This window comes from Ruegeria sp. CDSA141 (assembly GCF_059612005.1).
The window spans coordinates 113,479-170,203 of record NZ_JBXWPT010000006.1 but is presented as its reverse complement, the minus strand read 5'-3'; the positions used below and the strand labels follow the sequence as shown (position 1 = coordinate 170,203).

Genomic DNA, 56,725 nt, shown 5'->3' with positions numbered 1-56,725 from the left:
GACCCGAGAAAAACAACGCTCCCATTTCAAGTTTCGAGTGTTCCTACTCACGACCCGGCGTGACGCCAAGGCCATCCTTCGCGGCAAAAACCAGACCAAATGGCACAAAGTCATTGCGGGCATTGAGTGTTTTACTTCACATGGCACCATGACGCAGCCAACGATAACATCAGAGCGCGACGCCAGCGGCAATCAAGTGCGCATTTCTGGTGAGTTGGTCACCCAATCCCTGCAAACTGTGGAGCGTGATTTTGCTGCAGTCCAACCTTTCGGGGGCAAGGTCGTTTTTGATCTGTCCGGCGTCGAAGCACTGGATACGGGCGGAGCCTGGCTGGTTGCAGACCTTGGCCGGAGGTTCACGTCAAACGGTGCCACACTGGAGTTTCACGGTGTGAAACCCGCACATGCGGCGCTGATAGACACTGTAACCCGCAGTATCCCGGACAAACCCGGAAAGCTCGAGGAACCTCGTGGATTTCTGGACTGGGTCGCTCATGTGGGTCAGGGCACATTCGGAGCCTGGAAGGATACTCTATCGATCCTCGAATTTCTGGGCCTTACCTTGCACCGCTTGTTTCGGTCCCTGGTCATGCCGTGGCGCCTACGAAAAGCGGCATTGGTGACGCATATGCAGGAAACTGGGGTCAAAGCCCTTCCCATCGTGGCCCTGATGGGTTTTCTGATCGGTGTCGTGCTGGCCTTTCAGGGTGCGACACAGCTGAAACAGTTCGGGGCAGAAATCTTTGTGGTCGAATTGATTTCGATCTCTATTCTGCGAGAGCTGGGAATTTTGCTGACCGCCATTATCGTTGCCGGCCGCTCGGGTTCCGCATTTACGGCCTCGATTGGTTCGATGAAAGTACAGGAAGAGATTGACGCCATGCGGACGCTGGGTCTTGACCCGATCGAGGTTCTGGTCGTTCCACGTGTTTTGGCGTTGTTGATAATGCTGCCCATTCTTGGCTTTGTCGCAGATGTTGCCGGCCTGTTCGGCGGGGCCCTTATGAGCTGGATCGATCTGGGCGTAAGCCCGGGCATGTTTGTCACTCGTTTGAAAGAAAACACCGATGTCTGGCAACTTGCAGTTGGTTTAATCAAGGCACCGTTCTTTGCATTGGTCATCGGGGTTATAGCCTGCTGGCAGGCCATGCAGGTAAAAGGGTCTGCCCAGAGTGTCGGGCAGCGTACGACAGCTTCGGTCGTGCAATCCATTTTCATGGTGATTGCAATCGACGCATTGTTTTCGATTTTCTTTTCAGAAATCGGAATCTGACATGAAAGATGGCATCCAACACAAGGCCGCACACACCACAGCGCAGCGTGACGCCGTGATCCGTGTTCGCGGTCTCAGGAACCAATTCGGAACACAGGTGGTTCATGACGACCTGAACCTTGATGTCTGGCGTGGCGAGGTTCTTGGTATTGTTGGCGGGTCCGGAACCGGAAAATCCGTTTTACTTCGTACAATTGTGGGTCTGAACAAACCTGCGGCGGGCAGTATAGAAGTGCTGGGCGTCGATGTCCTGAACGGCCCCGAAGAAGATCGCCGCAGGATAGAACGGCACTGGGGCGTAGCCTTTCAGGATGGTGCGCTGTTTTCATCGCTGACCGTATTGCAAAACGTGATGGCCCCACTGCGAGAACACACGGGCATTAGTGAAAAGCTGATGGAATCGCTGGGCGCGTTGAAGATCAGCCTCGTGGGTCTACCCCAGCTGAGTTGCGGCAAGTTTCCATCGGAACTGTCGGGCGGAATGCGAAAGCGCGCCGCGCTGGCACGGGCACTGGCGCTCGATCCCGAGATCGTTTTTCTGGATGAACCGACTGCCGGGTTGGACCCGATTGGCGCGGCTGCATATGATGAACTGATCGGCGAATTGCAGCAGGCACTTGGGTTGACGGTTTTCATGGTCACTCACGATCTGGACAGCCTTTACGCCATCTGCGACCGCATTGCAGTGCTTGCAGAAAAACGCGTGCTGGTTGAAGGTCCGATTGAGGACATGACCAAAGTGGACCATCCTTGGGTGCAGGAATATTTCACAGGCCCCCGAGCCCGCGCGGCGCAACAGAAGGGTCAGGACAGGTAAAGGCGATGGAAACCAAAGCAAATTACATCCTGATCGGCGCGTTCACCCTTGTGGGGCTGTTGGGCGTTTTCGGCTTTTTCCTGTGGTTGGCGAAATTCGAAGTGACCCGGCAATACGCTTATTACGACGTATTATTCGATAACGTCTCGGGGCTTTCGGCGGCGGGTGGGGTAAATTTCAACGGCCTTCCTGTTGGGCAGGTGCTCTCTTTGAACCTGGACAAGGACGATCCGTCCAAGGTCCGGGTGCGTATAGAAGTGGATGCAGATATTCCGATCACCGAAGAAACGATCGCCCAGCTTCAATCGTTGGGCGTAACCGGCGTAGGTTACATCGAACTTACCGGCGGGTCACCGACCGCCAAAAGATTGCCGCAGGACGGCGTGATCAAAAGCAAGCGCAGCACCATCCAGTCTTTGTTTGAAGGCGCACCGAAGGTGCTGGACGAGGCCGTTACACTTCTGGAAAACCTGAACAAGGTCGTTGACGACAAGAACCGGCAAGCCGTGAGCGGCATTCTGGATAACCTTGCCTCTGCAACCAGCCGGCTGGACAAAACTTTGACAAGCTTTGACTCCGTGGCCAGCGACATAGGCAGCGCAGCCCGAGATATTGGAGAGTTTTCAAAACGTCTGGACCCTCTGATCGAAACGGCCGAGACGACCCTCAAGACCGGCACGGAGACGCTCAATTCAGTTAAGTCCGCGTCCGAGTCAGCCAAGACCGCGCTGGACGAAGCCAAAACGACGATCGAGACAGCAGACCGCATCCTGCAGCAAGACATTCAACCTTTCATCGAGCGCGGATCGCAACTGGCCGACCGGTTGACCGTCTTGTCGGATGAGGGCAGCGTCACACTTGGAATCGTGAATGAAACCGTGTTGAACGCCAACACGACACTTGGTTCGATAACAACTGCAATGGACACAGCCAAAGGCGCGCTGTCTTCGGCAGAAACAGCCTTTGAATCAGCCAATCGCGTCATGGAAGAAGATGTGGCACCCGTTGCGGAAGATATCCGAAAGGCAGCCAACCAGGTAACCGAAACAGTCTCGAACATCACAAATAAGATCGATCAAATTTCGGACGATGTCCTGAGCGCTTCGAATTCTGCGTCAGAGCTGCTGGGAACAATTGACGGCATCGTTCAGACCAACCGCCGCCAGGTTTCGGATTTCCTGCGGGTTGGTCTGCCGCAATTTATCCGCTTCGTCGAAGAATCCCAACGTCTTGTGATCAGCCTCGACCGTCTGGTGGACAAGGTCGAACGTGATCCTGCGCGGTTTCTGCTGGGCACCCAAGCATCGGAGTTCCGTCAATGATCAAGCCTGCAATTGCAATACTGACGTTTGCATTGGTCGGTGGATGTGCCGGATTGGGCACTTTGAAACAAGCCGCGAAACCTAACGATCTGTATCTGTTGACACCCAAAAGCACGTTTTCGTCGGCGCTGCCGCGAATACAGAAACAGATCGTTGTTGAAGAACCAACAGCAACCGCCGCTGTGAACACGGATCAGATCGCCATTCAGCCCACCCCGTTTCAGGTTCAGTATTTGCCACGGGCGCGTTGGGTGGATCGCGCACCTCTGATCGTTCAGACGCTGTTGATCGAGAGCTTTGAGAACTCTGGCAAAGTCGCTGCCGTTGGCCGGTCAACGGTTGGATTGCGCGCTGATTATGTGATCGCACCGGACCTGCGCGAGTTTCAGGGCATTGTTGTCGCGGACCCCGAGAACGGAGACAAAATCCGTATCGAAGTACGCATGAACATAAAGGTCATTGATGAATACGACGACAAGATCATCGCTTCGAATTCGTTTCAGGAAAATGTCGTTGCCGCAAGCGACCAGACATCAGATCTGATCAAGGCGTTTGATTTAGCTTTGGGGCGCGCGATGCGGGATGCCGTTGAATGGAGCATTCGCAGGATCAACACGCATGTGACCAACAATCCCAGATCGAACCCCAGTTAAGCTAAGCCACATGTCAAAACGGTGCGCGCGGGCGCAGTTCGCCCACACGTGTTCTGGGTAAACGGTTTTTTGTTCCGGATCCCGCCTCAGAAACGAGATGCCGAAGCGCGTTTCCAATCCGCCGCGAATTCCTCGGGAACAACATCCGCCAGCAACGCACCATCCTCCAAATAGGTGTAAAGTTCGCCATAGGTGCGCTCTTGCTCGTCCGCCGTACGACGTAGAATGTCGCGTGGATGCAGTTCGGACACTTTTTCCTTCCCCATCGCACCCAAGAGTTCACGGAAGCTTTCCAGTGTAGCGTCGTGATACCGGTGAACGCGCTGCCGCTTTTGCGGGATGTTCACCGCGCGCCCCCGAACTGGGTCCTGGGTGGCGACCCCTGACGGGCAACGGTTCGTGTTGCAATGCAAGGCCTGAATGCAGCCAACCGCAAACATCATCGCCCGCGCGGCGTTGCACATATCCGCACCAAGCGCGAATTTCTCGACCATGTCGTATCCGGTCGCCACTTTGCCCGCACAAATGATCCGGATCTTGTCACGCAGCCCAACGCCACGCAGGCAATTGTTTGCGAAAATCAGCGCCTCGTTCAGGGGCATGCCCAGACGGTTGGTGAACTCGACTGGGGCCGCGCCCGTACCCCCTTCTGATCCATCAATGGTGATGAAGTCCGGCAGTATACCTGTCTCGAGCATGGCCTTGCAGATCGACATGAACTCGGACGGGTTGCCAATACACAATTTGAAGCCGACTGGTTTGCCACCAGACATTTCGCGCAGATGTTGAACAAAGTGCATCAACCCCGAGGGCCCTTCAAATGCACTGTGTGTTGGAGGGGAAATCACATCCTGATGCTCGGGCACCCCACGGATTTCGGCAATCTCAGCATCGACCTTGGCAGCCGGCAGAACTCCACCATGCGCTGGCTTGGCACCTTGGGACAATTTGATCTCAATCGCCTTGACCACATCCTTTGTGGCCTTGTCGGCGAACTTGTCTTTGTCAAATCCGCCTTCAGGCGTACGGCATCCAAAATAGCCCGTCCCAATCTGCCAGATGATGTCGCCGCCTTCGGCCAGATGGTGAGGAGACAATCCGCCTTCACCGGTGTTGTGGACGAACCCTCCGTCCTTTGCCCCGCCATTCAGCGCGCGGATGGCGTTGGCGCTCAGCGCACCGAAACTCATGGCCGAAACATTGAGGCGCGAGGCACTGTAAGGTTGTGTGCATTGCGGTCCCCCCAGCATCACACGGAGTTCACTTTCGTCTACGTGTTTGGGCGCAAGTGAATGATTTGCGCGGTGATAACCAACCTCGTTAATGTCGTACTGGGTCCCGAAGGCCTGCGTGTCCATCTGGCCCTTTGCGCGGGAATAAACTAGCCCCCGAACGATCCGGTTGTAAGGTCGACCGCTTTCATTGGTTTCAACGAAATACTGTCGAATTTCCGGACTGACAAATTCCAGCATATAACGGAAATGCCCCAGAACCGGGTAGTTGTTCAGCACATTGTGTTTGGTTGTCAAAATGTCATAAAGACCAATGACCGCGTAGGGCACCAAAAGGACCAAAAGCCAGTGAGCAGGGGGCCAGAAAAAACCCAAAAGCAACACAAGTGGCAGGCAGACATAGCTCAGAAAATAGTAGATCCTGCGTACAATCATGTTCCTGGCTCCTCGTATTTCCGACCGGCCGTTGCGCGTTCCAACAGCACTCAACGTGAAACAGATTGATTTTTAATTGCAAGCTTTTGAGAGAATTTATCCGCTCAAAGACGAAAACGTGAAAACGCGTTACGGCCGCTCAACAGTTGAACAGGGTGTCGCCAGTGGATATGCCACACATACCAGAAGACGACAGGCACACACTTGACAAAAACGCATTCCCAACTCCGGCGCGACCGAAAGAGTCTTATGTTTCTCGCTGTCTTTGCCGGAGGGGCGCTGGGATCGTTGTTGCGCGAAGTATTCGCACTGGAAATCCCCGGCCTCAGTTTCCTCACGTCGACTTTCGGCATCAACGTGACGGCCTGTTTTGTCTTAGGATGGCTGTATTCAATACGTCACAAGGTGCACGCTCATGTGCTGCATTTGGGCGCAGTCGGGTTTTGTGGTGGGTTATCCACCTTTTCATCTTTTGTAGCTGATCTGGAACGTATTGCCGAAGGTGATCTGTGGGCCGTCCCTGTTGCCGTCGGGTTGGAAATCGCTTTCGGCATTGGCGCTGCGCTGATCGGAGAAAAGCTGGGCAACCATTTTCATTCCGAAAGGTCACCGTCATGAATGATCTCTATCTTCATGCGATGTTCGCACTGGGAGGAGGCCTGGGGGCGGTCCTACGTCATTGGCTGGCTTTGAAAGTGCGGCACGATTTGCCCTTTTCAACGCTGATTGTGAATGTAGTAGGCAGCCTGCTGCTTGGGCTCTGGATCGGCTATCTGGGCGGCCCTGTCGACATCCCCGAAGACCAAAGACGGCTGGTATTTGGTTTTTGCGGTGGGTTTACCACGTTCTCCAGCTTTGCCTACCAATCTCTTGAACTTCGGCGCGAGCGCACTCTGGTTCTGGCAGCTGGCAATATCCTGATCAGCCTGGCGCTGTGCTGGTTCGCCCTGTGGCTTGGGCTGACCTTGACGCGCTAATGCACATGAGCGGCAACATGTGACCCGGGCTTCGGAGCGCGACAAAAGAAAAGCAATGGAATTGTCGCCAAGGCAAGCAGACCCAGATTGTTGAATACGGTCAAATAGGAAATCATCTCGGCCTGCTTCATGATTTCCTGGCCCAGAATGGCAGCACCTTCAGCGCTGTCTGGCGCAAGGCCAAGCGGGCTCAGATACGCCTGGGCCGCGGGGTTATAAGGCGTCACATTCTGGCTGAGCACCGCCGTATTGGTCTGCAACCCGCGTACAACCCAGGTGCCGACCAGCGAGATGCCAACCGACGATCCCAATTGCCTTGTCACGTTGAACAGACCAGAGGCTTCGTCCTGCCGGCCTTTACTGATGCTCTCGAAAGCCAGTATCGACATGGGCACGAACACAAGGCCCATACCGAGGCCGCTGATGGCCCCCGGCCACGCGAGCTCCCAAAAACCGGCATTGAGGTTGATGGCCCCCATCATGAAATTCCCGACCGCCGTCAGCAACAGACCGATGCCCGCCAGCAGGCGCGGATCAAAGCGGTTTACCAGCACTGCGCCGGTCAGAACCATGGACAGCCCTGCGGTCAGGCCACGCGGAATGAACAGATGGCCCGACGCGATGACAGGGAAATCCAGCAGGCTTTGAACAAGCGTCGGCAAAATCGCGATGCCCCCGAACAGAGACACGGCAAAACCCGCGATGATCAGATTGCACAAGGCAAAGTTTCGATCTGCGAACAGACGCAGGTCCACAACCGAATTGCGAGAGGCCAACGCGTGAAAAATGAATCCAAACGCCCCGAGAATTGCTGCGATCACGGCCACTTGGATGACGCGGGACGACATCCAGTCCAGTGTCTCGCCTTGATCCAGAACGAATTGAAGGCACCCGATTCCAACAGCCAGCAGAGCAAGGCCTTTCCAATCGATCTGGACCTCCTCGGTTTTGTCTTCCGGCAATTCTCCGGCCAGCAGAAGCAGTGCAAGGGCCGCCACGGGAAGATTGACGAAGAAGACCATCCGCCAGGAAAAATATTCGGTCAGGATTGCACCGACCGTTGGCCCCAGAACCGGCGCCACCACGACGCCCAGACCGAAGATGGCCATTGCCTGTCCGCGCTTTTCCCGCGGGAAGGCATCAAACAGAATGGACTGTGACAAAGGGATCAGGAAAGCGCCGAACATGCCCTGAGCCAGCCGAAAGGCAACAATGACCTCAAGGCTCCACGACATGCCGCACATCATCGACATGACGGCAAAACCAGTCACCGCCGTCAGGATCAACCGTCGTCGGCCCACGCGTCGGGCGACGAACCCTGTCAACGGCATGATGACCACCGCGGAAACGATATAGCTGGTCAGAATCCATGTCGCCTGATCGGTCGTCGCCCCAAATGCGGCCTGGATATGCGGCAACGCCACATTGACAATCGTACTGTCTAGGACTTCCAGAATGGCGCTGAGAACAACGGCGATCACGATCACCATGTTCACATGGCCGGACGCCGCAGAGGTCATTTGCCGTCCACCGGACCTGTTGTATCTACGACAACTTTGCTGCTGCCTCCGACACGCAAGGGCGCATCGGACGGGTCAAGCTCGATCCGAACCGGAAATCGCCGGGTGACCTTGACCCAATTCCCACTCGCGTTTTCCGAGGGCAACAAGGAAAACGTGTCCCCGGACCCTCGCCCGATTGACGCCACCTTACCTGTAAGCGTCGTCCCCGGGAGCATATCGACACGTATCGTGACCGGCTGCCCCGGACGAATGCGCGCCAATGCGGTTTCTTTGAAGTTCGCGTCCACCCACCAATCGGACGATTCGACAATCGAAAATTGCGGAGCGTTGGCGGACACCGAGGATCCGGGGCGAAGGGTCAGATTGGCGATCCATCCGTCGGCCGCGGCATGGATCTTGGTCCAGGCAAGGTTAGTTTCCGCGATTTCAAGCTGTGCCCGCGCAGACAGAATATCATCCTGTTTCGCCTGCAACCCGCTTTTCAGTGCCAACAGGCTGGACTGGCTGGTCGTCAACCTTGCAGAGGCTTGCGCGAATTCCGATGCCGTCTGATCAAGCGATGCCTGTGCGACATCGCCTGATGCAAACAATGCTTTCGCACGTTCAAAACTCTTCAATGCAGTATCGTAGGCCGATTGGGCGCTGTCCACCGAAGCCTCAGCCGCAGCAATCTGTGTGGAATAGGATTTGGCCTGTTGTATCGCACTATCCAGATTGGCTTTGGCTACATCCACCGAAGCCTTGAATTGAGTGTCGTCGATCGTGAAAAGCAGATCGCCGTTTTTCACGGGCTGGTTTTCGATCACATGTACATCTGCCACCTGCCCTGTCACCTGCGCAGCGACATAGATGATGTTCGCGCCCAGATATGCATCCTTAGTGGACGGGTACCGCTCTTCGTGCCTCCAGAACAGAACAAGACCGACTGCAATTGCTGCAAGTATCAAAGCCACGGCTGCGATTTTGAGTGGCTTCATTTTCGTATCCCTCTCTGCACACGACCCATGAGCATCACATCACATGCATGTGCATTCTTATTGCCAGATTTCCCAACACCCAGACCGTTCCAAGGATCATGATCAACAAAACCATGGTTGAAAACAGGACCAGGTGCAGGTCTTCCCGGCTGCTGCGCCGACGATCGATGTGCAGGAAATAAACAAGCTGCAGAACAAGTTGGGCCAGACCTAGCAATCCAATGGTCAGGTAAACACCGGTTGTTTCGATCCCAAACAGGTAGGCTGCGCCAAACATTGCCACCGTCAGCAAAAGCGAACCACCGTATCCGATCACATAGCGCCGACGCTCGCGACGGTGCATTTCAGAGCGCTTATCCATAGGTCAGACCTCCGAAATAAACGATGGTGATGATCCCGATCCAGATCAGGTCGAGAAAATGCCAGAACAGTGCCAACCGCACCACGCGGGAGATAACAACATCCGTCATCCCTTTCACGCGAAGTTGGATACCCAGAACGATCAGCCACAAGCATCCTGCGGCGACGTGCACACCATGCAGAGGAACGAGCCCAAAGAAGGCCGACAAGAAACCGCTGCGCTGCGGAATGCCTCCTTTTTCCGCCATGGCCATGAAATCACGCACCTCAAGCACCAGGAAACTGATCCCCAGTAAAAGCGTGACGCCAAACCACAAAACAATGCGACCGCGCGGCAGATTGTATTTCAGCGCCAGCATGGCAAGGCCAACCGTCAGGCTGCTCGTCAACAGGATAAGCGTCTGCGCAAAGACGCTTTTGAGATCAAACAGCTCGTGCGGGCCGGGACCACCGGCCTGCGCATCGATCATCGTGATGTAAGTCGCAAACATCAGGCCGAAATAGACCAGGTCACTCATCAAAAAGACCCAGAACCCGAAGGTGACAACCTCGGTCGCCTTATGAGCACTCGCGTGGCGTTCCCCCAGATTGATCCCTGGGTAGCTGTGGGTGGGCGCACGCTTCATGTGATCACCTCCAGATCGGGGCGGGCGAGGCCGCGATTCTCCGGAGACGTCTCGAAATCGCGATCCACCGCTTTTTCGCCGTGAACCCGTGCAAGCCAGGCTTCGTGATCCCTGCGCACTTCTTCCGCTGGTATGGTCAGCTCGGTGCTGTCATCGAACGTCCAGACGATCACCACCAAGATCATCAGAACCGTCATCAATGCTGCCAACCACCAGATCCACCAGACCAGCGCGAACATCCAGACGCCGCTCAGAACACACAGGACAAAGCCAATGCCTGTATTGCGCGGCAATTCGATATCTTCATAAGCGTCAGGCGTTGGGTAGGCTGCACCCTTGTCCTTTGCTGCCGCAAAATCATCCCGATCCGTAACGGTTGGAATGATCGCAAAGTTGTACGGAGGCGGCGGCGACGGGATTGACCATTCCAACGTGCGCCCATCCCATGGATCCCCAACTGGAACGCGGGTCTTTTCGCGGTCGCGGATGCTGACCCAAAGTTGGATCAGAACCGAGAACAACGCGCAGGTAATCACCAGCGCCCCAACGATCGCCACTATCATGAAAGGATGGAAGGATGGGTCATCGTAACTGAAAGAACGGCGCGGCATCCCCATGAGTCCGACGAAATAGAGCGGCATGAAGGTCAGCAAAAACCCTACGGTCCAGAGGGCAACCGTGACGCGGCCCCAGAACTCGTTTAGACGAAAGCCAAACGCCTTGGGGAACCAGTAGTTATAGGCTGCCAAAAGACCAAACAGCACCCCCGGCAACAGTACGTTGTGGAAGTGGGCCACCAGAAACAGCGTATTGTGCACCTGATAATCCACGGTCGGATTGGCCAGGATCACCCCGCTCAGGCCTCCGATCACGAACAACATCAAAAACGCCAAGCCATACAACATCGGCACCGAGAACCGGATGCGCCCCCGCCATAGAGTCGCCATCCAGTCATAGACTTTTACACCGGTCGGAATGGCGATCAGCATCGTTGCAATACCAAATACAGCGTTGATCAGGGCGCTCTGCCCCATGGTGAAAAAGTGGTGCAGCCAGACCGTAAACGACAGAACCGCTATCGACATCGTAGCGATGACAAGCGAATTGTAGCCGTAGAGCCGCTTGGCCGAAAAGGTCGCAAAAACCTCGGAGTAGATACCGTAAGCAGGCAGAACCAGCAGGTAGACTTCGGGGTGTCCGAACAGCCAGAACAGATTGGCATAATTCATCATGTTGCCGCCGAGGTCGTTGGTGAAAAAGTGGAAATCCAGATAGCGATCAGCGGCCAACAACAGCGCCGCAACGCCCAAGGGCGGCATGGCAAAGACGATCAGGATCGAACTGCATATGATGGTCCAGCAATACATCGGCAGCCGCATGAAAGTCATTCCCGGCGCGCGCATCTTGTAGATCGTAACAGCGAAATTGATCCCGGTGAGCGTTGTGCCAACACCCGAAACAACGATCGCCCAAATCCAGTAGTCCGGCCCAACGCCCGGATTGAAGGCTGCGCCGGTATACGGCGGGTAGGCCGTCCAACCACCGGTCGAGAACCGACCCACCACCAGCGAAACCATAAGCATCATGCCAGAGGACACTGTCAGGCCCAGGCTGATCTGGTTCAACCGAGGAAACGCCACGTCCCTCGCGCCGATCATCAGCGGAACTACGTAGTTCGCGATGCCAAAGACAAAGGGCACCGCGACAAAGAAAATCATGATCGTGCCATGGGTACTGAACAACTCGGCGAAGTGTTCAGCCTCCAGGAAGCCATCGCCTGGTCCGGCGGCTTGCTGCGCGCGCATGACGACGCCCTCCAACACGCCACGCGCCAACATCACGATGGCGAAAACGACATACATGATCCCAATCTTCTTGTGATCGACACTGGTCAGCCAATCGCGCCAAAGGGGCGTCCACAACCGAAACCAGCTGAGCAGGCCGACCACGACGACAACACCAACCAAGACGATTGCGGCAGCGGCGTTGGCAACGATCTCATTTGCGTTCGGGTTCTGGATCAACCCTGTGACCGGAAGCGCATCCCAGTTGAGGCGGCCAAAGAACCCTGTACCCGGTGAAGTCATTTCTGCGCCTCCAGCCCGAATGACGCCGTTCCCGGCTGTTGATCCACCAGAACTGCTTCGCCCCCGTGATAACGGTGCAGAATGCTGTGAAACAAATCCTCTTCCATTGTGAAGTACAACGCATCCTTCGGCATCTTTGCAGTGCCTAGCACAGCCTGAACCTCATCCCTGTCTGTCCGCATCGCAAGCGTCTGATAAGTTGCAGGGTTTAGTTGGATACCATTGTCACGAACTTTTTGGACCCATACTTCGAACTCATCATTGTGCATCGCTACGGTGCGAAATTTCTGTTTGGTAAAGCCCCGCCCGTTGTACTGCGTGTTCTCGCCCTGCATGACTTCGGGCGCGTCTGCGACCAGATGCAGTTGGGTGGTCATGCCCGGCATCGCGTAAATCTGGCCGGCCAGTGCCGGGATCATGAAAGACTGCATCACGGTATCGGTGGTCAGTGTCATCGCCACCTGTCGTTTGGTGGGAATCCCAAATTCGCCCACACTGGCGATGCCAAGATCGGGGTAGATGAACAGCCACTTCCAATCCAGTCCGACAACCTGCACACGCAAGGCCGGATCTTCACCAAAAGCCGTCGAGTACGGATCAAGCCGATGGGTGGCCTTCCAAAGGTAGAACGAAAGCAGTGCCACAATCAAAACAGGAACGCCCCACATGAGGAATTCCAACTTTGCCGAAAAATCCCATTCCGGACGATAAGCTGCACTGCTGTTTTTTCGCCGGCGATATCGGAGTGCGATCAGCGGCACCAATACCAGAACAGGGACAACGGCCACCATGATCAATGCGGTCGCCCGCAGCAGATGCGTTTTCTGGATGGCGGCAATGGGCCCTTGCGGATCCATGAAACTGTCGCTGGCCGCCACCGTTTGCGACATCGACACCAACAGGATCACGGCCACCATGAGCAGAGGGATTGGGTTGGGCATATTGACTTGTGCCATAACAGACTGCCCTTTCCTCAAACAATTTCCATTCGACTATCGGCAAGTGTGTGAATTTTCTCAAGAGTTTTTCCAAACCACAAATTGTCCGGGTCAGTCCCCAATTCAATTTCGGGTGTAACGGGTCCAGGGATGCGCGGTATGTTCCCGTTGACTTGCAATCCCAGCCGGGACAGACAAAACAATGATGCGTATTCTGTTTTTCTCTTTGGGAATAATCCTCCTTTGTCAGCCCACGCTGGCACAGGATCGTGCGGCGATCGAACGTCAGTTTCAGTTGTGGTTGCAGGAAATCATTTGGCCCCAGGCAGAGGCCAAGGGTGTGACACGCGAGACAATGCAAGCAGCCCTCTCTGGCGTGACCCTTGAGTGGAACTTGCCGAATCTGGTGCCGCCGGGTAGCGCACGCAAAACTCCCAAGGTCCAGAAACAGGCCGAGTTTGGCTCACCCGGTCGCTATTTCAATCCGGGGTCGGTAAAAGGCGCAACATCGGCAGGACGGAAAATGGCACAGCGCCATGCCGCAACTCTGGCGGCGGTCGAAGCCGAAACCGGCGTTCCTGCCCGCATTGTTCTGGCGATCTGGGGAAGAGAGAGCGGATACGGACAGGTTCCGATCCGGCATGGTGCTTTCAGGGTACTGTCGACCAAGGCTTTCATGAGTACCCGTGCAGACTATTTCACCGCTGAGCTTGTTGCTGCCCTGCAAATCGCGGAAGCAGGTCACCAGCCCGCGCGGCAAATGAAAAGCAGTTGGGCTGGCGCTTTGGGCCAGCCTCAATTCATGCCGTCCAACTACTTGTCGTATGCTGTTGACGGCAACGGCGATGGTGCGGCTGATATTTGGGGGTCACCCGAAGATACGATAGCTTCAATCGGAAACTACCTCATGAAACACGGCTGGGTTTCTGTACGGGACTGGGGATTCGAGGTTTTCGTGCCCAATAATGTCTCATGCGCTTTAGAAGGCCCCGATCAAGGGCGACCTATTCAGGAATGGGCTGAGATGGGGATACGTCGCGTCTCGGGCAAACCCTTTCCAGCCCATGAGCTACGTGGTGACGGGTATTTGATGATGCCCGCAGGACGACATGGTCCGGCTTTTCTTGTTACGCCAAACTTCTACGTTCTCAAGGAATACAACAAAAGCGACCTGTATGCCTTGTTTGTCGGCCACATTGGCGACCGTATTCAGTACGGTATGGGCGATTTCAGTGACTCCTGGGGGAAGGTCGGCGGGCTGTACAGATCCGATATCGCCAAAATGCAGGAGGCGCTGGAAAAACAAGGGCATGATGTCGGAGGGGTTGATGGGCTACCGGGTTACAAAACACGTCGTTCGATAGGTCGATGGCAAGAGACCCTGGGGGCCGCACCGACCTGTTTTCCGGACGCGCCGATGAAAACAAGCTTGGCCCCGTGAGGCAAACCAGAGTGATCAGTAGGCTCTGCCACCCTGCCCGTTCATTGATCCTTTGCGCCTAGAACAGGCGCTTTCAGAACCTATCGTCGAAACCAGGCGCCAATTGTTGCCCATTCGAAAACAGCGCGTGAGGGGCAAGTTAAAAACTTAGGTGAGTTGCGAAGGGCAGCTAGCAGCCCTTTCGCAAAGGAAAACCCTCGGTCCGTAAAAAACCATTGGCACGGTTTGTCCTTCAGACCATTGATACCCGAATGCGGACAGTATGCGCGGCTTTAAGAGAACTGCGTCTTCCAAGTGGGAAAACCGCATAAAAAATAGCATGATACGTGGAACCGCAACACAGTCGGATCGTTCCTAAGAAAGTGATACTCTGAAGGATACTGCAATCAGATCAATGCAATTGAGTTTTCGTGATGGACTGACCATGATTTGCCTCCCTCTACAGGAGGTAAACAGCCAACTATCCAAGCACATGATGCGCAAGTATTGTATGCATATCGCATCCGACCAGGCTTTTGACTCCTCCTTGGCAAGGTGGCACGATTTGACTGATTACATGCCTGATCCATCAGGCATCATTGATTGACAGGGTATTGCAGCCTATGAGGACACTCCGGACATTTCCTGCTCTTCTGGCAAAACTAATATATTGAGAGGCACCATGACACGCAAAGTCACCAAAGCGGTTTTTCCAGTAGCGGGCATGGGGACGCGTTTTTTGCCAGCGACCAAATCCGTACCGAAAGAGATTATGACACTGGTGGATCGTCCGCTGGTGCAGTACGCAATTGACGAAGCCCGCGCCGCCGGGATCAAGGAATTCATTTTTGTGACATCACGCGGAAAATCCGCGCTTGAAGACTACTTCGACCACAACCTGGTTCTGGAGCAAGAGCTGAAAGCCAAAGGCAAGAACAAGCTTCTGGAAATCCTGAACAAGACAAATATGGAAAGCGGGGCGATCGCTTATATCCGCCAGCACAAAGCACTGGGACTGGGACACGCCGTCTGGTGTGCCCGACGGCTGATCGGCGATGAACCTTTTGCCGTGATGCTGCCTGACGATGTCATCGCCGCCGACAAGCCTTGTTTGCAACAAATGATCGAGGCATACGAAGACACTGGTGGCAACATGGTCGCGGCGATGGAAGTTCCGAAGGAAAAGACTAGTTCCTATGGCGTACTCGATGTTGGCGACAATATCGGATCCGTCGTCCCCACCAGAGGCATGATTGAAAAGCCCGAACCATCGGAAGCACCTTCCAATCTGGCGGTCATCGGCCGTTACGTGCTTCGGCCTTCCGTTTTGAACAACCTCAACGCAAAAAAAACGGGAAGTGGCGGTGAAATCCAGCTGACCGATGCCATCGCCCAGGACATTGCCGCCGGCGTTCCTGCCTTCGGTTACAAATTCGACGGTCAGCGTTTTGATTGCGGTTCAAAATCAGGCTTTCTGCAAGCCACCGTTGCCTTTGCTCTTGCCCGCGAAGACCTGCGTGATGATCTGAGCCAATATCTTAACGACATTGTCGCCACTGGGAAAGCTGCTCAGTAGCCATGGGTGGTTTTACTTGACTAAAAACATGGCAATACCGTCAGTCACCCGAAGCTCGAAGGCACTTGCATGACCAATACAGTCTACCCCGTCATTCTTTGCGGTGGATCGGGAACACGTTTGTGGCCCCTGTCACGCAAAAGCTATCCCAAGCAATTCGTTCAGCTGGTCGGCGAAACAAGCCTGCTGCAAAATTGCGCGGAACGGATGCTCGGACCATCTCAAGCGCCATATGCAAAGCCCCTGATTCTGACCAACGAGGCATTTCGCTTTGTTGTCCCGGAACAATTGACGGCCGTCGGAATTGACCCTGGCCCTATTCTGATCGAACCCGAAGGGCGCAACACGGCCCCCGCCGTTCTTTCCGCGGCCTTGTTTCTGGCAGCGCGTGATCCGGAGGGCATCATGCTTGTAGCGCCGTCAGATCATGTGGTTCCGGACATGGAAGCCTTTCATCAAGCCGTTGCTGAAGGCGTACGGACAATAAGTGAACGACGCGATCTGGTTACCTTTGGCATCACTCCGACACACGCGGAAACCGGTTACGGCTATCTCAAACTTCGCCATCCTCCGGAATCGACCCATGAAGTTGTCCCATTGGATCGTTTTGTAGAAAAACCTGATCTAAAAACGGCCGAGGCGATGCTGTCGGATGGAAGTTATCTTTGGAACTCAGGCATCTTCCTGTTTGCAGTTCGCGATATCATAGCAGCTTTTGAACAGCACGCGAGCGAACTGATCCCACCAGTTCAAAAGGCCGTTGCAGAGGCAAAAACAGATTTGGGCTTTCTCCGACTGGACCCAGCAGCCTGGGCGGGTGTCGGCGACATTTCAATAGACTACGCAGTGATGGAAAAAGCCTCGAACCTAAGCGTGGTGCCGTATTCTGCCGGCTGGTCTGATGTCGGAAGCTGGACCGCGGTTCAAGAGCTATCGAACCCCGATGAAGACGGAGTAGCAACCAATGGAGAAGTAACCGCAATCGACTGCCGCAACGTGTTGATACGATCCGAGTCGCCCGCGCTGGAAGTCGTGGCAATGGGTCTTGAAAACGTAATCACCATTGCGATGCCCGATGCGGTTCTGGTCGCGAGCATGGACAAGGCTCAGGACGTGAAACAGGCCGTTACGGCACTAAAGGCCAAAGGGGTGAAACAGGCTGAATCATTGCCTGTGGATCATCGACCATGGGGCTGGTTCGAAAGCCTAGTGATCGGCGACAGGTTTCAGGTCAAGCGCATCCATGTTCATCCAGGCGCGTCGCTCAGCCTGCAGTCTCACCATCATCGTTCCGAGCATTGGATCGTGGTCGAAGGCACAGCCAAGGTCACTATCGATGATCAGGAGCGTTTGGTAACCGAAAACCAGTCAGTCTATATTCCACTGGGAGCCACGCACCGAATGGAAAACCCTGGGAAAGTTCCTATGGTCTTGATCGAGGTTCAGACCGGCACCTACCTGGGTGAAGACGATATCATCCGATACGAGGACATTTACGCCCGGGATTAATTCCGGGCGATCCTAACGCGCGCCTATTCAGTAGCGGTTTCCAAGCTGAGGACCAAAACTTAGCAAAACATTTCCTGGGCGGTCGGCCCGGTCAGACAGGATTGACGCTATTCACGGCAGGGTAGCGCGCAACCGAAGTTTCGGACCGACGCCACAGGAGGACCCCCGTGTCACAAACATCCCCCCGATTGAACCTGCCTTTGCTGCAACCGGCACAAGCGCAAAAACATGTTACCCACAACGAAGCCCTGAGACAGCTCGATCTGGTCGTGCAACTCTCGGTACAGTCAACGGATTCCGGAACCCCACCTGTTGTCCCCGCGCAAGGCGAAGTTCATGCTCTTGGAGCCAACCCGACCGGCGACTGGGCAGGGCATGCCGGCGAGCTTGCCGCCTGGTTGGACAACGCCTGGCATTTCGTGACCCCCGGCATCGGCTGGCGCGCCTGGGATGAAGCGACCGGAGTTCTGAAATACTGGACAGGAACAACTTGGGCCCCCCTGCCAGTCAGCACTCAGAACCTTGACGGAGTCGGGGTGGCTACAAATTCTGACAGTACGAACCGCCTGTCCGTTCGCAGCCCTGCGACCTTGCTGAGCCACGAAGGTGGCGGACATCAGTTAAAGATCAACAAAGCCAGCGCAGGTGATACAGCATCGCTGTTGTTTCAATCGAACTGGACCAGTCACGCTGAAATGGGACTGTCTGGCGGCACCGGATTTTCCATCAAAGTGTCTCCCGATGGCAGTAACTGGACGGAAGTGATGACCTTTGATCCTGTTGCCGGAACCGTGTCAGGGACAACTGTTCAGGCAGTTGCCAGTGATACAACCACAGGCCGCCTGATGCGCGCCGATTACGGATACGGACCCGGCAACCTTCTTGGAACAGTGACGGAAAACGCTGGTGTTCCGACCGGAGCGGCCATTGAGCGCGGCAGCAACGCCAACGGAGATTACGTACGGTTTGCCGACGGTACTCAGATCTGTACGGCCACGCCTGCACCCGTGGCCTGCACGACTGCTGAGGGCGCTCTTTTCAAAAGCGGCCCAATAACCTGGGATTTTCCGGCTGACTTTTCGACGCCCCCGAACCTGAACGGCTCTGGAGGCGTTGCTACCCGGTTTACCGGGTTTGATACGCCTTCGTCGTCCCAATCGACATTCATTGTCTTCTCGGCGATCTCGGATTCGGCAGCCCTGGCGCCGGCCGTCACAGCCATTGGTCGCTGGTTCTGACAGGCAGGGCCGCCTGGATACCGGATCAGGCGGCTATTCCGACCGAAGATCGGTTGCGACCCGTTCCGCGCCATCCCCGCATCACCGGGTTTGCAGCCTTTCACCACTCCGGAAAAAGCTAGATGGTTGCTGGAACTCCCGCTTAAGGAATGCAGCAAACAACGCATAGAGGGAGGTTGCACCCAGCATACTTGCGCGATCTGCCCGTCTGACGTCTCGTGCCAGGTCGAAACCGCAAACAATATTCGTTTACAATCAATCAGAATCGGTAGGTCGCCCCGATCACCGGCCCGGACTGACTGAACTCGAAATCGTTGCCGCCGATCTCATGGTCGAAGGCGATATAGCGATATCCGCCACGGATCACCCATCTATCATTGATGGCATAATCTGCCGTCAACAGAACCTGCCAAGTTTCGCTGCCGTTGCGGAAGCCGCCATAGTCAACGAACCCGGTTCCCGTCCATTTTTCAGAGAAGACGAAACGTGCCCTTGCGCCAATGACCGGATCGACCCAATCGCCGTCAACTGTAGTCGTACGCCCCGGTGCCGAGCTGGGCGTCAGCGTGAAATTTGTTTCGGTGCTGAACCATCTGAAACCACCAGCAATGTCCAGTTTAACAGTAGGATCTTCATAGACCCGATAAGCCACGTATCCACTGAGGAATTGGGTGGTAAATGATGTGTCGAGACTGGATCCAGCCGGACCGGATCCGGTGTTGCTAAAAGATAAATTTGTATAGTTGTAGTCTGCCAGCAGGCTCCAACGCCCATTGGATGCCGCAAACGCGCCCATGAAGGCGAAATCCAGGTTGCTCAAAGCGTCAGAAAAACTCAACGTTCCGTCCAATGTCCCCGACGGCGTTTCGATAGACGTTTCTGTTTCAGGCATGAAAAGATAAACCGTAGCTTCATAGGACCAATCGCTTTGCTGCGCGGAAGCGGTTGTTCCAGTCGCCATAACCAAGGCTAAACCGATCCCTTTAATCCCATATTCTATATTCATTTCGTCCCTCCAGTATTTCAGATGTAATTCAACTTCTTAGTGATCCAGAACAGGTTTTCCGCCAACACACCAATTGCGCCGGCCTTGTCCGTTACCACAAGCGTGGTGCCAGAGGTTCCTAACGGGAGCTCATCGATATTCAACTGGTCCGGAATTTCGATCAACACCGGATAACTGGACACACCGGCCAGATCACGCAGTGATGGGAGGCCCGTACGCAAGTCGACAGCTCTCTCTGCCGCTCCCACGGGCAGCGATACGACTGTCCCAGAAATCTCGCTGCCCGGCAAGGTTCGCAGAGCAAGGCGTATCTTGCTGCCGACGGCAACATTCATACGGCTTGATTGCGGTAGACTTGCGATCAGATAGCGGTCATCGGGGACAATAAAAGAAGTAGCCCTCTGTGCAACGGACACACGATTTCCGGGACGTAGAGAAACGGCTGTGACAAAGCCGCCCTCGGGCGCGCGCAGATTTGCGGACTGTTGATCGATGGCAGACATGGATTCCTGCAACTGGAAGGTTGTCGTTGCCCCTCGCTTTTCGAGATCGACAAAGTCGTCACGGCGCTGGACGCCAAAGGTCAATTGCGCGGTGAGGGATTCAATGTCGGCTTCCGCCGCTGCCAGGTCGGACTGTAACTGATCTGCCGCAGAACGAGCAGATTCAAGACTGGCCGTCCGGCGGGCGACCTCAATCCGAAAAGGCGTATCGTCGATCCGGAACAGCGGATCCCCTTTCGCGACCCGCTCATTGGGGCGAACTGAAACGTCAATGACGGTACCTGACACATTAGGGGCAATGTTGGTAGCAACACCCTGCGCTGAAAAAGGACCAGTCGGCGTGGTGTGGTTGAGGGCCCCGATTACAACCAGAGCAATGATTGCGGCGCCCCCGTAGACTACAGATTTCCAGAACCGGTTCCATGGAAGCAGCCCGAGCTTGGAAAACACCACCCAGATCACTCCGAAATAGAGCCCTAAAACAATAAGCATACGCTTACTCCGGTGCGCAGAGCTGCTGATACCAGTGAGTTGCAGTTTTGGTTATGGATGCAGCGGGAATAGTACGCCAATGTTGCCCCCTAACTTGTCACTCGCATGACCGCGCATTTCTGTTGATACGCGCGGCCCTGTTTCATTGTTGCACCGAAGATCGTTTGACCATGAAAGCCTCGACTGCCTGTTGAGTTTCCGGTCGCAGGTTTCCAATTCCTTCATACGGCATACCTGTGGCAGGGCCAGTATCTGGATACAGCTCTTTTCTCGCCATGTGGCGTCCCAGTATACGGATGAACTCCTGCCCGCCCCACGCACCAACTTCGGTTGAAACCGGGTACTTTTCGTGCGTGTCGCGCATCACATCAAAGAAATCTGCAATGATCGCATTTTGACCCGGCCCGGGCAGGTTGAGCTTCAGCTTGTCCTTGACGATCGCCTTCGGAGTACTCACCGAATAGATAATCACATGATCACGCCGACCTTTGCTTTCATCTTGAAACAGGATCGAGGCAGATTGATCCACGCCGTCAATCAACCGGTCTCGGGGAATATGCTGAACCGCGCCGCCGAACCGAGCCAGTGTCGTATAAAGATCAGACACATGAATAATGTTGTTGATCATGCTGTCTGGTTCAATCAGAGCCGGCCACCTTATGAAAGCGTCCACGCGAACCCCGCCCTCGGTCGTATCGCCTTTGCCTCCGCGATAGACCATTGGCGTAAAGCCGGATTCCGGTGAATACTTGGTGAAATGGCCGTTGTCGCCCATCAACACGACAATCGTGTTTTCCGCCACACCAAGCTTGTCCATGCGCGTGAAGATTTCACCCAAATACGTATCCAGCTCTTGCAGTTTGTCGGCGTACAGACCGCCATTCACGCTTTCCGGTCCGTCCCGTCCAGCCCGCGTGTTGTCCAGTGGGATCATCGGCCAGTACTGCAGGAAGAATGGCTCAGTGCCGCCAGCCAAGCGTTCCAGTTCAGCAAGGGTTTTGTCCTGAAAAGCTTGGTTCATCTCGTCATATTTGGCTGCGTTCCAACGTTCACCCGGTTCCATTCGGATTTCACGAACAGGTCCGCCGGCATTTCCTTCGATCACCGTGGCCATGGCCGATGCGTCGGGACGGAACCAGTCGTCGATCGTGTAATCGTCGTCGAAATCTGCAATTCCAACCGAAACCTGTTCGCGGATTGCATCGTCATTGAAAATCGTCAATTGACCCTGCTGATGAACGGCGTGCTGCGCATAGTCGAACCCCTGGTTCATTGCCCAGCTCTCGGCAATGTCACCCATGTGCCACTTGCCGACATGCGAGGTGGCATATCCTTCGGCCTTCAGAACCTCGGCAAGCGTCACTTCCTCTCCGGGCAAACCGAAACCGGCGATGTCGACGGTCGTATCACCCATTCCGATCCGAACCGGTAGACGACCGGTCGTCTGGGCCACACGGGTCGGGGTGCAGGATGGCTCTGTATACATGCGCACCATGCGCATCGCTTCGTCAGAGAAATCGTTGATGTTCGGCGTACTGATACCGCGTACCGCGTTCAATTCTGGGATACCCATATCCCCGAAACCGATGTCATCGACCAGAATACTTATGATGTTCGGAGGATTGCCGCCGTTCTCTTCACGAAACGCCGCGAGAGCCTGATCAACGGCGGTATCATCCTGCTCCCAGGCATCCTTGTTCTGGGCCTGAAGGATATAGAATTCGGAATCATGCGCAATGGGTGCATTCTGCGCGTAGGCTGGTGCGCTGATCGCCAGAGAGCCGAGCAAAAAAAACTTTAGATCCATTTCTTTAGATATCCTTTTTTATTGGGTTTTCTTCTCGCTCCAGACCCTGTGCGATAAGATCGTGGGCGACACTGGACAGTGTCTGACCAGTTGACTCCGCAAGACGTGTGAGCCTGTGACGCTGTGAGGGTGTAAGAAGGGTCACGATCCGTTCGGACCGCACTTCCGCTTTCGGAAGCTGAGGGCGACCACGTTTGGGCGAGGCAAGCGGATCGGGCAATTTCATTTGAACATATTCCTATGTTTCGACTAAGCTTTTCATGCAAACTACAGGGGAGAAATATTGGACCGCATCAAAAAATCGACAAAACAAGACTTGGCGCTGCCAGAAGCACCCCGGTTTTTTGAAGCCACTTTTCGGGATCCGAACCAGATCGCCGCAATATCCAAATGGGATATGGACTTCCGTCAAATCGAAGACGGCGAAATGCAGGCGGATTTCAAAGTTAGGTCCGGCCCACTTGTTTCCGTTGTAAAGTTTGGTTTCTCTCGACGTGTGCACCAGATCGGCGCGTCTCCGAAAGGCCATCTCACGTTTGGCATCCCTACCCATTCAAAACTAACGGACTGGAACGGTATCTGCATTGAAACACCACCGTTTCTGTCCTTCGGCAGCGGCGATGAGTTCGACTGTATCAGCGACAGCGGGTTCGGCGGATATACGATGACAGTTGAAACTGAGTATGCGATGAAAATCGTTGAAAAGTTGGGGATCACAGCCTCTGATACAGAATTTGGGGCATTTTTGTTACCTGCAACGCCACCTGATCGCTCAGCTACGCTTCTGAACGACATTCAGGCTTTGTTGGCGAACCCAATTTCGTCGGAACAGGGCGAAACCCATTTGATCGAGGAGTTGCTCCGGATCGCTTCGGGGGGCGGGGCGGATCGCAGAGAACCGCGGATTAACCGAAAAGCTCTGGCACTCTCTGCGGCAGTCGATCGGATGACGGCGAACCCAGACGAAAACGTCCCCATCAGCGAGATCTGCGGGGATATCAGTGTATCTTTGCGAACATTGGAACGCGCGTTCAACGAAAAATTCGGAATCGGCCCAAAGGCATATTACACGAGACTCCGCCTCAACTGGGTTCGTAGGTTGCTTGTGGAGCAGGGCAGCGAAATATCAATCTCCGACGCTGCAAACAGATATGGCTTTTGGCATATCGGACAGTTCTCACAGGATTACCGAAAATGTTTCGGCGAATTACCATCGGCTACTGTCGATTGAGCACCATTGTCTTTGTGTTGTCTGTGACCATGACTTTTCATGACATCAAACCCAAAACGGCGTAAAAGTTCTGCAAGCCAGGCTCTGGCCGTATTCCTCTTCAGGCACGTGCGCCGTCATGATCTACAATGTCTTGCTCAACTCTCGCGACTTCGCCGCGGTTCAAAACCCGCTTACGCGTTCTATCAGCCAGTACATTGACACTGACCCGATCCCATACGCGGTCAAAACCGTGGCATTTCTTCCTACTGGAAGTGCTACCAGCCGCCAGGCCGCCAAAAGCAAAGTCAAAGCAGCAATAAAACTCAGCTGCCCAGCTTCGACACCGAGGTTAAAGGCCAGCAATGCCGCGGGAATATCGTTGGAGGGCAGTCCGATGTCAGCCAAAGCCCCTGCAAAACCAAGGCCATGCAAAAGACCGAACCCGAAACAGACGATCCAGGGTTTCTGCTTTGACAGCCGAAACCGTCCTTCACCGCCTTTGACAATCTCCATCGCCAGAAACACGATGGACAGTGCGATAACGGCCTCGACCGGTGGTCCGGGAACATTCAAAACGCCAATCGTTGCCAACGCCAATGTTATTGAATGCGCAAGTGTGAACGCTGTTACTGCCCCCACAAGTTTCCACGGATCACGGACCAGAACAAACAGCGCGAAGACAAACAGAAGGTGATCCCAGCCTTCCAGTATATGCTCGAAACCCAACTGAGAATATGCTGCAAACACTGACCATGTCGACTGTTCAGAAGGTATGATTTGAACACTGACATCCGGGGTAAAACGAAGCGTCGCAGGTTCAGCATCCAGAGGGTGTAAACGCACCAACACATCGTTTCTCTGGGTCTCAAGGCCTTCAATGGCAATGGGTTGACCCGCGATATCCGCGTGGCACTCGACGATCCAGGATGAAATCCACGCTCGGCTGTCGGAAACAGGATCAGGACCACGCGCCGGAGTGCAGCCATCTGGCAATATGGCGTCAATCGCCATCGGTTGACCATTCACATCAGGCTTTCGCCAATGAACGCTCCAGGTATTGGAGGCGATTTGACGAATTTCCAGATATCCCGGATCAAGCGCATGCGCAGTGGCGAAATTTGCAGACCACACGAACAGCAGCGCAAACAGCAAGCAAATCGCGGCTCTCATTTGGCAGGGCCTGAAAGATCGGGCGCCACAATCTCGTAGTTTTCGGTAAGAGAGTCGTATTGCGCTTGCGCCAGAGCTTCACTCATTTCCCGACGCCAATCCCGCAGCACCGCGTCGTGGATTTCAGCCAAAGGAGGTGTTTGACTGGGCTCGATAGCAACGACCTCAACAAGGTGAATTCCGTAACCTGACTGGATCGGCCCCGTCCACTGACCTGTTTCGACCTCTGTGATGCCTTTCGAAAAACCTCCTCCAAAGACCGACTCGATGACCCGCGTCGCGGACAAGGGCATTGACGCCGGCAGCAATGTCGGACCGCCCAAATCGGAAAAGTCGTGCTGCGCGCGCAGGGTGGCCAGTGCTTTCTCGATTTCGGCCTCTCCGGGATTCTCTCCAAGAAAGACCTGATTAAAGGCAACCATGACAGGCGTTGCATAGCGTTCCGCGTTTTCCTGAAGAAATGCCTCCAGATCTTCGTCCTCCGGAACTACCGACGTTGCAATGGCTTCGGTCAGAAAGTCCATTTTTTGACTTAACCGGGTTCTTATCAAGGTATCTCCGCGATCCAGACCAAGCTTTCTTGCTTCCCTGACCAGAACCTCTTCCCGAATTGATGCACCGACCAAAGCTTCTAACTCCGCTTTACTTGGCGGGCGTTTCCACTGCGCTTCGAACCGAGCAGACAATAATGCGACGTCATTTTCGTCGATTGTTATCACCTCAAGATCTTCGACGGTCTCGTTGTCCGGTGCAACAATATCGAACCAAATAAAAATAGCCGCTCCAATCAAGAAAAAATGGAACAGAGGTTCTTTCAGTATTCGCATGGAGTCTCCTGCGTAAAACGTGCTCAGGTTCTACGTACAGATGCTGTCATCAACCGGTTGGGTTTTGCAAGAAAATGAGCAGTCCAGGTGTTCCGGAAACGTTGTGAATTCGCCGAGGTGGCGATCACCGCCTCGGCTTTCAATTCGTTTGTTGAGCGGGTCACTCTGCCGGTGTGTACCAGATCGGGGACGAATATGCGCGCTCCTGATGGGTAAGCACTGCATCCTCGGGCAATTCGATACCATACTTCAGCTTGTCGTACAGAATCCAACGCGGGGTCGGAATTTCGATGGCGCGGACATAATAAAATGCGCGCGCGTTCGGATCGAAGTCCGGGTCTGACCATACGGTGACAAGTTCGGCCGTTCCGATTGTGTTGGTCCAGCTGGCGGTGTCCACGTCCACAGTGTTCCCGACCGCAGGGACCTTGCCGTTTTGATCAACTTCACGGTTATCCGACCACGCGACGTCATAGACCTTCTCCTGCATGACACCTTCGGAATCGAGCCATCCTTTTATCACTTGAACACGATCCAGATTGGCACCAACCGGGTCGCGCAGGGCGGCGATCAGGAAGCTTGGCGCACCCTCACCCTCGCGCGGGCGCAGATCCGAGCCCATAGGCACCCCTTTGGTATAGCCAACATTGGCAAGGAAACGGGTTTCAACATCAGCGTCACTGAAATCCCATCCGCCAAAGAACCGCAGACCGATCCGGGGGCCGGTCGTTGCGTAGGTTTCGCGGCGCTTGAACGCATCAAAGATCGCCGCGCGCGTATTCTCGGTAGCCCAGACAGCCGTGTATCCGGAGGCGACGAGCAGGTCACCGGGAATTTCACCAAGGTCATTGGCTATGAACGGATGCTTGATACGCGAGGCTGAGGGCTCGACGCTGACGGATTTTCCAAAGAAATTGTCTTCTTCGGCGGTGGCCAAAGAGGTATGGCTGTCCGTCGCGCCGCCCATACCGAACTTGTATGGGTTCACGCCAAACTTTTCTTCCAGCATCAAACCGCGCTTCAGCGCCTCGCGAGCGTATTCACCAGCCAGCATGTCATCGGTCTTCAACTCGGTAATATCCAGATTGCCGACGTCCCAGTTCTCATAGTCCGCAAATTCGTCATCCGGGCTCAGGAAAGGGTGCGCTTCGCCGTCACCCTTGATCTGCGTGACCTCGTAATGGGGCTCCCATTTCGCGCGGGCCGCGACATATTCCTCGTCAACCTTGCCGCCGTGATACGTGTCTTCGGTTGGGAACATCCATCCGTTCGACAGGTTTCCGTTATGGGCAAAGGCCACTGCACGCCCCCCCGTTCTTTCCTGATACTCTTCAAGCCAAGCGTATAGCGCCTTTGGATCCGTATCACCGTAGGGAGGCTGGGTGACCGGTGGCACCATTTGAAGCGCCCTGATTGGCCCATCGCGCAGCATGACATTCCGGTGCAAGTTGAACCCTTTCGGCACCGAGGTCCATTCAAAGCCGATGAAAGCAGTAAAGCTGCCGGGATCATTGTGCCGCTCGGCCGCCAGGACAATGCTTTCCCAGGTAAACGCAAAAGCATCGGCACCTGGGCTGTACGCCTCCAACAGGACTTCTGGCAGTGTCATTTGCGAAAAATTGGTAATGATGTCGAAAGCTGCTTTACCGGCTTCTTCCCCGCCGGCTTTGTACCCCTCGTACCACTCCAGTCCTTTCGGATCAGAAAGAACGCCCGGCTTACCGGCCTGCAAATCTGGCGCAAACCCCATCAGATCTGTGTGATCCGTGAGAACCATCCAATCCAACGGTCGTGACAGTCTTACAGGTTGACCCGTTGAAGAAATGACCTGCTCACCCTTGGCGAAACGCCATGCCTCATCCGGTAATAAGGTGTTCCCGAAAGCACCCGCATCCAGCGAAAGCCCGGTGTGAAGGTGAGTGTCCCCCCATAATGGGCGTTCAGGAAATGTGCGTTGGGCGTAAGGGGAATAGGGCTGATCAGAAAACAATCCCTCAGCAGCATCTTCGCTGGGTACGGCGTCAGCGACAGCAGCAGCAGGGACCAATACGAGTGAGATTATGCAAGCAGATTTCCGAAACAAAGTGACCTCCCAGTTCAGGAATACTTAGCGGTGTGGGCGAATTTCATCGCGCCATTGTTATATTCCCATTTTCTTATATCACATTCTATCGAACAACAGGTTTTTTTAATCTGAGAGCTGCAAACCCGCGCAATCAGGAAATTTGGCGCAAGCCGCTAAGGTGATCGCGAGTCGTGTTCACCTGACAAGACCCGTCGGATCACCTTATCTGATAGTAAAATGAAAGCTTCCGGCTGACGCCCCCAGGCGGGCGCGGGAAAGGTGCGGCAGTTCGAACCTGTTCTTTGGCTGCGCGCTCTATTTCCGGCGAGCCAGAGCTTTCAACGACATCAACCCAAGCCAACGAACCATCCGGGTCAATCTGGAAAAACACACGCGCATAGCCGCGACCGGCAACGTAAACGATTGGCGCTCGATTCAGATGAACAAGAACCTGACCTGCATAGTTCGTGCTGTCCGAGTTTCCCGGCCCCCGCCCGCCTGAACGGGTGCCGCCGCGGTTTTGTCGGAAGGCGTCGATACCCTCTCTTTGATACGTCGCCAGGGGTGATTCAATCGTTTGTTCCGGAAAGCGAAGAGCTTCAAAGTTGTTCGACGGATTCAATGCCCCGCGCAATGCTGGTTGCGGACGGCGGTCTGGAAGACGTGGCCGGAGTGACGAAACCACGGCCTGTTTGGATTCATTCGCTTCCGTATCGGGTATGGGCAGTTCGGCGTCTTCGTCTAAGGGTTCCGATGCTTCATCCGGTATCACAGGTTCAAGTGGTGGCGTGTTTTCCGGAGCAACCGGAACCACTTCAACCGGTAACGCGGCAATCTGTTGCTGTTCCTCGGTCACCGGTTCTTCAGCAGAAGTCGGCTCAACTGGAGCAACCGTCTCGCCAGCCGGCACCTCAGGTGTTTCGGCCACTGTTTCAGGCTCTGCGGAGGTGGCTCCGCCAGCCTCATCGGGTTCGCCCTTCTCCTCTTGGTTCTGTTCTACAGGTTCTACGATGACTTCATCCGGTGCCCTCGGCTGAATGATCATTGAATCGCCGGTGTCCGGTGCGTAAGTCTCCTGCGGGTTCGGCGATGCAACGCGGGCATCGCTTGTCGGAATCTCCGCCTCTTGCGGCTGGGTTGGCGGCTCGACCGGGGGTGTCGGCGGCTCATTCGGCTCGGGCCGAACGGGTTCAATCCTGGTATCGGCAAACTCTTCGAACGCGTTGCTGAGTTCGATTGTGTCTGTACTGTTTTCGCCCGAAGCCTGATTTGACAACTCTGGCACTGTAAAGATCAGGCCCATGAGATGCACCAGCACGGAAATCGAAATCGCAAAGATTGCGACGAAAACCGACCGCCTGATCATTCGAGAGCCTGTTCGGTCACCAGGAATACGGATGGCGCACCCAACCGGCGCAGACTGCTGGTGACCTCCATCAATCGAGGGGCCGACGCATCCCTGTCAGGAACGATCCGCACGGGTCCCGATTCATGCGCAGCCATGAAAGCTTCTGCCTCGATCGGATTGCCGCGAAAACTCAGCGTTCCGTCCCGATGAAGAACAAGCGCATCTGGCGGCTCACGGCCTTCAAGATCCGCAGTGTTCACCAAATTCAGATCAGGATCCAACGGCGGTGCGATCGTACCTGTAATAAGAAAAAAGATCAGGATCAGAAAGACGACGTTAATCAGCGGAATGGTGGAATCTCGATTTCGACCGGGTCGGATGTAGCGGATCATTGCCTCACTCCAACACTCTGACCGTCAAACCTTCGCGCCCACGCAATGGAGCAAGCAGGTCCACAAGACGTTGCGCGGTTGTCTCAGGATCAAGGCTTACCAGAACCTGACCGGCTTGGACCTGATCCACCAATTCCTCAAGCGACAAGGGTTGACCGTTCAGGACCACACGCGCCGGACCAAATTGCACGAAAAGGCGCTCGGGCGGCTCAACGTCGGCTTTCCTGCCTGTGGCTGCGCTGCTCAACTCGATCTCGCTGAATCGCGAAAACGTTGAGGACAGCATGAAAAACAGCAAAAGCAGAAAGATCACGTCGATAAGAGGCGTCATCGACATGCGTCGCCGCACAAAAGGCGCAGTGTTACGCATGTTCTGGGGCGACCGGGACTTGTGCGACCGCCTCTGTGCTTTGAATGGAATGACCCGGGACCAGAACCGTACGCAAAGCCTTGTCCGCAAAAACACGCTCGCGTGCGGTTCGACTTTCAAGCCAGGACAAAACCATCGATGTCGGCATCGCAACAGCCAGACCTACAGCGGTGGTTATCAGGGCCACCCAGATCCCCCCGGCCAAAAGCGATGGATCAACCGATGACCCAGCGGTTTGCAAGCTTTGGAAGGCACTGATCATACCCAGCACCGTACCAAAAAGACCCAGCAAAGGCGCCAGCTGCGCCACGGTGTCCAATAATCGAAAACCGCGTTCCAACCCGGCAAGCGCCAGACCCGCTTCGGCATCCAGCCGGTCATCGGCCCCGGGAACCCCCGTTGCGTTCATCGCCGCGCCTACAATGGGGGCAAGATAACTGCTGCTGTCCGCCAGTCTTGCACGTGCAGCACCTTGATCTCCTGCATCCCAGGCAGCCAGAGCTTCAGACAGCACCTTGTGTCGCCCGACACCGCAGGCTGCAAATTGCCAGAGCTTGTAGAGAGTGACCGCCAGCGTCAAAACCGACATTGCGATCAATATCGCCACAACTGGCCCGCCCAGTTCAAAAATCTCGCGAAGTGCGGCTAGAGGGCTCATCCCAACAACTCCATTTCCACCCTGCTGCTCAGCGTCAGTGTGCTGTCGCATATGTCGCTTTCGGAACCATCCACAACGCAGGAGCTTGCGCCGTTGATCAAGGCTTGCCCAACTGCGTCACATGTTCTGTTGGGAAGGTCGAACTGGCGCACCCTGGGTCGGCTGGCCGGCAAGTCGCGAAAATCGAACAGCGAGAGGTTCAAGACACCACCTTCGGTGTCGAAAATTACGGTTTTAAACACAGCGCCATCAATCTGCTGCCCGGTCTCATTCTTGACCAGAAACGTCAATCTGCACGCGCCGGCGACATCCTCAGCCGAGTTCAGTTCCACAAATAGTCGGGCAGAGGATTCGGCGCCAGATTGCGCAGATGCTGTGGACAGCAAACAGCCAGAAAACATGGCCGCGACAATAAGGCGAAGAAACAGCATGAACAGACTCCGTGTTGCAGCGCTGGAACAATAAGGCAGCGACCGTCAGCTTGCCCATCTGCGTTTCTACCTGAGGGGCATGTCACATTAAAGAGCCGCGAATGGTGGCATAGAAAAAGGATCGTAGCGTGTGTTGATGTACATACACACACGGTAAGACATACGTTGCTCGATAAGAATTTCAACTCCGTCCAAGACTGCCCCGCGCATCAGCACAAGCAGGAAGATATTGTCGGGTCAAATCTGAAAAGCCAGCAACTCTCGCACTTTTTTGATACGGGTGCTTAACACGCAAAAAAGAAGCGAAACTGCGCCAAATCGGGTCTTCAGGGAAGTGTGCCTAAAGCGCTGTTTGAAGGCCGTTTTCACATAAAACTTGCTTAGAACGCGAAAAGTCATGCATATTTGCCTAAATTCCTGATGCTTATGAATAATAAAACTATGCTTTTTGAGGGGCAAATTTCGGGCACAGTGCAATTTGCACGTATCAAGACCCATTGGGGGAAGGGGCGCGAGTTTGTCGTTGTTAAAGATTTTCCTAGTTCTATGCGTTGTCGTAATCATACCGTCGCAGACCATCGCCAACATTGGAAAAGTAATAAGCGTCAAACAAGGCGCTCACATCACGCGAGCGGGAAAAGTACAACCTGTGTATTCGGGAATGGAGGTTGTGTCGGGCGACGCACTCACCACTGATCGGACAGGCCTAATTCAAATCGTTTTTGTGGATGACACCAAGATTGCCATTGGCCCCAACGCGCGCATGGTGCTGGATGTGACCATGTTGCGAAGTAACCGCAAGGCCAAGAGCTTTGCTGTTCAGGCCTTGGGTGGCAGTTTTCGGTTTATTTCCGGAAAAAGCCGAAAGAGAGCCTACTCGATCAGGACTCCGTCGGCGACAATGGCCGTGCGCGGCACGACCTTCGACATGTGGGTCGTGTCGGAAAAACAAAGCGCGATGCTTGTCCTGCAGGGCACGGTCCGCATGTGCGGCAGCCAGGGCTCGTGCAGATCTTCGGGACGTCAATGCAGCATGTACGCAACAAGCGGAAACGGAGGTGTCGGTCAGCCTGCCGATCAGGCCCAATACGAACAAGCACTGAAAAGCGGATTTCCCTTCATTGAGTCCCAGGAAGGACTGCTGCCCCCTTTGCAGGTGCGAGTCGAAGGGTGTTCAGGTGATGGAGCCCCCATACGGCGTGTCGAGCCTGACCGGTCGGAAGCCCGTAGAGACCCTCCTCAGCAGCGAGAAGCCCAGAATACGGGCGCCGGACCTTCGCCTTCCGCAAACAATGAACCGGAAAGAGAAGAGCCGGATCGCGAGGAGCCCGAACAGGAAGAACCTGAGCAGGAAGAGCCCGATAGAGAAGAACCGGAACCTGACGAGCCAGAGCGGGAAGAACCTGAGCAGGAAGAACCTGAGCAGGAAGAACCTGAGCAGGAAGAACCTGAGCAGGAAGAACCCGAACAGAAAGAGCCCGAGCGGGAAGAGACTGACCTCTAATTGCTCAAGAACTGCTGTTGCGTACGCAGGCCCGGTTCCATTTATCTGGAGGATGGTGTGAGCGACAAGGTGCGGAAATCCAAGAATGGCCGATGGGCCTTCCGCCTCGTGGGGCTGTGCCTGATCCTATTGGGTTGCATCATCCGAGCGTGGGACCCGTACCCCGTTCGAATGACGCGTCTGATCTATTTCGACGTTTTGCAACGACTGTCTCCGCGGGAGTTCAATCCCGAACTCCCCGTGCGCGTTGTGGATATCGATGAGGCCTCGCTTGCCAGCTGGGGGCAATGGCCCTGGCCCCGAACATTGGTTGCGCAGATGGTTCAAAATTTGGGTGACTATGGCGCCGCTACGATTGCTTTCGACATGCTGTTTGCTGAACCTGACCGGTATTCGCCATCTCACCTTCTGAACGACCCATCGCTGGCGGGTATATTGACAGTGGAACGCCATGCCGAAAAGCTGGACAATGACGTCGTGCTGGGGATGGAAATGGCCTACTGGCCCGTGGTTTTGGGCGTGGCCGCGCGATTGTCAGCTGAAGGGGAACCCATTGCGGCCAAGGCCGGAATCATTGAATTCGGGGAAAACCCTACCGAGGGGCTGATCTCGGTCCCTCATTGGACGCCAATCGCGCCACCGTTGGGTCGGGCAGCTGCGGGTGTTGGTGGGGTCAATGTCTCACCCATCGGTGGAACCGGCATCGTGAGACGTGCACCGGTTCTTTGGAACGGTCCGGAAGGTCCGCTGCCAAGCCTTGGAATCGAAGCCCTCAGGGTTGCCTTGGGTGAGACCAGTATTTTCGTGGAAGGCGCGCCTGACGAAGCAGGCATCATGCTGGCCGCCGAAATCGCCGGATATCGATTGCCTACAACCGAGAATGGCGAGCTTTGGCTGAAATACCGGCGGGACACCCCCGACCTCTACATTTCAGCCAAGGATGTTCTGGAAGGCTCGGAAAACCCCGAGCTGCGATCTGAAATCGAAGGCAGAATAATCCTGATCGGAACGTCCGCTGCCGGATTATTCGATATTCATCAGACGGCACTTGGCGAAAGCGTCCCAGGTGTTTCAATTCATGCTCAGATGATCGAACAAATCCTGACCGATGAAATGCTCAGCCGGTCCGACGTGACCGCAGCGCAGGAATTGCTGGCCTTTGCGTTTCTCGGGCTTGTCGTGATTGCCGTCATGTCCAGCTTTGGCGCCATTGCATCCTTTATCGCCGGTGGCATAGCAGCCGCCGCTGTTCTTACCATCAGCTGGCTGGTTTTTCAAAACCAGTCGGTCCTTTTCGATGCCACCTTTCCCCTGATTGGAGGAATCGCAAATTTTGGTCTGCTGGCGGGGTATCTTTTCGTATCGACCGAGCGCGAAAAGCGCGAAATTCGAAAAGTCTTTTCGCATTACGTGGCCCCGGAAATCCTTGATGAAATGGAGAATACGGGTCACCAGCTGCAATTGGGCGGTGAAAGTCAGGAAATCACCGTATTGTTTTCGGATATCCGCGGTTTCACGGCTCTGTCCGAATCCGCAACGGCCACAGAACTTGTTTCGTTGTTGAATGCGCTGTTTTCCAAGCTTGGGGATCAGATCCTGCATGAGCGTGGTACGATCGACAAGTTCATCGGTGACGCCATCATGGCCTTCTGGAACGCACCTTTGCCCGTTGCCGACCATCCATGCCGCGCAGCGCTTGCCGCGCTCAGGATGCGGGGTGCTTTGGCACAATTCAATGCATCCGACATCATGCGGAACCGAAAGCCGATAGCGCTGGCAACAGGAATTGCCACAGGGCAGGCCTGCGTCGGCAACATAGGATCGCAGAAACGGTTCAACTATACAGTTATCGGAGATGTCGTGAATGTTTCGGCACGTATCGAACAATCCTGTCGAACAGTTGATTATGACATCGTCGTCTCAAACGGGGTTTTTCAAGCTGGACAAGATGACCTGGCATTTCTGGAGGCAGGCCACGTTGATCTTAAAGGAAAAGCCAACCCTGAACCTGTTTTTGTTCTTGTAGGTGATTCCGCTTTGCGGAAGACCACTGCATTCCAAAATCTCCTTGCTCAGCACAGTGATTTGATCTCAGCGCTTAGAACCCGAAAGCCTCAGGGTGACATCGCGCGTTTGTTTCCGCGCTGCGAAAAACTCGCAGAAGATATCGAACCCGGATTACGCCAGTTCTATCGCGCCCTGCCCGGTCGTGCAGCTGATTTCAGAACAGATTCACCATCAGGGCAAGCCATGTTCACCCGATACAATCGAATGAAGGGATCTGGATAGGCGGCGTTCCGCCCCTGTTTAATCCGAAGCTTTGCGTTCCGTCCCATGCAAACAAACACATTCGTTCCGGGCGCGGTATGCATGGGGCCTTGCTGGCCAGATAGCAATTCTGGTCATAAGCCGGAGCCGCAGTCTCGCGATACTCGCGTTCAACTTAGTTGCCCACCTCGTGACAGGTCACGATGAGCAACAAACCCACTCATGGAAGATCGCCATATTCGGACCCAAAAACGCCGACATTGTGCAATGCTCAACTTGAACAAGGTGGCGTGGCAGGAAAAAGACCGCTGATTGAACTTTCAGATCTCACCACAAGGCCCGTGCGATGAATACCGCCTGACTTCGGCAACTCATAAAAAACCCAACACACAAACCCTTCATCATCGGTTGTTATTCGAGACGGGAACCCTGAGGGTCGAAGCGGTAGACCCTGCTCGGTGAATACCCAAACCGGATGCTCTGACCGGCCTCAACCTGATGCTGCCCGAACAGGCGTGCGGTGATCTGGTGATCCTGCATCATGGCAATCACGTTGGTGTCACCGCCCAAATGCTCGACATGGGTGACGTTTGCGACAACCGGGCCATCATCAGACAAAAACAGGTCTTCCGGGCGGATTCCCGTTGTAATGCTTGCGCTTTCGCCAATCATGCTGGCGGGAAAGAAATTCATCGACGGCGCCCCAAGGAAACCGGCCACGAACTGGTTGGCGGGGTTGTTGTAAAGCTCCATCGGGCTGCCGACCTGTTCCACACGCCCGTCGCGCAGAACGACGATCTTGTCGGCAAGAGTCATTGCCTCGGTCTGGTCATGGGTCACGTAGATCATCGAAGCGTCAAGCTGCCGGTGCAGGTTCGCAATTTCCAACCGTGTATTCATACGCAGAGCCGCGTCGAGATTGGACAGAGGCTCGTCGAACAGGAACAGCTTCGGTTCCCGCACGATGGCGCGACCGATGGCGACGCGCTGGCGCTGACCACCGGACAGTTCGGAAGGATATCTGTCGAGGTAAGGTTCGAGGTTCAGCATCTTGCTTGCCCTGGCAACACGCTCTTCGATGACCTGCCTGCTCTGGCCCTCCTGTTTCAGCGCCAATGACATGTTCTTGCGCACGTTCAGGTGGGGGTAGAGAGCATAGCTCTGGAACACCATTGCGATACCGCGCTTTGAGGGCGGGGTGAGGTTCATGACCTCACCGCCGATGCACACGTCGCCCGACGTCACATCCTCCAACCCCGCGATGACACGCAGAAGGGTGGATTTACCGCAACCCGAAGGGCCGACAAAGACGACAAATTCGCCCTCGTCAACTTCGATATTGATATCCCTGAGGACCTCGACGGTGCCGAAGGACTTGTTCACGTTTTGCAGCGTCAGGGCGGTCATATGCGTGCCTCTTTCAGCGAAATGGGTTGGCCTGTACGGATGCTTTCATCAGCGGCCAGGCAGATGGCCAGCGATTGCACCGCGTCGTTCATGTGGCGGGTCAGATCGATATCTTCGGCGATGGCGCGCAGCATATAGGCTTGCTCGGCGTCGCAGAGGTCCTGATGGCCGGGTTCATCGGGCAGGTCGATCGTCTGGTCACCTTCGGGGCGGTGAACCAGAAGACTGCCGACCTTAGTGTGACCGTCGATATCGGCCGATGCGCCCTTGTTGCCATCAGTGATCGAGACCGAGCCGTTGGGTGAGATGATATCTTTCACGAAGAACGCGGTTTCGGACATCATCGGGCCCCAGCCGGCTTCGTACCAGCCGAGCGAGCCGTCTTCGAAGATCACCTGGAACTGGCCGTAGTTATACATATCTTCGGAAATCTCGTCACTAAGACGCAGACCCATGCCATGCACGCGGACGGGATCGGAGTCGGTGATCTGGCACATCACATCGACGTAATGCACACCGCAATCGACGATAGGGGACGTCGTCTGCATCAAGGCCTTGTGCGTTTCCCATTCCGCCCCGCTGCTTTGCTGGTTAAGGTTCAGACGGAAGACATATGGTCCCCCGAGTTCGCGCGCCTCCGCGATCAGGCGCATCCAAGAGGGGTGGTGCCGCAGAATGTATCCGATCACCAGTTTCCGGTCAGTTTCCACTGCTTTTGCGACCACGCGTCTGGCGTCCGCAACCGTCGTGGCCAGTGGTTTTTCAACAAAGACATGCGCGCCTGTTTTCATTGCGGCGCAGGCGAAGTCTGCGTGGCTGTCGGAATAGGTTGCGACGACGACCAGATCGGGGTTTGTCTCGGCCAGTGCCGCCTGAAAATCCGTATAGGCCGGATAGCCTGACAGATCGGTATGATCCACTCGACCTGAGCGGTTGACCAGTCCCACGAGCTGCGCGTCGGGGTGACGATGATGGGCCAAGGCATGGCTCAGGCCCATGTTGCCAAGACCAGCGATCAGAACCCGGGTCATTTGACAGCTCCTGAAGTGATGCCACGGATCAGCTGGCGCGAGAAGATAACGTAGAGCACCAAAACTGGCAGGATCGCCATGCTGAGTGCGGAAAGAACTGCGTTCCAGTCGGTGACAAACTGGCCGATGAAGACTTGACTGCCCAGCGTCAGGGTTTTGGTCTCTTCAGCGGGTGCCAGAATCAGCGGGAACCAGAGATCGTTCCAGATAGGGATCATGTTGAAAACAGCGACGGTTGCCATGGCAGGCCGAACCAGAGGCAGCACCAACCGAAAAAAGATCGTGTATTCCGAAAGCCCATCGATGCGCCCTGCGTTCTTCAGGTCATCACTGACCTGGCGCATGAACTCGGACAGGATGAACACGGCCAACGGCAAGCCCTGTGCCGTGTAGACGAAGATCAGGGCCCAGAGCGTGTTCACAAGCCCCGTTGCGACCATCATCTCCAGAATCGCCACTGTGCCGATGCGGATTGGGATCATGATCCCAAGTGCCAGATAGAGTCCCATCAACATGTTGCCCTTGAACCGGTATTCGCTGAGGGCAAAGGCCGCCATGGCACCGAACAGCAGGATAAAGGTCAGTGAAGCCACGGTGACGATCAGCGAGTTCTGAAAGTAGAGGAAGAAATCCCCCTGTTTCATCACCGTCTGGTAGCCGATCAGGGAAAAGCTTTCGGCATCAGGCAATGCGAGCGGTTCGCGAAAGATGGCACGGCGCGTTTTGAAGCTGTTGATGATGATCACGAAAACCGGGAACAGGGCGATCAGAGTGTAAAGGATCAACGCTCCATGCATTGCGGCGGTATTCAGCGGATTCGAGCGTGCTTTGTTCATTGCAGAGCCCTCACAACTGATACCGGCGCATCCGGGTCTGGATGCCGAAAAGGTAAATGCAAACACCGACAAGGATGATGGCGAACATGGCACCGGCAATGGCGGACCCCATATACGGATCACCCAATTGCAGCTGGAAGCCAAAGAACGTGCGGTACATGAAAGTGCCCAGGATGTCGGTCGAAAAATCTGGCCCCGCCAGCGCGCCCTGAGAGACATAGATCAGATCGAATGCGTTGAAATTGCCCACGAATGTGAGGATCGAGATGATCCCGATCGAGGGCAGGATCAGCGGCAGTTTTATTTTCCAGAAAGCCGAAGCTCCGGTGATCCCGTCAATCTCGCCGGCTTCAAGAATTTCTTCAGGGATCGACAACAGGGCCGCATATATCAGCATCATCGGGATGCCGACAAATTGCCAGACCGAGACGAGCGCCAGAGTTGTCAGCGCGTATTCTTCCTTGCCTAACCACGGAGCAAACAGGGATTTCAGGCCAACAGCGTCCAGCATCGAGGGCGCAATCCCCCAAAGCGGAGACAGGATCAGTTTCCAGGCAAAACCCACGATCACGAAGCTCAGGATCGTCGGAATGAAAATGGCCGACCGGTACAGTGCGGCAAAGCGCAGCCTCGGGTGTGACAGGATCGCGGCCAGAGCGATTCCGATGGGGTTCTGCACCAGCATGTGGATCAGGAAGAACCAGAAGTTGTTGCCCAACGCATTCCAGAATTGCTCGGACCACAGCGGATCAAAGAACAAGGTTCGGAAATTCTCCAACCCCACATACACACGTGCCTGATCGACTTCGGTGAACAGCGCGAAGCGCAGTGTATTGAACAAGGGCAGGATCATCACCGCCGTGTAGACCAGCACCGCAGGTGCAAGGAAAACGACGATGTGCCAGCGTATGCGGCGCGTCTGCATGGGATTCTCCGGGGAAAAGTGTCGGGCGCGGCGCGATGGGCCGCACCCGGAGAGAGTGGTTCAGATGTTACTGATGCGGTGCGTACCAGCTGGCCAAACCATCTTGCAGTTTTTTGCCCAAAGCCTCAGAGCTTTCGGTGCCCTTGATGGCTGCAACGGATGCACCCCAGGTCTCGTTTTCAAGGTTGGGTGTGCCGCGTGACAGGATCTGATAAGTCGAACGGATGGTGCTCTCGCACTCATCCCGCCACCCGACGATTTCCTTGGCAAGAGGATCTTCCAATTCAACCGGGGTGTTGGAAAGAGGGAAGAAACCGGGAACCGCATTGCCGAAGATGCTGGCGAATTCTGGGCTTGCGACCCAGGCCAGGAACGTACGGGCAGCCTCCTGGTTTTCGCTGGCAGCATTCAGGCCGATGCCAATATCGGTATGGTCCGAGATATAGCAGGTGTCACCGGCATTTTGGACCGGCGGCTTGAAAGCGCCCATCTCAAAATCAGCCTGTGTGTTGAAACCTGCAATCTCCCAGCTGCCTGTCGGGTAAATTGCGGCGCGGCCCAATGTGAACAGGTTCTGGCTGTCGGGATAGGTCTGCGCCTCATATCCGTCACCCAGATAATCGGCCCATTTCGCCAAAGTGGCAAAGGGCGCGACCCACTGAGGGTCGGTCAGTTTCTGCTCGCCCCTGATCAATGCCAGTCGGCCTTCTTCACCTTTCCAGTAGTTCGGGCCGATATTGTTATAGCCCATCGTTGCGGCTTCCCACTGGTCATTCGTGCCCATTGCCATCGGTATATAGGTGCCGTCTTCCTTGATCTTGTCCAACACTTCAAAGAATTCTGCCTCGGTGGTCGGAACGTCCAGACCCAATTCGTTGAACGCGTCCTTGTTGTAAATGAAACCGTGGATCACCGATGCCATCGGAACACAAAAGCTGGCCGACGCATCGTCTGTCTGCCACGCGGATTTGGCAACGTCCGAGAAGTTGTTCATCGCATCCAGATCGGACAGGTCGGTCAGATGGCCTGCTTCGTAAAGCGCCAGAGAAGCATCGAACGGGCGGCAGGTGATCAGATCACCGGCGGATCCGGCTTCCAGCTTGGAGTTCAGAACGGCGTTGTACTCTGCCGGGGCTGAAGGCGAAAAAACAACTTTGATATCTGGATTGGCCGCCTCGAATGCGGGGATGATCTTTTCCTGCCAGAGAGCGAGGTCATCGTTGCGCCAGCTTTCGATTGTCAGCGTAGCGTCTTGCGCATAGGCGCTTGTGACCAGCGCCGTGCTCATCAGAGCCAGGCTCAGAACTTTGCGTTTCATTTGGTTTCTCCCAGGTTGCTATGTTCGTTATTTTCATTCAGCCGGTTCATCGCATGACGCAAACGGCCATTCGTTTCAGCCAGTCGCTTTTGAGCATCCTCGGCCGATACGGCACCCGCGGCGACAAGTGCCGCGCATTTCAGGTTCCCATCCGCGGCCCTCAGGGCATCATCAGCACGTTCAGGTGATACGCCGGTCAGTTGGCACACGATTCCGTTGGCGCGTGCGCGCAATTTGTCATTGTCCGCCCGCAGATTGATCATCATGCCGTCCTGAATATGCCCAAGCTCGACGGCCATCAGCGTCGACAACGTATTGAGGGCTATTTTCTGCGCAGTGCCGGCCCCCATCCGGGTTGAGCCTGAGATCAATTCCGGAGGGGTCGCAAGCAGAACGGCATGGTCCGCCAGTTGCAACAATTGCGAACCCGCATTGTTTGCAATCCCGATCACGGGCGTCCCCCTGTCGCGCGCCAGTTTCGCGGCTGCAACAGTGTAGGGTGTGGTGCCGCTGGCCGAGACCGCGATGAGCGTATCATTGGCATGCATATCCGACATTTCACGTGCAAGCCCATCAACAGCGTCCTCTACATCCCCCGGCATGTCTGCTTTGGTCGGCATTCCACCGGCCATATATATACGGATCTGTTCCGAGGGAATTGAGAACGTTCCGCCAAGCTCCAGCGCGTCCGAGGCCGCCATAAGGCCGGAAGACCCCGCCGCAAGATATCGAAGCTTGCCGCCCGACCGGATCGTCTGGGCCATGGCCGTCGCCCCGTTGCAAATCGGACCAAGTGCATCAAGCACTGCCGTCGCCGCTGACACCTGCGACCGCGCCAGCAGGCTGGCCACTTCTGCCAGCGGACGGGTATCAAGCCCATGCGCATCCTGATGCAATTGTTCTGTCGCCGGCGTAATCAAGTGATTCTCCCCCAAGAACTCTCGATATCATACCTTTTAAATACCATTAGTCTACGATTAATTTTTTTTCCTATTTTTGGGCATTTTAGCGCGATAATCGCCGCTTTGGTCGCAATTAGGACTTCAAAATACACAAAAGGTATTATAAAGGTCCTTATATGGTAAAGTCATCAAAACCCATGTTCCTGGCCGCCGACGGGGGTGGAACGCGCTGCCGCGTCGCCGCTTTTGTTGATGGCAAAACACACAGGGTCGAAGTTGGCGCGGCAAACGTGTCTACTGATTTCGACGCTGCTTGCATCGAGTTGCGGCGTGGCCTGGAAGCTCTGGCAGTTCAGACGGGCCGTTCGCCGGAGGAGCTTGCACGAGTGCCCACCTATCTGGGCTTGGCCGGGATAACAGGTGATGCGATCGCCAGAAAACTCGCAGCGGCATTGCCAATTCAGCACGTTCGGATCGAAGACGATCGTGCTGCAGCTTTGCGCGGAGCATTGGGCGCCAGAGACGGGTTTGTCGCACATTGCGGCACCGGTTCTTTTGTCGCAATGCAAAGGGGTGGCGCGATGAAGCTTGCCGGCGGATGGGGTCCTGTTCTGGGCGATCAGGCTTCCGCGCAATGGGTTGGCAAACGGGCGCTGGCCAAGACGCTGGAGCACACGGACGGTATGACCGGCCCTTCAGAATTGGCGCAGGATCTGCTGTCTCGATTCGGCGATGCCGCGGGAATTGTACGGGCCGCCGCTGACATGACGCCATCTGACTTTGGCGCCCTCGCCCCGCTTGTGACCGAGCTTTCCAATCGCGGGGACGATTTGGCCAGATCAATCCTGCGGGACGGTGCGGACTATCTGATCGAGGTGATGAAGAAAATGGGCTGGAACGTTGGCCAGCCAATTTGTCTGACCGGGGGCATCGGCCCCCTTTACGCGCCGCACCTGCCTTCAGACATGCAATCTGTTCTGGTCCAGCCTGCGGGCGATCCACTGTCCGGCGCACTTGCATTGGCACAGGCGTATCTGGAGAAAATCGAACATGAGCATAGCTGATTTCCTGCGGCCCGAAGGATGGTTGGGGCAAAGCTCGGGCCCGCGCTATGTACAGCTCCGTCAGCGCCTCGAACAAGGGATTAAGGACGGTATCCTGCCTCCCAACAGTTCGCTGCCCCCCGAAAGAGAAATCGCCGAGATCACCGACCTGTCGCGTGTGACTGTGCGCAAGGCCATTCATGAATTGGTGCGCAAGGGTGCAATCGAACAACGGCAGGGGTCTGGTTCTTTTGTTCGGGAACCCGTGGCGAAAGTTGAACAGTCGCTGTCCCATCTGACATCTTTCACCGAAGACATGGAGCGGCGCGGGCTCAAGACGACCTCGACATGGCTGGAGCGTGGGATTTTCCTGCCATCCCCGGAAGAAATGATGGCATTGGGCTTGTCGGCAAACGAACAGGTTGCACGTGTCTACCGCCTGCGAGAGGCAGGAGGACGCCCGATGGCGTTGGAAAAAGCGGCCCTTCCGCTGGATATCCTGCCAAACCCCACTGAAGTGACGGGGTCGCTTTACTCTGTTCTTGAACAATCTGGTCTGCGACCGGTGCGCGCTATCCAGAAAATCTCGGCCATCAACCTTGAAGCGCCCGAGGCAGAGCTTCTGGACGTTGCGGAAGGTACGGCCGGGCTTCGGATTCAACGCACCTCATATCTGCAAAGCGGGCGGGTCGCTGAATTGACCCGCTCGATCTACCGCGGTGATGCCTATGACTTCGTGGCTGAGCTGCGCCTGTCAAATTGAAAGCCTGGGAAAATGTCTGACACAACCACTCAAATGCGGCAGGAGATCAATGAGATTCCCGACGCCGTAGACCGCCTTCTGACCGAGGGCGCAGATTTGATCGCGCAAACCGCCAACGAGATCCAGACCCGCAACCCGCGGTTTCTGATCTCGGTGGCGCGCGGATCCTCGGATCATGCCTGCAGCTTTCTGAAATACGCGTCGGAACTGCTACTTGGCTTGCCGATGGCTTCGGTCGGACCGTCGGTCAAGTCTATCTACGGTGTCGACATGCACTGCGAGGATGCGATCTGCATATCTGTTTCACAATCCGGCCAGAGCCCGGATATCGTGCAACTCACGCAGTCGCTCACATCCGGCGGAGCTTACTCGGTCGCGATCACGAACAACACTGCCTCTGCACTGGCCGACGCAGCCACGGCAACGCTGCCAATTCACGCGGGCCCCGAACTGAGCGTGGCGGCGACGAAGACATTCGTGACGTCTCTGGTCGCCGGGTTGTGGTTGATTGCGCAGGTGAAGCGCGATGATCATTTGTTACGCGCCATCCATGGGCTGCCGGACAGTTTGTCGACTGCAATTGCCTGCGACTGGAGCGCCGTGGCGGACGCGGTGGATGGTCGCTCTTTGTTTACACTGGGGCGCGGCATGTCTTTGGCAATTTCCAACGAAGCCGCGTTGAAATTCAAGGAAACCTGCCAGATTCACGCGGAAAGCTATTCGGCAGCCGAGGTTCTGCACGGCCCTGTTTCCATCGTGGATCAGGGCTTTCCTGTGCTTGCCTTGTCGTCCGGGGATGCAGCAGAGGACAATCTGGCTGAAGTTGCAGACGCACTGGCGTCCAAAGGCGCTGTGGTTTTCGCCACAACCGGCCGCGTGAAACACGCAACAGAACTGCCGCATGTCCGAACGTCCCATTGGATGACGGACCCCATACCAACAATTGCGTCGTTTTATGGAATGGTGGAGAAGGTTGCCACACAACGAGGGATTGACCCGGACACACCACGCCATCTGAAAAAAGTAACGGAAACGGTATGACCAGTTCTACCATCATCTTTGCGGGCGGCCCGATCTTCGATGGCACTGAATTGCGTGAAGGATACGCCGCACGGTTCAGAAACGGGCTGTTGGATGCGTTGGTCCCCTTGGATCAGATAGCGCATGACGACCAGATCGAGGATCTGCATGGCGACATCCTCAGCCCTGGCTATGCTGATCTGCAGGTGAACGGCGGCGGTGGCGTGATGTTCAACGACGATCCATCGGTTCAGTCACTGACCCAAATCGCCCGTGCTCATCGCGCGCTGGGTGCGATGAGCATCCTGCCAACCCTGATCACTGACACGGCCGAGAAAACCCGAGCCGCTATTGATGCCGCCATCAAGGCCGTTCAGACAGGTGTTTCCGGTATTGCGGGCCTGCATCTGGAAGGTCCTCACCTGTCTGAGCGGCGCAAGGGCGCACATGATGCTGCGATGATCCGCCCGATGCGGCAAACCGACCTGGAAACTTTGATCGATGCTGCAAAACACCTGCCTGCGTTGATGGTGACGCTGGCGCCCGAAAGTACAACACTGCAGCAAGTTGAAGCATTGAAGCGCGCGGGGGTGATCGTCTCTTTGGGCCACACGGACGCGCCTTTTGAGACCTGCCTGGCGTTCTCAAGGGCCGGGGCACAGTGCGCAACGCATCTGTTCAATGCGATGAGCCAGCTTGGCAGCCGAGAACCCGGACTGGTTGGCGCGGCGTTATCCTGCGGATCGCTATCGGCGGGCTTGATCGCGGATGGTATCCACGTTCATCCCGACACAATGCGGATTGCCTGGGCCGCCAAGCGCGGACCTGGGCGGATTTTTCTTGTCAGCGATGCGATGGCGGTCGCTGGCACGTCACTGGCGGAGTTTCAGTTGGAAGGACGCCCCATCCGGCGGGAAAACGGCAGGCTGACGTTAGAGGATGGCACTCTGGCCGGGGCCGATTTGTGCCTGACAACAGCGGTACAGGTTCTGACGGGCCAAGCGGAGATCCCGTTTCAAGAAGCACTCGCAGCAGCAACAAGCGTTCCGTTAGCGATGATTTCCGGCAAGAGTACAGGACTAAAGCCAGCGCTTTCGCAGATGATACTGATTTCCCCGGATTTGTCCCGGGCCAGACCTGTGCAACCCTGATCACTTCCGGAGCCAACTAAACCGCATGTTCCAAGAATGAAACGGATGAACCGAACGCCCTGCCCGCGCAACATTCAGCCGATTTCCGACTGGACCAAACTGACGTGAGACGGGTTGATAACAAGATCGGCGTCAACCGGCCCAAATCATCGTTGATCCGACCGGTCGTGCAGCGCGTGCGCGATGTCAGCGCTGCGTGCGTTTACTGGCGGCCAAATTTTGATTTTTCAAAACTTCGCGAATAGAGCTGTCACCTTTTTGCGGGTGGTCCGCACCGTTCTCTCAGCGCATATTTCAGACATAGGACATTTTTCAGGAGCATGCATGACCGCCAAGTATTTTTCGCCACACGGTGGGCATCCTGGTCAGGAGCAATTGCTGACTGACCGCGCCGTATTTACTGACGCTTATGCAGTGATCCCAAAGGGAACGATGCGGGATATCGTGACCAGTTTTCTGCCGTTTTGGGAAGACACCCGCTTGTGGGTGATATCACGCCCGCTAAGCGGCTTTGCAGAAACCTTTTCGCAATACATCATGGAAGTTCAGCCCGGCGGTGGCTCTGACCGGCCCGAGACCGATCCCGAAGCCGAAGGCGTTTTGTTCGTGGTCGAAGGCACAGCGACCTTGACTGCCGACGGCACAACCTATGAGCTGACGCCCGGCGGCTATGCCTACCTGCCCGCTGAATGCAATTGGACCTTACGAAACCGAGGCGGCGAAATCCTGCGGTTCCATTGGATTCGAAAGGCTTATGAAGCGGTAGAAGGGCTTGACCGCCCAGACGTTCTGGTTCTCAACGAAAACGAGATCACGCCGACGCCGATGCCCGGAACGGACGGCAAATGGGCCACGACTCGCTTTGCCGACCCAAGTGACTTGCGGCACGATATGCACGTGACCGTGGTGACTTTCGAGCCCGGCGCCGTCATTCCTTTCCTTGAAACACATGTGATGGAACATGGTCTGTATGTTCTTGAGGGAAAGGCCGTTTACAGGCTGAACAATGACTGGGTAGAGGTCGAGGCCGGCGATTACATGTGGTTGCGCGCGTTCTGCCCACAGGCCTGTTATGCAGGTGGCCCGGGTAAGTTCCGTTACTTGCTATACAAAGACGTGAACCGCCATATGGCACTGCGGCCAGGTCCAGCCGCTTACCCGCAGCACCGGCGTCTCAGGACAGCGGCGGAGTAATAGTCCCGCCGATGGCCAGAGTTAACTGATGCGCCGCCTCGATGACGGGGCGGCTTAGTCGCTGAATCTCGACTTCGCTGACGCGACTTGTCGGTCCGGACACTGAAATCCCGGCAACCGCCTCTCGGTTGGTATCGAAGACCGGCGCAGCAATGCACCGCATTCCCGCGTTCTTTTCTTCGTTGTCTATCGAGAAGCCTTGTACCCGAACCATGGCAAGATCTTCTTTCAGCGCGGTCGGGCTGGTAATCGACCTGTCCGTGAAGGCCTGTAGTTCTGTCTTGGCCAACAGCCGGTCCAACCGATCTTCTTCCATATATGCCAACAAAGCTTTCCCGATGCCCGACGCGTGCATCGGAGAAAGCGTGCCCGGAGGGAAAAACGCACGAATACTGGCATGGGTTTCCACCTGGCTCAGGAATAATACCATTCCTTCTTTCTCGACCCCCAGGTTTGCGGTCTCGCCGGTGGCCTCCATCAGCTTTCGCATCACGGGTCGGGCCCGGTCCACAAGGCTGGTGCGACGCAGGAAGCGCGAGCCGATTACGAACGCACGAGGACCGATGTGCCAGACCTGCTCGTCGTGATCGAACTCGACAAGGCCCCTGCCCTCAAGTGTAACGAGTATTCGGTAAACTGTGGCGGGCGACTGGCCCATTTCGTCGGATAGCGCGGTTAACGCCTTGCCCTGCGCTTCACTCAAATACTCAAAAACTTCCATCGCACGGTCGAGAGACTTGATCGTGTTTTGCGCTGTCTTGTCGTCCCATCCCCTTGGTCTTCCACGGGCTTTTCTGCGGACTTCGCGAGTATTGTCTTGAGAATCCATAAAAACCCTTTGATTATTCGTGAAAAACTAATTCATCATATGAAAAATATAAGGCACTGACAATTATAAATTATATTCGAAGCGTGGCGTTTTGAAAGTCTTTTTCAAAAATATATCAGGCTGAGTGACGGGTGTTTATCGTGTGGTCAACAACGGAAGGAGACCATCCATGAGCTTTCAAAACCCCGTTTTCATCCCGGGTCCGACCAACATCCCGGAAAGCCTGCGCAAGGCCTGTGATATGCCCACGATCGACCATCGCTCGCCGCTGTTCGGGCAAATCCTGCACCCCGCACGTGCTGGCGTTCAGAAAGTCCTGAAAAGCAACAGCGCCCAAATCTTCATCTTCCCGTCGACCGGAACCGGAGGCTGGGAGACCGCACTGACCAATACCCTGTCGGCCGGTGACAAGGTTCTGGCGGCGCGCAACGGCATGTTCAGCCATCGCTGGATCGATATGTGCCAGCGTCACGGTCTGAATGTCGAGATCGTCGAAACCCCTTGGGGCGACGGGCTGCCAGCCGATCGTTACGAAGAGATTTTGACCGCCGACACAAGCCACGAAATCAAGGCTGTTCTTGCCACGCACAACGAAACGGCAACCGGTGTGAAATCGGATATTGCGGCAGTACGCAAGGCGCTGAATGCCGCCCGACACCCTGCCATGCTGTTCGTCGATGGTGTTTCATCGATCGGGTCCATGGATTTCCGTTTTGACGAGTGGGGCGTCGACGTGGCCGTCACGGGTTCACAGAAAGGGTTCATGCTGCCTGCGGGTCTTGCAATCGTCGGATTTAGCCAGAGAGCGATGGACGCGACCAAGACGGACACCCTGCCCCGCACCTTCTTTGATGTTCATGACATGGCCCAGGGGTACGCCAACAACGCCTATCCCTATACGCCTGCCGTTGGTTTGATGAATGGCCTCAACCAGGCCTGCGATATGTTGCTGAGTGAAGGTTTGGAAAACGTCTTTGCCCGGCATCACCGTATTGCCGAAGGAGTACGTGCCGCCGTGGGTGCGTGGGGGCTGGACCTTTGTGCGGCGAACCCGTCGGTGTATTCTGACACCGTCAGCGCGATCCGAACGCCAAACGGCTTCAATGCGACGGGTATAGTCACCCATGCCGCTGAAAAATACGGCGTTGCCTTCGGTGTCGGCCTTGGTGAAGTCGCAGGCAAGGTATTCCGTATCGGACATCTGGGCAGCCTGACGGATGTCATGGCTCTGTCCGGGATTGCCACCGCTGAAATGTGCATGGTCGACCTGGGCCTGAACATCCAGCTGGGCTCCGGCGTGGCGGCTGCGCAGGAATATTATCGCGGTCATCCCGGTGCAGTTCAGAAGGATGCTGCGTGATGAAGGACTGCAACATGTACATCCCAACCTACGAGGACATGCTCGAAGCCCACAATCGGATCGAGCCCTTTATCCGCCGTACCCCGGTCCGAACCTCGGACTACCTGAATGAATTGGCCGGGGCGCAGCTGTTCTTCAAATGTGAGAACTTTCAGGAACCGGGTGCCTTCAAGGTGCGTGGGGCAGCAAATGCCGTGTTTGGCCTTGACGACGAACAAGCCAGGAAAGGCGTTGCAACCCATTCCTCGGGCAACCACGCCTCGTGCCTGTCCTATGCGGCGATGAAGCGGGGCATACCGTGCAACGTCGTCATGCCACGCACAGCGCCGCAGGCCAAGAAAGACACGGTGCGGCGCTATGGTGGGAAGATCACGGAATGTGAGCCCTCAACCTCGTCGCGCGAGGCCACGTTTGCCGAGGTTCAGGCCGCCACGGGCGGGGATTTTGTCCACCCCTACAATGATCCGTGCGTGATAGCCGGGCAAGGCACCTGCTCGCGCGAGTTCATCGAACAGACCGATGGTCTGGACGCGGTGGTCGCCCCCATCGGTGGTGGCGGCATGGTATCAGGCACTTGCCTGACATTGTCTACTCTGGCCCCTGAAACCGCGATCATCGCCGCAGAACCTGAACAGGCCGACGATGCCTATCGCAGCTTCAAGGCCGGCCACATCATAGCGGATGACGCACCCAAGACGATTGCCGACGGGCTGCTGGTTCCGCTTAAGGACCTCACCTGGCATTTCGTGTCGAACCACGTCTCCGAAATCTACACGGCTTCCGAGCAAGAGATCATCGACGCGATGAAACTAACGTGGAAACACCTACGGATCGTGATGGAGCCATCTTCGGCCGTTCCGCTGGCTACGATCCTGAAAAACCCGGACGCTTTCAAAGGCAAGCGGGTCGGCCTGATCATAACCGGGGGCAATGTCGATCTGGACAAGCTGCCCTGGCTGAACGCGTAACATCAATCCCGACATAGGAATACGGAAATGAAAGATATGACCAATCTCGACAATTTCGAAGTAGGCTTTGACATTCCGGCCAAGCCCGGAATGGATGAAGCAGATATCCAGACTCCCAGCCTGATTCTGGATCTCGACGCGCTAGAACGCAACATCAAGAAGATGGGCGACTATGCCAGGGCGCATGGCATGCGCCACCGCGTGCATGGAAAAATGCACAAATCGGTAGACGTGGCCAAGTTGCAGGAGAAGATCGGAGGCGCTGTTGGCGTTTGCTGCCAGAAAGTTTCAGAGGCCGAAGTGTTCGTGCGCGGTGGCATCAAGGACGTTCTGGTGTCGAACCAGGTGCGTGACCCCGCCAAGATCGACCGTCTTGCCAGCCTGCCAAAGCTGGGCAGCCGCATCATCGTTTGCGTCGACGATCTGGACAACGTTGCAGACCTTTCCGGCGCGGCGGTGGATCATGGAACACAGCTGGAAATCTTCATCGAGATCGACTGCGGTGCCGGGCGTTGCGGCGTGACAACGACCCCGGAAGTGATCGAGATTGCCAAAGCAGTAGAAGCTGCTGACAACCTGAAGTTCACCGGGATCCAGGCCTACCAGGGGGCCATGCAGCACCTTGACAGCTATGAAGCGCGCAAGGAAAAGCTCGACACCGCCATCGCCATGGTGAAGGACGCCGTCGAGGGCCTCAAAGCTGAAGGCATCGAGTGCGAATTGGTCTCGGGCGGTGGCACCGGTTCATACTACTTCGAGTCCAACTCGGGCGTGTACAACGAACTGCAATGCGGGTCCTACGCGTTCATGGATGCCGACTACGGCCGCATCCTGGACAAGGATGGAAACCGGATCGATCAGGGCGAGTGGGAAAACGCCTTCTTCATTCTGACCAGCGTCATGAGCCACACCAAGGCGGATAAGGCGATCGTAGATGCAGGCCTCAAGGCTCAATCGGTGGACAGCGGCCTGCCGGTTGTCTTTGGCCGCGACGATGTCGAATACATCAAATGTTCGGACGAACACGGCGTCGTCATGGATCCGAACGGTGCGCTGAAGGTCAACGACAAGCTCAAGCTGGTTCCGGGACACTGCGACCCAACCGCAAATGTACACGATTGGTATGTCGGTGTTCGCAACGGCAAGGTCGAGACCGTCTGGCCCGTGTCCGCCCGCGGACGCGCTTATTGATCTGAACTTGCTCTGTTTGGGAGGGCTGGCTCGGAAGCAGCCAGACAGCCGCCCGCGTGTATGCTCTCCTTCCGGCAGGGGCACGCGGGCGCACGAATGTTTGATTGGAGAAAGAAATGCTGATCGTACCCGAGCGTGAGATCGCTGACCTTATGACCCGACAAGCGGCTTTTGACGCGGTCGAACAGGTCTTTGCTGCAATGGCGTCCGGCGACGCCTACAACTTCCCTGTCGTGCGTGAAGCCATCGGGCACGAAGATGCACTATATGGCTTCAAGGGTGGATTTGACCGCGCTGGCCTGACGCTTGGACTGAAGGCGGGCGGCTATTGGCCAAACAATCTGGAAAAACGCGGGCTGATCAACCACCAGTCCACGGTTTTTCTTTTCGACCCCGACACTGGCAAGCCATCTGCGATGGTCGGCGGCAACCTTCTGACGGCCCTTCGAACGGCGGCAGCATCTTCGGTATCGATTAAGCATCTCGCAAATACGGACGCCAGGGTCATAGGCATGATTGGCGCTGGCCACCAGGCAGCCTTTCAGCTTCGCGCGGCATTGGAGCAGCGCGATTTTGACAAGGTCATTGGTTGGAACTACCACCCCGAAATGCTGCCGAATATCGAAAAGGTCGCCAATGAAGCAGGTGTTCCGTTCCAAGCGGTCAAGCTTGACGAAATGACTGAGGCGGATGTGATTATTTCGATCACTTCGGCCTTTGCACCCTCACTGATGGCGAACCATGTCAGCCCCGGAACTCATATCGCCTGCATGGGCACGGACACAAAAGGAAAACAGGAAGTTGAAACCGCCCTTCTGGCCAAGGCGAGCGTGTTCACGGACGAAGTCGCGCAATCCGTCAGCATCGGCGAAGCGCAGCACGCCGTGGCCGAAGGCCTGATCCAAGAAAGCGATGTGGCGCAGCTTGGCGCGGTCATCAACGGCACCAATCCGGGCCGGATATCGGACAATCAGATCACGCTGTTCGATGGCACGGGTGTGGGCCTTCAAGATCTTGCGGTCGCCGCGTCCGTGGTTGACCTCGCCGTTCGGAAAGGGATCGCGATCGAGGTCGATTTCTGAAGCCGGACGGCAACACCTCCTTGGGCATTGTCTCGGCGGTCCTTTTGGGCGAAGAGCTTTTGACAGCAGATCTCCATTAAATGGTGACAAAACAATGAAACGCGGCGCGCCTTGGCGCGCCGCTTCATGTTTTTTCCAGGACGATCAGTGTATCAGGTCGAACGCATCAGACGTGGTCGTCTTGCTCGATGGACCCAAGACCATGACCGGCCATGCCACCCGAGACCTCTTCCGTCGCTTCGTCGGAAAGTTCTTCGGGAAGAACAAGATTCAATACAATGGCGATGACGGCGGCGGGCAGGATTCCTGATGTCGCCAGAACCTTCAATGTGCCGGGCAAGTACTGCAGCGCGTTGGGCTCCAGCTGCAAACCCAGCCCAAGACTCAGGGCGATTGCAAAAATCACCATGTTTCGGCGGTTCCAGTTTACGTCCGACAGCATCGAGACACCTGCCGCCACAACCATGCCGAACATCACGATCACGCCCCCACCGAGAACCTCAATCGGAATGGACGAGATTATCGCCCCGATTTTGGGAATAAGCCCGCATACGATCAGGAAAACTGCACCGATGGTCACGACCATTCGGCTCATGACGCCGGTCATCGCAATCAATCCGACATTCTGACTGAACGACGTGTTTGGCAGCGCTCCAAACAGGCCAGAGATCGCAGTGCCAAGACCATCGGCATAGGTCGCGCCCTGAATTTCCCTGTCGGTTGCTTCTCGCCCAGCGCCCCCTTTGGTGATACCGGATACGTCCCCAACGGTTTCAACTGCGGAAACAAAGGACATTGCACAGAAACCGATGATGGCCGCGGCCGAGAATTCAATACCGAAATGCAACGGGTTCGGCAGCGCAAAGGATGCCGCGTTCCCGACGTTGCCCAGGTGGACCTGGCCAAGTAGGAACGCCACGGCGTATCCGACCAGCAGACCGATCAGAACAGCCGACACGGACAGCATGCCCCGTGTAAAGAATTTCAGGCCAAGCGTGACCACGATTACAGTTCCGGCCATGAACCAGTTCAGACCCGAGCCGTATTCCTCGGTCCCAATCGCAGGAACACCCCCCGCGGCATACTGAATGCCGACCTTCACAAGTGCCAAGCCAATCATGGTCACCACAAGGCCCGTAACCAGTGGCGGAAGAGCAAAGCGAATGCGTCCAATGAACAGCCCAAGGAAGGCGTGAAACAAACCACCGACAACAACCCCGCCCATCAGGACGGCAATAGCGTCAACGCCCTTCCCCACCACCAGTGGAATCATGATCGGGATAAAGGCAAACGATGTTCCCTGCACGATAGGCAGCCGGGCACCGACCGGGCCCATGCCAACAGATTGAAATAACGTGGCGACACCCGCAAAGAACATCGACATCTGGATCATATAGATCATCTGCGGGAAATCGGGGCTGTTCGAGCCAAAACCGAAACCAGCCGCACCACAAACGATAATGGCTGGCGTGACGTTTGACACGAACATCGCCAGTACATGCTGAATTCCCAGTGGCACCGCCTTTAGCAGCGGCGGAGTATAATTCGGATCGCGGAGTTGTTCCGGCGTTCCGATGGATGCATCTGACATTTGGTCTTTCCTCCCTTGAAGCTCGCAGCCGGCTCCTCATCCGGCAACGCACCTCATTCTGTGATTTCAAAAGCCTCCTCGAACCAATGCTCTTCGAGGTTGGGCCCGGATCCAATTCGGTCGACCACCGCAAAAAGTCCGGGCGCATGAAGCGGGGTCAGAACGCCATGCCAAGTGTTGCGATGATAATTCACACCCTGTCCGGGCGCTGTTTTGAAGGCGATTGGCTGTCCCGGCGTGCCGTCTTCATCCGGGGCCACAACCACGACAAAAGGTTTATCCGACAAAGGCAAAAAGGCCTGGCTGCCATCAGGATGGCGTTCCACCATTTCCAATTTGATCGGCAAGCAGAAGACTTCGGACTGAAACACGCTGATACCCGCGTGCCCATCATGGAAATCCAACGCGGCCCGGTCGTGATAGCGCGCGCATTTACCCTGATTAATGAGTTTGTCCACCTGGCCAGCCGCCTCGATGACATCGCCGAAAGGTGCAAATGCCTCTGACGTCAAAGGTCGGAGCTTCAAGACAGCCGTCATTCCGCGAACTTCTCAATCAGGCGCAATTCGGCAATGCGCTCAACCTGACGGCAGGCTTCGGCAAATTCCCTGTCACGGTCATTGTCGACACGACGGCGAAAGGCTTCCAGAATGCTGGCTTTCGTGTTGTCCTTGACCGCGATGATGAAGGGAAAGCCAAACTTGGTTGTGTAGGCTTCGTTCAACGCCGTGAACGTCGCGCGCTCTTCATCGGTCAGCATGTCCAGGCCCGCACCGGCCTGTTCCGCAGTACTTTCCTTGGTCAGGCGGCCGGCGGCGGCCAGCTTGCCCGCCAGGTCCGGGTGGGCTGTCAGAACGCCAAGGCGCTGCTCGGACGAGGCAGAACGGAATATACGCGCCAGCGCGTTGTGGACACCAGCAGCATTGTCATGCGTCGGGCCCAATTCCAGTTTACACGCACCTTCGGCAATCCACGGGCTGTGCTCGAACACGCCACCGAATTCTGACACAAAGGTTGGTCGATCCATTTCGGACGGGGTCAAACCTTGCACAGGTGGGTGTTCCTTGGCCCAATGATCGGCAATCTGCTCGCGCGTTGCGAACCAGACACCGTCGTGTTTCCTGAAGTAGTCAAGTGCGCGTTTCAGCGCCATGGCACGACCTGGGCGACCAATCAGACGGCAGTGCAACCCGATCGAAAGCATCTTGGGCGCGCCCGCCTCACCTTCGGCATAGAGCATGTCAAAGCTGTCTTTCAGATAGCTTTCGAACTGTTCCCCATTGGTGAATCCAGCCTGGATTGCAAAGCGCATATCGTTGCAGTCCAGTGTATAGGGCATGATCAGTTGATCCTTGCCCCCTGCCTTGGTCCAGTATGGCAGATCGTCGGCGTAGCTGTCGGCGATATAGGCAAAGTCGCCTTCCTCGGCGGCCAGTTCGACCGTTTTCATCGAACAGCGGCCCGTATACCAACCACGGGGCGGCTGACCCGTAACCTCTGTGTGCAGCCGGATTGCTTCGCGGATTTGGGCGCGCTCTTCTTCGGCGTCCATGTCCTTGTGTTCAATCCACTTCAAACCGTGGCTGGCTATCTCCCATCCTGCGTGCTTCATCGCCGCAACCTGGGCAGGAGCACGGGCCAAGGCGGTTGCAACGCCATAGACTGTAACAGGCAGATCCTGCAGAAGGTGATGCACGCGCCAGAACCCCGCGCGGCTGCCGTATTCGTAGATCGATTCCATGTTCCAATGCCGTTGCCCAGGCCAAGGGGCGGCTCCGGTGATCTCGGACAGAAACGCTTCGGATGCGGCATCGCCGTGCAGAACGTTGTTTTCACCGCCCTCTTCGTAATTCAGCACGATCTGAATTGCGATTTTGGCATTGGCCGGCCAGTTTACTTTGGGAACTTGCCCACCGTAACCGGTCATGTCTCGTGGATAAGGCTTCACATCGGTTTCCTTCTTCATGAATTGATCAATACCCCAGATAATCAAATATGTTTTTCAAAAAATACTGAAAGCAGCTTCCCACAGACTGCCTTTGCCCCTTGGGGCGAAAACAGACTAGTAACTGTATAACTTGAGGAGTAGCGCAAATGACCGGTTACCTTACAACACATGTTCTGGATACGGCGCGAGGGTGTCCCGCCGAAGGATTGAAGATCGAACTGTTCCGCATTGAAGGTGCAAACCGCGAGTTGCTGAAAACTCTGGTCACCAATGACGACGGCAGGACCGACAAACAAATTCTGCCCGAGGCAGAGTTTTCAACAGGTGAATACGAACTTGTCTTCCATGCCGGAGATTACCTTGATGCCTCTGGCACACCACCTGAAAACCCACGCTTTCTGAACGTCATCCCGATCCGCTTTGGAATGTCCGAACATTCGCATTACCACGTGCCTCTGCTGCTTTCACCCTTCGGATACGCGACCTATCGCGGCAGCTGAGCGTCCTACCGGGACGTATTTGCTGCCGCAATCGACGACCCGATGCGTTCTATTATGAATTCCATGAAAAGCCGCGTTTTGGGGTCCTGCATACGGCGGTGCGTAAACAGACATGCCATCTGAATTGGTTCCGGCGGCGTCTTCTCTGCCACCGGAACCAGATTTCCCGCCTTGAGATGCTGCGCAATCTCAAATTTCGGCTTCAACGCGATGCCATGCCCGCCAAGCGCCCAGTCTGTCAGCACGTCGCCATCGTCTGACTCGAAACGTCCGGAAACCCGGAACCGTTTTGGCCCCGCATCGGTCCTCAAGAGCCATTGAAACTCGGTCGCGCCGGGGAACCGCAAATTGAGACACTCGTGCTCATCAGCGATTAACGCGTCGCCGCTTTCGGGCATCCCACGTTTTTTGATGTATTTCGGAGATGCACAAAGCACCCTTTCGACATCGGCGATCTTGCGAATACGCAAGTTGCTGTCTTCTGGCTGACCTAGGAAAAAAGCCAGGTCCAGACCCTCGGTTGTCAGATCAACCTTTCGGTCCGTCAGCCTCAGCCTGACGTTCACCTCGGGGTACTCGGCAAGAAACTTTGGGACCTGCGGTGCTATCAACCGACGCCCAACTCCCAGGGGCGCGGCGACATAGAGTG

At 55.7% G+C, this 56,725-nt stretch carries 53 protein-coding genes (1 of these 53 cut by a window edge); 23 read left to right on the top strand and 30 right to left on the bottom strand.

Annotated elements, in window-relative coordinates:
• Positions 1 to 148 precede the first annotated feature (148 nt).
• The 4 genes from AC2FLP_RS11440 to AC2FLP_RS11425 are packed head-to-tail and all read left to right on the top strand — an operon-like array spanning position 149 to position 4,065.
• Positions 149 to 1,273 (top strand): ABC transporter permease, encoded by a 1,125-nt coding sequence (locus tag AC2FLP_RS11440; RefSeq protein ID WP_117874086.1) that lies wholly within the window; start codon positions 149 to 151, stop codon positions 1,271 to 1,273.
• Between the two features lies 1 nt (position 1,274).
• Entirely contained in the window at positions 1,275 to 2,090 is an 816-nt protein-coding gene (locus AC2FLP_RS11435; RefSeq protein ID WP_299897276.1) for an ABC transporter ATP-binding protein, read from the top strand.
• A gap of 5 nt (positions 2,091 to 2,095) precedes the next feature.
• Positions 2,096 to 3,412 carry an MlaD family protein gene (locus AC2FLP_RS11430; RefSeq protein ID WP_496683804.1) on the top strand — a complete coding sequence of 439 codons (1,317 nt, stop codon included), beginning with the start codon at positions 2,096 to 2,098 and terminating at the stop codon, positions 3,410 to 3,412.
• Positions 3,409 to 4,065, top strand: coding sequence for an ABC-type transport auxiliary lipoprotein family protein (locus tag AC2FLP_RS11425; protein ID WP_496683801.1), 657 nt, complete (start codon positions 3,409 to 3,411; stop codon positions 4,063 to 4,065). The genes AC2FLP_RS11430 and AC2FLP_RS11425 overlap by 4 nt, the downstream gene beginning before the upstream one ends.
• An 86-nt stretch (positions 4,066 to 4,151) precedes the next feature.
• Here AC2FLP_RS11425 and AC2FLP_RS11420 read toward each other — a convergent pair whose 3' ends face one another.
• Complete coding sequence (locus tag AC2FLP_RS11420; RefSeq protein WP_496672832.1) at positions 4,152 to 5,732, bottom strand: FMN-binding glutamate synthase family protein; 1,581 nt, start codon at positions 5,730 to 5,732, stop codon at positions 4,152 to 4,154.
• Between the two features lie 249 nt (positions 5,733 to 5,981).
• Here AC2FLP_RS11420 and AC2FLP_RS11415 point away from each other — a divergent pair, with 249 nt between their 5' ends.
• Both AC2FLP_RS11415 and crcB read left to right on the top strand, forming a co-directional pair.
• The gene (locus tag AC2FLP_RS11415) at positions 5,982 to 6,350 is read left to right on the top strand and encodes a fluoride efflux transporter FluC (protein ID WP_299897289.1); all 369 of its coding nucleotides are present in this window, start codon (positions 5,982 to 5,984) and stop codon (positions 6,348 to 6,350) included.
• Positions 6,347 to 6,709, top strand: a complete 363-nt coding sequence (crcB, locus tag AC2FLP_RS11410) for a fluoride efflux transporter CrcB (RefSeq protein ID WP_117873725.1) — start codon at positions 6,347 to 6,349, stop codon at positions 6,707 to 6,709. The genes AC2FLP_RS11415 and crcB overlap by 4 nt, the downstream gene beginning before the upstream one ends.
• Here crcB and AC2FLP_RS11405 read toward each other — a convergent pair.
• Genes AC2FLP_RS11405 through AC2FLP_RS11380 form a run of 6 tightly spaced genes read right to left on the bottom strand, consistent with a single transcriptional unit; the run spans position 6,706 to position 13,238 of the window.
• On the bottom strand, positions 6,706 to 8,229 hold the full coding sequence (locus tag AC2FLP_RS11405; RefSeq protein WP_496683797.1) for a DHA2 family efflux MFS transporter permease subunit: 1,524 nt from the start codon (positions 8,227 to 8,229) through the stop codon (positions 6,706 to 6,708). The genes crcB and AC2FLP_RS11405 overlap by 4 nt on opposite strands.
• Positions 8,226 to 9,209, bottom strand: a complete 984-nt coding sequence (locus tag AC2FLP_RS11400) for an HlyD family secretion protein (RefSeq protein WP_299897295.1) — start codon at positions 9,207 to 9,209, stop codon at positions 8,226 to 8,228. The genes AC2FLP_RS11405 and AC2FLP_RS11400 overlap by 4 nt, the downstream gene beginning before the upstream one ends.
• A gap of 34 nt (positions 9,210 to 9,243) precedes the next feature.
• Positions 9,244 to 9,570, bottom strand: coding sequence for a cytochrome o ubiquinol oxidase subunit IV (locus AC2FLP_RS11395; RefSeq protein WP_254683856.1), 327 nt, complete (start codon positions 9,568 to 9,570; stop codon positions 9,244 to 9,246).
• Complete coding sequence (locus AC2FLP_RS11390) at positions 9,563 to 10,195, bottom strand: cytochrome c oxidase subunit 3 (RefSeq protein ID WP_299897301.1); 633 nt, start codon at positions 10,193 to 10,195, stop codon at positions 9,563 to 9,565. The genes AC2FLP_RS11395 and AC2FLP_RS11390 overlap by 8 nt, the downstream gene beginning before the upstream one ends.
• Positions 10,192 to 12,282 (bottom strand): cbb3-type cytochrome c oxidase subunit I, encoded by a 2,091-nt coding sequence (locus tag AC2FLP_RS11385; RefSeq protein ID WP_496683792.1) that lies wholly within the window; start codon positions 12,280 to 12,282, stop codon positions 10,192 to 10,194. The genes AC2FLP_RS11390 and AC2FLP_RS11385 overlap by 4 nt, the downstream gene beginning before the upstream one ends.
• Complete coding sequence (locus AC2FLP_RS11380; protein WP_299897307.1) at positions 12,279 to 13,238, bottom strand: cytochrome ubiquinol oxidase subunit II family protein; 960 nt, start codon at positions 13,236 to 13,238, stop codon at positions 12,279 to 12,281. The genes AC2FLP_RS11385 and AC2FLP_RS11380 overlap by 4 nt, the downstream gene beginning before the upstream one ends.
• 187 nt (positions 13,239 to 13,425) lie before the next feature.
• Between AC2FLP_RS11380 and AC2FLP_RS11375 the strand changes: the two genes are divergently transcribed.
• The 4 genes from AC2FLP_RS11375 (at position 13,426) to AC2FLP_RS11360 (ending at position 18,963) form a co-directional block, all read left to right on the top strand.
• Positions 13,426 to 14,661, top strand: a complete 1,236-nt coding sequence (locus AC2FLP_RS11375) for a lytic murein transglycosylase (RefSeq protein ID WP_496683909.1) — start codon at positions 13,426 to 13,428, stop codon at positions 14,659 to 14,661.
• Between the two features lie 661 nt (positions 14,662 to 15,322).
• Positions 15,323 to 16,216 carry a UTP--glucose-1-phosphate uridylyltransferase gene (locus tag AC2FLP_RS11370; RefSeq protein ID WP_117873737.1) on the top strand — a complete coding sequence of 298 codons (894 nt, stop codon included), beginning with the start codon at positions 15,323 to 15,325 and terminating at the stop codon, positions 16,214 to 16,216.
• Positions 16,217 to 16,285: 69 nt separating this feature from the next.
• On the top strand, positions 16,286 to 17,725 hold the full coding sequence (locus tag AC2FLP_RS11365; RefSeq protein ID WP_496683789.1) for a mannose-1-phosphate guanylyltransferase/mannose-6-phosphate isomerase: 1,440 nt from the start codon (positions 16,286 to 16,288) through the stop codon (positions 17,723 to 17,725).
• A 167-nt stretch (positions 17,726 to 17,892) separates the two neighbouring features.
• Complete coding sequence (locus AC2FLP_RS11360) at positions 17,893 to 18,963, top strand: DUF2793 domain-containing protein (RefSeq protein WP_496683786.1); 1,071 nt, start codon at positions 17,893 to 17,895, stop codon at positions 18,961 to 18,963.
• Between the two features lie 259 nt (positions 18,964 to 19,222).
• Here AC2FLP_RS11360 and AC2FLP_RS11355 read toward each other — a convergent pair whose 3' ends face one another.
• From AC2FLP_RS11355 to AC2FLP_RS11340, 4 genes are all read right to left on the bottom strand, one after another.
• The gene (locus tag AC2FLP_RS11355; RefSeq protein ID WP_117873743.1) at positions 19,223 to 19,969 is read right to left on the bottom strand and encodes a porin family protein; all 747 of its coding nucleotides are present in this window, start codon (positions 19,967 to 19,969) and stop codon (positions 19,223 to 19,225) included.
• Positions 19,970 to 19,986: 17 nt separating this feature from the next.
• Complete coding sequence (locus AC2FLP_RS11350; RefSeq protein WP_496683783.1) at positions 19,987 to 20,964, bottom strand: HlyD family secretion protein; 978 nt, start codon at positions 20,962 to 20,964, stop codon at positions 19,987 to 19,989.
• A gap of 142 nt (positions 20,965 to 21,106) precedes the next feature.
• Positions 21,107 to 22,771 carry a sulfatase-like hydrolase/transferase gene (locus AC2FLP_RS11345; RefSeq protein ID WP_299897321.1) on the bottom strand — a complete coding sequence of 555 codons (1,665 nt, stop codon included), beginning with the start codon at positions 22,769 to 22,771 and terminating at the stop codon, positions 21,107 to 21,109.
• Positions 22,772 to 22,775: 4 nt separating this feature from the next.
• A complete protein-coding gene (locus AC2FLP_RS11340) occupies positions 22,776 to 22,997 on the bottom strand; it encodes a hypothetical protein (protein ID WP_496683780.1) in 222 nt (73 codons plus the stop codon).
• Positions 22,998 to 23,054: 57 nt separating this feature from the next.
• Between AC2FLP_RS11340 and AC2FLP_RS11335 the strand changes: the two genes are divergently transcribed.
• Positions 23,055 to 24,002 carry a helix-turn-helix domain-containing protein gene (locus tag AC2FLP_RS11335; protein WP_496683777.1) on the top strand — a complete coding sequence of 316 codons (948 nt, stop codon included), beginning with the start codon at positions 23,055 to 23,057 and terminating at the stop codon, positions 24,000 to 24,002.
• 162 nt (positions 24,003 to 24,164) lie between these two features.
• Here the strand turns inward: AC2FLP_RS11335 and AC2FLP_RS11330 are convergent, their stop codons facing one another.
• The 8 genes from AC2FLP_RS11330 to AC2FLP_RS11295 all read right to left on the bottom strand — a co-directional run bounded on the left by AC2FLP_RS11330 (position 24,165) and on the right by AC2FLP_RS11295 (position 31,245).
• Entirely contained in the window at positions 24,165 to 25,154 is a 990-nt protein-coding gene (locus AC2FLP_RS11330) for a HupE/UreJ family protein (protein WP_496683774.1), read from the bottom strand.
• Entirely contained in the window at positions 25,151 to 25,981 is an 831-nt protein-coding gene (locus tag AC2FLP_RS11325) for a peptidyl-prolyl cis-trans isomerase (protein ID WP_299897327.1), read from the bottom strand. The genes AC2FLP_RS11330 and AC2FLP_RS11325 overlap by 4 nt, the downstream gene beginning before the upstream one ends.
• A gap of 160 nt (positions 25,982 to 26,141) precedes the next feature.
• Entirely contained in the window at positions 26,142 to 28,064 is a 1,923-nt protein-coding gene (locus tag AC2FLP_RS11320) for a DUF3604 domain-containing protein (RefSeq protein ID WP_496683771.1), read from the bottom strand.
• A gap of 199 nt (positions 28,065 to 28,263) precedes the next feature.
• Positions 28,264 to 29,412 carry an energy transducer TonB family protein gene (locus tag AC2FLP_RS11315; protein ID WP_496683768.1) on the bottom strand — a complete coding sequence of 383 codons (1,149 nt, stop codon included), beginning with the start codon at positions 29,410 to 29,412 and terminating at the stop codon, positions 28,264 to 28,266.
• Positions 29,409 to 29,786 carry an ExbD/TolR family protein gene (locus AC2FLP_RS11310; RefSeq protein WP_117873765.1) on the bottom strand — a complete coding sequence of 126 codons (378 nt, stop codon included), beginning with the start codon at positions 29,784 to 29,786 and terminating at the stop codon, positions 29,409 to 29,411. Before AC2FLP_RS11310 ends, AC2FLP_RS11315 begins: the two co-directional genes overlap by 4 nt.
• A 4-nt stretch (positions 29,787 to 29,790) precedes the next feature.
• Positions 29,791 to 30,123, bottom strand: coding sequence for an ExbD/TolR family protein (locus tag AC2FLP_RS11305; protein WP_366140754.1), 333 nt, complete (start codon positions 30,121 to 30,123; stop codon positions 29,791 to 29,793).
• Positions 30,124 to 30,148: 25 nt separating this feature from the next.
• Positions 30,149 to 30,814, bottom strand: coding sequence for a MotA/TolQ/ExbB proton channel family protein (locus tag AC2FLP_RS11300; RefSeq protein ID WP_299897331.1), 666 nt, complete (start codon positions 30,812 to 30,814; stop codon positions 30,149 to 30,151).
• Entirely contained in the window at positions 30,811 to 31,245 is a 435-nt protein-coding gene (locus tag AC2FLP_RS11295; protein ID WP_299897333.1) for a hypothetical protein, read from the bottom strand. The genes AC2FLP_RS11300 and AC2FLP_RS11295 overlap by 4 nt, the downstream gene beginning before the upstream one ends.
• A gap of 649 nt (positions 31,246 to 31,894) precedes the next feature.
• On the opposite strand from AC2FLP_RS11295, the gene AC2FLP_RS11290 reads away from it, so the two are divergent.
• Together AC2FLP_RS11290 and AC2FLP_RS11285 are read left to right on the top strand one after the other, a co-directional pair.
• Positions 31,895 to 32,749, top strand: a complete 855-nt coding sequence (locus AC2FLP_RS11290; protein WP_496683763.1) for a FecR family protein — start codon at positions 31,895 to 31,897, stop codon at positions 32,747 to 32,749.
• Positions 32,750 to 32,806: 57 nt separating this feature from the next.
• Positions 32,807 to 35,038: a CHASE2 domain-containing protein gene (locus tag AC2FLP_RS11285; protein WP_496683760.1), complete on the top strand. Its 2,232-nt coding sequence runs from the start codon at positions 32,807 to 32,809 to the stop codon at positions 35,036 to 35,038.
• A 390-nt stretch (positions 35,039 to 35,428) separates the two neighbouring features.
• Here the strand turns inward: AC2FLP_RS11285 and AC2FLP_RS11280 are convergent, their stop codons facing one another.
• The 6 genes from AC2FLP_RS11280 to AC2FLP_RS11255 form a co-directional block, all read right to left on the bottom strand.
• Positions 35,429 to 36,424 carry an ABC transporter ATP-binding protein gene (locus AC2FLP_RS11280; RefSeq protein WP_496683757.1) on the bottom strand — a complete coding sequence of 332 codons (996 nt, stop codon included), beginning with the start codon at positions 36,422 to 36,424 and terminating at the stop codon, positions 35,429 to 35,431.
• Entirely contained in the window at positions 36,421 to 37,455 is a 1,035-nt protein-coding gene (locus AC2FLP_RS11275) for a Gfo/Idh/MocA family protein (protein ID WP_496683754.1), read from the bottom strand. The genes AC2FLP_RS11280 and AC2FLP_RS11275 overlap by 4 nt, the downstream gene beginning before the upstream one ends.
• A complete protein-coding gene (locus tag AC2FLP_RS11270) occupies positions 37,452 to 38,291 on the bottom strand; it encodes a carbohydrate ABC transporter permease (RefSeq protein WP_117873776.1) in 840 nt (279 codons plus the stop codon). The genes AC2FLP_RS11275 and AC2FLP_RS11270 overlap by 4 nt, the downstream gene beginning before the upstream one ends.
• A gap of 10 nt (positions 38,292 to 38,301) precedes the next feature.
• A complete protein-coding gene (locus AC2FLP_RS11265; protein WP_299897342.1) occupies positions 38,302 to 39,216 on the bottom strand; it encodes a carbohydrate ABC transporter permease in 915 nt (304 codons plus the stop codon).
• A gap of 67 nt (positions 39,217 to 39,283) precedes the next feature.
• Positions 39,284 to 40,534, bottom strand: a complete 1,251-nt coding sequence (locus AC2FLP_RS11260; RefSeq protein WP_496683750.1) for an ABC transporter substrate-binding protein — start codon at positions 40,532 to 40,534, stop codon at positions 39,284 to 39,286.
• Positions 40,531 to 41,454 (bottom strand): N-acetylmuramic acid 6-phosphate etherase, encoded by a 924-nt coding sequence (locus tag AC2FLP_RS11255; protein WP_496683747.1) that lies wholly within the window; start codon positions 41,452 to 41,454, stop codon positions 40,531 to 40,533. Before AC2FLP_RS11255 ends, AC2FLP_RS11260 begins: the two co-directional genes overlap by 4 nt.
• Positions 41,455 to 41,612: 158 nt before the next feature.
• Between AC2FLP_RS11255 and AC2FLP_RS11250 the strand changes: the two genes are divergently transcribed.
• From AC2FLP_RS11250 to AC2FLP_RS11230, 5 genes are all read left to right on the top strand, one after another.
• Positions 41,613 to 42,500, top strand: coding sequence for a glucosamine kinase nucleotide-binding domain-containing protein (locus AC2FLP_RS11250; RefSeq protein WP_496683744.1), 888 nt, complete (start codon positions 41,613 to 41,615; stop codon positions 42,498 to 42,500).
• A complete protein-coding gene (locus tag AC2FLP_RS11245; protein WP_496683741.1) occupies positions 42,487 to 43,242 on the top strand; it encodes a GntR family transcriptional regulator in 756 nt (251 codons plus the stop codon). Before AC2FLP_RS11250 ends, AC2FLP_RS11245 begins: the two co-directional genes overlap by 14 nt.
• A 12-nt stretch (positions 43,243 to 43,254) precedes the next feature.
• Complete coding sequence (locus AC2FLP_RS11240) at positions 43,255 to 44,283, top strand: SIS domain-containing protein (RefSeq protein WP_117873788.1); 1,029 nt, start codon at positions 43,255 to 43,257, stop codon at positions 44,281 to 44,283.
• A complete protein-coding gene (nagA, locus tag AC2FLP_RS11235; RefSeq protein WP_299897352.1) occupies positions 44,280 to 45,413 on the top strand; it encodes an N-acetylglucosamine-6-phosphate deacetylase in 1,134 nt (377 codons plus the stop codon). The genes AC2FLP_RS11240 and nagA overlap by 4 nt, the downstream gene beginning before the upstream one ends.
• A gap of 324 nt (positions 45,414 to 45,737) precedes the next feature.
• Complete coding sequence (locus AC2FLP_RS11230; protein ID WP_496683736.1) at positions 45,738 to 46,607, top strand: bifunctional allantoicase/(S)-ureidoglycine aminohydrolase; 870 nt, start codon at positions 45,738 to 45,740, stop codon at positions 46,605 to 46,607.
• Here AC2FLP_RS11230 and bhcR read toward each other — a convergent pair.
• Positions 46,588 to 47,436, bottom strand: a complete 849-nt coding sequence (gene bhcR / locus AC2FLP_RS11225) for an HTH-type transcriptional regulator BhcR (RefSeq protein WP_299897358.1) — start codon at positions 47,434 to 47,436, stop codon at positions 46,588 to 46,590. The genes AC2FLP_RS11230 and bhcR overlap by 20 nt on opposite strands.
• Positions 47,437 to 47,605: 169 nt before the next feature.
• On the opposite strand from bhcR, the gene bhcA reads away from it, so the two are divergent.
• The 4 genes from bhcA to bhcD all read left to right on the top strand — a co-directional run bounded on the left by bhcA (position 47,606) and on the right by bhcD (position 52,037).
• On the top strand, positions 47,606 to 48,796 hold the full coding sequence (gene bhcA / locus AC2FLP_RS11220) for an L-aspartate--glyoxylate aminotransferase BhcA (RefSeq protein ID WP_117873796.1): 1,191 nt from the start codon (positions 47,606 to 47,608) through the stop codon (positions 48,794 to 48,796).
• Entirely contained in the window at positions 48,796 to 49,764 is a 969-nt protein-coding gene (gene bhcB / locus AC2FLP_RS11215) for a beta-hydroxyaspartate dehydratase BhcB (protein ID WP_496683731.1), read from the top strand. Before bhcA ends, bhcB begins: the two co-directional genes overlap by 1 nt.
• A 27-nt stretch (positions 49,765 to 49,791) precedes the next feature.
• A complete protein-coding gene (gene bhcC / locus AC2FLP_RS11210; RefSeq protein ID WP_496683728.1) occupies positions 49,792 to 50,955 on the top strand; it encodes a 3-hydroxy-D-aspartate aldolase BhcC in 1,164 nt (387 codons plus the stop codon).
• A 116-nt stretch (positions 50,956 to 51,071) separates the two neighbouring features.
• On the top strand, positions 51,072 to 52,037 hold the full coding sequence (bhcD, locus tag AC2FLP_RS11205) for an iminosuccinate reductase BhcD (protein WP_299897370.1): 966 nt from the start codon (positions 51,072 to 51,074) through the stop codon (positions 52,035 to 52,037).
• A gap of 166 nt (positions 52,038 to 52,203) precedes the next feature.
• On the opposite strand, the gene AC2FLP_RS11200 is transcribed toward bhcD, so the two are convergent.
• From AC2FLP_RS11200 to puuE, 3 genes are read right to left on the bottom strand one after another with little or no spacing between them, the layout of a single operon-like run.
• On the bottom strand, positions 52,204 to 53,628 hold the full coding sequence (locus AC2FLP_RS11200; RefSeq protein WP_299897373.1) for a uracil-xanthine permease family protein: 1,425 nt from the start codon (positions 53,626 to 53,628) through the stop codon (positions 52,204 to 52,206).
• Between the two features lie 53 nt (positions 53,629 to 53,681).
• Positions 53,682 to 54,167: an ureidoglycolate lyase gene (locus AC2FLP_RS11195; RefSeq protein WP_496683724.1), complete on the bottom strand. Its 486-nt coding sequence runs from the start codon at positions 54,165 to 54,167 to the stop codon at positions 53,682 to 53,684.
• The gene (gene puuE / locus AC2FLP_RS11190; protein ID WP_496683722.1) at positions 54,164 to 55,594 is read right to left on the bottom strand and encodes an allantoinase PuuE; all 1,431 of its coding nucleotides are present in this window, start codon (positions 55,592 to 55,594) and stop codon (positions 54,164 to 54,166) included. Before puuE ends, AC2FLP_RS11195 begins: the two co-directional genes overlap by 4 nt.
• Positions 55,595 to 55,722: 128 nt before the next feature.
• On the opposite strand from puuE, the gene uraH reads away from it, so the two are divergent.
• Positions 55,723 to 56,076: a hydroxyisourate hydrolase gene (gene uraH / locus AC2FLP_RS11185; protein ID WP_117873808.1), complete on the top strand. Its 354-nt coding sequence runs from the start codon at positions 55,723 to 55,725 to the stop codon at positions 56,074 to 56,076.
• A gap of 5 nt (positions 56,077 to 56,081) precedes the next feature.
• Here uraH and AC2FLP_RS11180 read toward each other — a convergent pair whose 3' ends face one another.
• On the bottom strand, positions 56,082 to 56,725 hold the 3' portion of the coding sequence (locus tag AC2FLP_RS11180; RefSeq protein WP_117873810.1) for a LysR family transcriptional regulator. 277 nt of this gene lie beyond the right edge of the window; the window shows 644 of its 921 coding nt (coding positions 278-921); its start codon lies off the right edge, out of view; it ends in the stop codon at positions 56,082 to 56,084.

What these genes read in the sequence shown, in the direction of transcription:
- AC2FLP_RS11440 (WP_117874086.1), top strand. Translation starts at nt 149, where the DNA reads ATGACGCAGCCAACGATAACATCAGAGCGCGACGCCAGCGGCAATCAA.
- AC2FLP_RS11435 (WP_299897276.1), top strand. Translation starts at nt 1,275, where the DNA reads ATGAAAGATGGCATCCAACACAAGGCCGCACACACCACAGCGCAGCGT.
- AC2FLP_RS11430 (WP_496683804.1), top strand. Translation starts at nt 2,096, where the DNA reads ATGGAAACCAAAGCAAATTACATCCTGATCGGCGCGTTCACCCTTGTG.
- AC2FLP_RS11425 (WP_496683801.1), top strand. Translation starts at nt 3,409, where the DNA reads ATGATCAAGCCTGCAATTGCAATACTGACGTTTGCATTGGTCGGTGGA.
- AC2FLP_RS11420 (WP_496672832.1), bottom strand. Translation starts at nt 5,732, where the DNA reads ATGATTGTACGCAGGATCTACTATTTTCTGAGCTATGTCTGCCTGCCA.
- AC2FLP_RS11415 (WP_299897289.1), top strand. Translation starts at nt 5,982, where the DNA reads ATGTTTCTCGCTGTCTTTGCCGGAGGGGCGCTGGGATCGTTGTTGCGC.
- crcB (WP_117873725.1), top strand. Translation starts at nt 6,347, where the DNA reads ATGAATGATCTCTATCTTCATGCGATGTTCGCACTGGGAGGAGGCCTG.
- AC2FLP_RS11405 (WP_496683797.1), bottom strand. Translation starts at nt 8,229, where the DNA reads ATGACCTCTGCGGCGTCCGGCCATGTGAACATGGTGATCGTGATCGCC.
- AC2FLP_RS11400 (WP_299897295.1), bottom strand. Translation starts at nt 9,209, where the DNA reads ATGAAGCCACTCAAAATCGCAGCCGTGGCTTTGATACTTGCAGCAATT.
- AC2FLP_RS11395 (WP_254683856.1), bottom strand. Translation starts at nt 9,570, where the DNA reads ATGGATAAGCGCTCTGAAATGCACCGTCGCGAGCGTCGGCGCTATGTG.
- AC2FLP_RS11390 (WP_299897301.1), bottom strand. Translation starts at nt 10,195, where the DNA reads ATGAAGCGTGCGCCCACCCACAGCTACCCAGGGATCAATCTGGGGGAA.
- AC2FLP_RS11385 (WP_496683792.1), bottom strand. Translation starts at nt 12,282, where the DNA reads ATGACTTCACCGGGTACAGGGTTCTTTGGCCGCCTCAACTGGGATGCG.
- AC2FLP_RS11380 (WP_299897307.1), bottom strand. Translation starts at nt 13,238, where the DNA reads ATGGCACAAGTCAATATGCCCAACCCAATCCCTCTGCTCATGGTGGCC.
- AC2FLP_RS11375 (WP_496683909.1), top strand. Translation starts at nt 13,426, where the DNA reads ATGCGTATTCTGTTTTTCTCTTTGGGAATAATCCTCCTTTGTCAGCCC.
- AC2FLP_RS11370 (WP_117873737.1), top strand. Translation starts at nt 15,323, where the DNA reads ATGACACGCAAAGTCACCAAAGCGGTTTTTCCAGTAGCGGGCATGGGG.
- AC2FLP_RS11365 (WP_496683789.1), top strand. Translation starts at nt 16,286, where the DNA reads ATGACCAATACAGTCTACCCCGTCATTCTTTGCGGTGGATCGGGAACA.
- AC2FLP_RS11355 (WP_117873743.1), bottom strand. Translation starts at nt 19,969, where the DNA reads ATGAATATAGAATATGGGATTAAAGGGATCGGTTTAGCCTTGGTTATG.
- AC2FLP_RS11350 (WP_496683783.1), bottom strand. Translation starts at nt 20,964, where the DNA reads ATGCTTATTGTTTTAGGGCTCTATTTCGGAGTGATCTGGGTGGTGTTT.
- AC2FLP_RS11345 (WP_299897321.1), bottom strand. Translation starts at nt 22,771, where the DNA reads ATGGATCTAAAGTTTTTTTTGCTCGGCTCTCTGGCGATCAGCGCACCA.
- AC2FLP_RS11340 (WP_496683780.1), bottom strand. Translation starts at nt 22,997, where the DNA reads ATGAAATTGCCCGATCCGCTTGCCTCGCCCAAACGTGGTCGCCCTCAG.
- AC2FLP_RS11330 (WP_496683774.1), bottom strand. Translation starts at nt 25,154, where the DNA reads ATGAGAGCCGCGATTTGCTTGCTGTTTGCGCTGCTGTTCGTGTGGTCT.
- AC2FLP_RS11325 (WP_299897327.1), bottom strand. Translation starts at nt 25,981, where the DNA reads ATGCGAATACTGAAAGAACCTCTGTTCCATTTTTTCTTGATTGGAGCG.
- AC2FLP_RS11315 (WP_496683768.1), bottom strand. Translation starts at nt 29,412, where the DNA reads ATGATCAGGCGGTCGGTTTTCGTCGCAATCTTTGCGATTTCGATTTCC.
- AC2FLP_RS11310 (WP_117873765.1), bottom strand. Translation starts at nt 29,786, where the DNA reads ATGATCCGCTACATCCGACCCGGTCGAAATCGAGATTCCACCATTCCG.
- AC2FLP_RS11305 (WP_366140754.1), bottom strand. Translation starts at nt 30,123, where the DNA reads ATGTCGATGACGCCTCTTATCGACGTGATCTTTCTGCTTTTGCTGTTT.
- AC2FLP_RS11300 (WP_299897331.1), bottom strand. Translation starts at nt 30,814, where the DNA reads ATGAGCCCTCTAGCCGCACTTCGCGAGATTTTTGAACTGGGCGGGCCA.
- AC2FLP_RS11295 (WP_299897333.1), bottom strand. Translation starts at nt 31,245, where the DNA reads ATGCTGTTTCTTCGCCTTATTGTCGCGGCCATGTTTTCTGGCTGTTTG.
- AC2FLP_RS11280 (WP_496683757.1), bottom strand. Translation starts at nt 36,424, where the DNA reads ATGACCGCCCTGACGCTGCAAAACGTGAACAAGTCCTTCGGCACCGTC.
- AC2FLP_RS11275 (WP_496683754.1), bottom strand. Translation starts at nt 37,455, where the DNA reads ATGACCCGGGTTCTGATCGCTGGTCTTGGCAACATGGGCCTGAGCCAT.
- AC2FLP_RS11270 (WP_117873776.1), bottom strand. Translation starts at nt 38,291, where the DNA reads ATGAACAAAGCACGCTCGAATCCGCTGAATACCGCCGCAATGCATGGA.
- AC2FLP_RS11265 (WP_299897342.1), bottom strand. Translation starts at nt 39,216, where the DNA reads ATGCAGACGCGCCGCATACGCTGGCACATCGTCGTTTTCCTTGCACCT.
- AC2FLP_RS11260 (WP_496683750.1), bottom strand. Translation starts at nt 40,534, where the DNA reads ATGAAACGCAAAGTTCTGAGCCTGGCTCTGATGAGCACGGCGCTGGTC.
- AC2FLP_RS11250 (WP_496683744.1), top strand. Translation starts at nt 41,613, where the DNA reads ATGGTAAAGTCATCAAAACCCATGTTCCTGGCCGCCGACGGGGGTGGA.
- AC2FLP_RS11245 (WP_496683741.1), top strand. Translation starts at nt 42,487, where the DNA reads ATGAGCATAGCTGATTTCCTGCGGCCCGAAGGATGGTTGGGGCAAAGC.
- AC2FLP_RS11240 (WP_117873788.1), top strand. Translation starts at nt 43,255, where the DNA reads ATGTCTGACACAACCACTCAAATGCGGCAGGAGATCAATGAGATTCCC.
- nagA (WP_299897352.1), top strand. Translation starts at nt 44,280, where the DNA reads ATGACCAGTTCTACCATCATCTTTGCGGGCGGCCCGATCTTCGATGGC.
- AC2FLP_RS11230 (WP_496683736.1), top strand. Translation starts at nt 45,738, where the DNA reads ATGACCGCCAAGTATTTTTCGCCACACGGTGGGCATCCTGGTCAGGAG.
- bhcR (WP_299897358.1), bottom strand. Translation starts at nt 47,436, where the DNA reads ATGGATTCTCAAGACAATACTCGCGAAGTCCGCAGAAAAGCCCGTGGA.
- bhcA (WP_117873796.1), top strand. Translation starts at nt 47,606, where the DNA reads ATGAGCTTTCAAAACCCCGTTTTCATCCCGGGTCCGACCAACATCCCG.
- bhcB (WP_496683731.1), top strand. Translation starts at nt 48,796, where the DNA reads ATGAAGGACTGCAACATGTACATCCCAACCTACGAGGACATGCTCGAA.
- bhcC (WP_496683728.1), top strand. Translation starts at nt 49,792, where the DNA reads ATGAAAGATATGACCAATCTCGACAATTTCGAAGTAGGCTTTGACATT.
- bhcD (WP_299897370.1), top strand. Translation starts at nt 51,072, where the DNA reads ATGCTGATCGTACCCGAGCGTGAGATCGCTGACCTTATGACCCGACAA.
- AC2FLP_RS11200 (WP_299897373.1), bottom strand. Translation starts at nt 53,628, where the DNA reads ATGTCAGATGCATCCATCGGAACGCCGGAACAACTCCGCGATCCGAAT.
- AC2FLP_RS11195 (WP_496683724.1), bottom strand. Translation starts at nt 54,167, where the DNA reads ATGACGGCTGTCTTGAAGCTCCGACCTTTGACGTCAGAGGCATTTGCA.
- puuE (WP_496683722.1), bottom strand. Translation starts at nt 55,594, where the DNA reads ATGAAGAAGGAAACCGATGTGAAGCCTTATCCACGAGACATGACCGGT.
- uraH (WP_117873808.1), top strand. Translation starts at nt 55,723, where the DNA reads ATGACCGGTTACCTTACAACACATGTTCTGGATACGGCGCGAGGGTGT.